54 protein-coding genes (1 of these 54 only partly in view) are annotated in these 56,725 nt (G+C 46.9%); 10 read left to right on the forward strand and 44 right to left on the reverse strand.

Translation table 11 applies throughout. The features are described 5' to 3' along the window. The 24 genes from LCM00_RS17530 to LCM00_RS17645 all read right to left on the reverse strand — a co-directional run. A protein-coding gene (locus tag LCM00_RS17530; protein WP_224904489.1) for an NAD(P)H-dependent oxidoreductase crosses the window boundary here: on the reverse strand, window positions 1-369 show its 5' portion. Its footprint begins 177 nt before the window's first position; only the first 369 of its 546 coding nucleotides appear in the window; the start codon lies at window positions 367-369; its stop codon lies off the left edge, out of view. A gap of 39 nt (window positions 370-408) precedes the next feature. After that, on the reverse strand, window positions 409-1,044 hold the full coding sequence (locus tag LCM00_RS17535; protein ID WP_224904491.1) for an HlyD family secretion protein: 636 nt from the start codon (window positions 1,042-1,044) through the stop codon (window positions 409-411). 29 nt (window positions 1,045-1,073) lie between these two features. Further along, window positions 1,074-2,702 carry an MFS transporter gene (locus LCM00_RS17540; RefSeq protein ID WP_224904493.1) on the reverse strand — a complete coding sequence of 543 codons (1,629 nt, stop codon included), beginning with the start codon at window positions 2,700-2,702 and terminating at the stop codon, window positions 1,074-1,076. Between the two features lie 155 nt (window positions 2,703-2,857). Then, the gene (locus LCM00_RS17545) at window positions 2,858-3,286 is read right to left on the reverse strand and encodes a MarR family winged helix-turn-helix transcriptional regulator (protein ID WP_224904494.1); all 429 of its coding nucleotides are present in this window, start codon (window positions 3,284-3,286) and stop codon (window positions 2,858-2,860) included. A gap of 214 nt (window positions 3,287-3,500) precedes the next feature. Then, on the reverse strand, window positions 3,501-4,208 hold the full coding sequence (locus tag LCM00_RS17550) for a hypothetical protein (RefSeq protein WP_224904496.1): 708 nt from the start codon (window positions 4,206-4,208) through the stop codon (window positions 3,501-3,503). 73 nt (window positions 4,209-4,281) lie between these two features. After that, window positions 4,282-5,745 (reverse strand): N-acetylglucosamine-specific PTS transporter subunit IIBC, encoded by a 1,464-nt coding sequence (nagE, locus tag LCM00_RS17555; RefSeq protein ID WP_224904498.1) that lies wholly within the window; start codon window positions 5,743-5,745, stop codon window positions 4,282-4,284. A gap of 164 nt (window positions 5,746-5,909) precedes the next feature. Continuing rightward, on the reverse strand, window positions 5,910-6,875 hold the full coding sequence (locus tag LCM00_RS17560) for an alpha/beta hydrolase (RefSeq protein WP_224904500.1): 966 nt from the start codon (window positions 6,873-6,875) through the stop codon (window positions 5,910-5,912). A 91-nt stretch (window positions 6,876-6,966) separates the two neighbouring features. Next, a complete protein-coding gene (locus LCM00_RS17565; RefSeq protein ID WP_224904502.1) occupies window positions 6,967-7,572 on the reverse strand; it encodes an SAM-dependent methyltransferase in 606 nt (201 codons plus the stop codon). Beyond that, the gene (locus LCM00_RS17570; RefSeq protein ID WP_224904504.1) at window positions 7,569-8,309 is read right to left on the reverse strand and encodes a hypothetical protein; all 741 of its coding nucleotides are present in this window, start codon (window positions 8,307-8,309) and stop codon (window positions 7,569-7,571) included. The genes LCM00_RS17565 and LCM00_RS17570 overlap by 4 nt, the downstream gene beginning before the upstream one ends. A 20-nt stretch (window positions 8,310-8,329) precedes the next feature. Then, window positions 8,330-9,394, reverse strand: a complete 1,065-nt coding sequence (locus LCM00_RS17575) for a C45 family autoproteolytic acyltransferase/hydolase (protein ID WP_224904507.1) — start codon at window positions 9,392-9,394, stop codon at window positions 8,330-8,332. A 571-nt stretch (window positions 9,395-9,965) separates the two neighbouring features. Next, the gene (locus LCM00_RS17580) at window positions 9,966-10,682 is read right to left on the reverse strand and encodes a LutC/YkgG family protein (RefSeq protein ID WP_224904509.1); all 717 of its coding nucleotides are present in this window, start codon (window positions 10,680-10,682) and stop codon (window positions 9,966-9,968) included. Then, window positions 10,682-12,109, reverse strand: a complete 1,428-nt coding sequence (locus LCM00_RS17585) for a LutB/LldF family L-lactate oxidation iron-sulfur protein (RefSeq protein WP_224904510.1) — start codon at window positions 12,107-12,109, stop codon at window positions 10,682-10,684. The genes LCM00_RS17580 and LCM00_RS17585 overlap by 1 nt, the downstream gene beginning before the upstream one ends. Before the next feature lie 27 nt (window positions 12,110-12,136). Beyond that, window positions 12,137-12,853: a (Fe-S)-binding protein gene (locus LCM00_RS17590; RefSeq protein ID WP_224904591.1), complete on the reverse strand. Its 717-nt coding sequence runs from the start codon at window positions 12,851-12,853 to the stop codon at window positions 12,137-12,139. A gap of 185 nt (window positions 12,854-13,038) precedes the next feature. Beyond that, a complete protein-coding gene (locus LCM00_RS17595) occupies window positions 13,039-14,823 on the reverse strand; it encodes an L-lactate permease (RefSeq protein ID WP_224904512.1) in 1,785 nt (594 codons plus the stop codon). Between the two features lie 226 nt (window positions 14,824-15,049). Beyond that, window positions 15,050-15,769, reverse strand: coding sequence for a FadR/GntR family transcriptional regulator (locus LCM00_RS17600; protein ID WP_224904514.1), 720 nt, complete (start codon window positions 15,767-15,769; stop codon window positions 15,050-15,052). Window positions 15,770-15,854: 85 nt separating this feature from the next. Beyond that, complete coding sequence (locus tag LCM00_RS17605) at window positions 15,855-16,562, reverse strand: hypothetical protein (RefSeq protein ID WP_224904516.1); 708 nt, start codon at window positions 16,560-16,562, stop codon at window positions 15,855-15,857. A gap of 78 nt (window positions 16,563-16,640) precedes the next feature. Continuing rightward, entirely contained in the window at window positions 16,641-17,066 is a 426-nt protein-coding gene (locus tag LCM00_RS17610) for a flavoprotein (protein ID WP_224904518.1), read from the reverse strand. A gap of 195 nt (window positions 17,067-17,261) precedes the next feature. Continuing rightward, window positions 17,262-18,440, reverse strand: coding sequence for a M24 family metallopeptidase (locus tag LCM00_RS17615; protein ID WP_224904520.1), 1,179 nt, complete (start codon window positions 18,438-18,440; stop codon window positions 17,262-17,264). Then, window positions 18,421-19,428: an ABC transporter ATP-binding protein gene (locus LCM00_RS17620; RefSeq protein ID WP_224904522.1), complete on the reverse strand. Its 1,008-nt coding sequence runs from the start codon at window positions 19,426-19,428 to the stop codon at window positions 18,421-18,423. The genes LCM00_RS17615 and LCM00_RS17620 overlap by 20 nt, the downstream gene beginning before the upstream one ends. Continuing rightward, entirely contained in the window at window positions 19,400-20,416 is a 1,017-nt protein-coding gene (locus LCM00_RS17625; RefSeq protein WP_224904524.1) for an ABC transporter ATP-binding protein, read from the reverse strand. The genes LCM00_RS17620 and LCM00_RS17625 overlap by 29 nt, the downstream gene beginning before the upstream one ends. 14 nt (window positions 20,417-20,430) lie before the next feature. Continuing rightward, complete coding sequence (locus tag LCM00_RS17630) at window positions 20,431-21,339, reverse strand: ABC transporter permease (RefSeq protein ID WP_224904526.1); 909 nt, start codon at window positions 21,337-21,339, stop codon at window positions 20,431-20,433. A gap of 12 nt (window positions 21,340-21,351) precedes the next feature. Next, on the reverse strand, window positions 21,352-22,269 hold the full coding sequence (locus tag LCM00_RS17635; RefSeq protein ID WP_224904528.1) for an ABC transporter permease: 918 nt from the start codon (window positions 22,267-22,269) through the stop codon (window positions 21,352-21,354). Window positions 22,270-22,345: 76 nt separating this feature from the next. Further along, the gene (locus LCM00_RS17640; RefSeq protein ID WP_224904530.1) at window positions 22,346-23,899 is read right to left on the reverse strand and encodes an ABC transporter substrate-binding protein; all 1,554 of its coding nucleotides are present in this window, start codon (window positions 23,897-23,899) and stop codon (window positions 22,346-22,348) included. Then, entirely contained in the window at window positions 23,899-24,348 is a 450-nt protein-coding gene (locus LCM00_RS17645; protein ID WP_224904532.1) for a MarR family winged helix-turn-helix transcriptional regulator, read from the reverse strand. Before LCM00_RS17645 ends, LCM00_RS17640 begins: the two co-directional genes overlap by 1 nt. 168 nt (window positions 24,349-24,516) lie before the next feature. On the opposite strand from LCM00_RS17645, the gene LCM00_RS17650 reads away from it, so the two are divergent. Further along, a complete protein-coding gene (locus LCM00_RS17650) occupies window positions 24,517-24,810 on the forward strand; it encodes a DUF5634 family protein (protein WP_224904593.1) in 294 nt (97 codons plus the stop codon). 49 nt (window positions 24,811-24,859) lie between these two features. Here the strand turns inward: LCM00_RS17650 and LCM00_RS17655 are convergent, their stop codons facing one another. Further along, window positions 24,860-26,905: a bifunctional diguanylate cyclase/phosphodiesterase gene (locus LCM00_RS17655; protein ID WP_224904533.1), complete on the reverse strand. Its 2,046-nt coding sequence runs from the start codon at window positions 26,903-26,905 to the stop codon at window positions 24,860-24,862. 182 nt (window positions 26,906-27,087) lie between these two features. Here LCM00_RS17655 and LCM00_RS17660 point away from each other — a divergent pair, with 182 nt between their 5' ends. The 3 genes from LCM00_RS17660 (at window position 27,088) to LCM00_RS17670 (ending at window position 30,414) form a co-directional block, all read left to right on the forward strand. After that, window positions 27,088-27,513 carry a MarR family winged helix-turn-helix transcriptional regulator gene (locus LCM00_RS17660; protein ID WP_101551614.1) on the forward strand — a complete coding sequence of 142 codons (426 nt, stop codon included), beginning with the start codon at window positions 27,088-27,090 and terminating at the stop codon, window positions 27,511-27,513. A gap of 122 nt (window positions 27,514-27,635) precedes the next feature. After that, on the forward strand, window positions 27,636-28,262 hold the full coding sequence (locus LCM00_RS17665; protein WP_224904535.1) for an FMN-dependent NADH-azoreductase: 627 nt from the start codon (window positions 27,636-27,638) through the stop codon (window positions 28,260-28,262). 109 nt (window positions 28,263-28,371) lie between these two features. Further along, a complete protein-coding gene (locus LCM00_RS17670; RefSeq protein ID WP_224904537.1) occupies window positions 28,372-30,414 on the forward strand; it encodes a molybdopterin-containing oxidoreductase family protein in 2,043 nt (680 codons plus the stop codon). Between the two features lie 47 nt (window positions 30,415-30,461). Here LCM00_RS17670 and LCM00_RS17675 read toward each other — a convergent pair whose 3' ends face one another. From LCM00_RS17675 to LCM00_RS17700, 6 genes are all read right to left on the reverse strand, one after another. Next, a complete protein-coding gene (locus LCM00_RS17675; protein WP_224904539.1) occupies window positions 30,462-31,076 on the reverse strand; it encodes an acetate uptake transporter in 615 nt (204 codons plus the stop codon). 207 nt (window positions 31,077-31,283) lie between these two features. Next, window positions 31,284-32,168, reverse strand: coding sequence for a helix-turn-helix transcriptional regulator (locus LCM00_RS17680; protein WP_224904541.1), 885 nt, complete (start codon window positions 32,166-32,168; stop codon window positions 31,284-31,286). Between the two features lie 84 nt (window positions 32,169-32,252). Continuing rightward, a complete protein-coding gene (locus tag LCM00_RS17685) occupies window positions 32,253-32,678 on the reverse strand; it encodes a hypothetical protein (protein ID WP_224904543.1) in 426 nt (141 codons plus the stop codon). 106 nt (window positions 32,679-32,784) lie between these two features. Further along, entirely contained in the window at window positions 32,785-34,233 is a 1,449-nt protein-coding gene (locus LCM00_RS17690; RefSeq protein ID WP_224904545.1) for a phytoene desaturase family protein, read from the reverse strand. Window positions 34,234-34,394: 161 nt separating this feature from the next. Next, window positions 34,395-34,787 (reverse strand): hypothetical protein, encoded by a 393-nt coding sequence (locus tag LCM00_RS17695; RefSeq protein WP_224904547.1) that lies wholly within the window; start codon window positions 34,785-34,787, stop codon window positions 34,395-34,397. A 375-nt stretch (window positions 34,788-35,162) separates the two neighbouring features. Then, window positions 35,163-36,428: a hypothetical protein gene (locus LCM00_RS17700; RefSeq protein WP_224904549.1), complete on the reverse strand. Its 1,266-nt coding sequence runs from the start codon at window positions 36,426-36,428 to the stop codon at window positions 35,163-35,165. A gap of 278 nt (window positions 36,429-36,706) precedes the next feature. Between LCM00_RS17700 and LCM00_RS17705 the strand changes: the two genes are divergently transcribed. Together LCM00_RS17705 and LCM00_RS17710 are read left to right on the forward strand one after the other, a co-directional pair. Continuing rightward, window positions 36,707-37,708, forward strand: a complete 1,002-nt coding sequence (locus tag LCM00_RS17705; RefSeq protein WP_404802175.1) for a glutathione S-transferase family protein — start codon at window positions 36,707-36,709, stop codon at window positions 37,706-37,708. Next, entirely contained in the window at window positions 37,705-38,217 is a 513-nt protein-coding gene (locus LCM00_RS17710) for a GNAT family N-acetyltransferase (RefSeq protein ID WP_224904553.1), read from the forward strand. Before LCM00_RS17705 ends, LCM00_RS17710 begins: the two co-directional genes overlap by 4 nt. 39 nt (window positions 38,218-38,256) lie before the next feature. Here LCM00_RS17710 and LCM00_RS24760 read toward each other — a convergent pair whose 3' ends face one another. From LCM00_RS24760 to LCM00_RS17755, 9 genes are all read right to left on the reverse strand, one after another. Then, on the reverse strand, window positions 38,257-39,078 hold the full coding sequence (locus LCM00_RS24760) for a methyl-accepting chemotaxis protein (RefSeq protein WP_318247622.1): 822 nt from the start codon (window positions 39,076-39,078) through the stop codon (window positions 38,257-38,259). Between the two features lie 234 nt (window positions 39,079-39,312). Then, entirely contained in the window at window positions 39,313-40,554 is a 1,242-nt protein-coding gene (locus LCM00_RS17720; protein WP_224904555.1) for a Zn-dependent hydrolase, read from the reverse strand. Between the two features lie 18 nt (window positions 40,555-40,572). Then, the gene (locus LCM00_RS17725; RefSeq protein ID WP_224904557.1) at window positions 40,573-41,787 is read right to left on the reverse strand and encodes a hypothetical protein; all 1,215 of its coding nucleotides are present in this window, start codon (window positions 41,785-41,787) and stop codon (window positions 40,573-40,575) included. Window positions 41,788-42,258: 471 nt separating this feature from the next. Then, the gene (locus LCM00_RS17730) at window positions 42,259-43,044 is read right to left on the reverse strand and encodes an SDR family oxidoreductase (RefSeq protein WP_224904559.1); all 786 of its coding nucleotides are present in this window, start codon (window positions 43,042-43,044) and stop codon (window positions 42,259-42,261) included. Window positions 43,045-43,254: 210 nt separating this feature from the next. Continuing rightward, window positions 43,255-44,016, reverse strand: coding sequence for a TerC family protein (locus LCM00_RS17735; RefSeq protein ID WP_224904561.1), 762 nt, complete (start codon window positions 44,014-44,016; stop codon window positions 43,255-43,257). A gap of 32 nt (window positions 44,017-44,048) precedes the next feature. Beyond that, the gene (locus tag LCM00_RS17740; protein ID WP_224904563.1) at window positions 44,049-44,486 is read right to left on the reverse strand and encodes a MarR family winged helix-turn-helix transcriptional regulator; all 438 of its coding nucleotides are present in this window, start codon (window positions 44,484-44,486) and stop codon (window positions 44,049-44,051) included. 140 nt (window positions 44,487-44,626) lie between these two features. Continuing rightward, the gene (locus LCM00_RS17745; protein ID WP_224904565.1) at window positions 44,627-46,993 is read right to left on the reverse strand and encodes a polyprenyl synthetase family protein; all 2,367 of its coding nucleotides are present in this window, start codon (window positions 46,991-46,993) and stop codon (window positions 44,627-44,629) included. 276 nt (window positions 46,994-47,269) lie between these two features. Next, complete coding sequence (locus LCM00_RS17750; protein WP_224904567.1) at window positions 47,270-48,130, reverse strand: EamA family transporter; 861 nt, start codon at window positions 48,128-48,130, stop codon at window positions 47,270-47,272. A 91-nt stretch (window positions 48,131-48,221) separates the two neighbouring features. Continuing rightward, the gene (locus LCM00_RS17755; protein WP_224904569.1) at window positions 48,222-49,658 is read right to left on the reverse strand and encodes a glycoside hydrolase family 1 protein; all 1,437 of its coding nucleotides are present in this window, start codon (window positions 49,656-49,658) and stop codon (window positions 48,222-48,224) included. Window positions 49,659-49,898: 240 nt separating this feature from the next. Here LCM00_RS17755 and LCM00_RS17760 point away from each other — a divergent pair, with 240 nt between their 5' ends. Further along, window positions 49,899-50,624, forward strand: coding sequence for a MurR/RpiR family transcriptional regulator (locus tag LCM00_RS17760; RefSeq protein WP_224904572.1), 726 nt, complete (start codon window positions 49,899-49,901; stop codon window positions 50,622-50,624). Between the two features lie 68 nt (window positions 50,625-50,692). Here the strand turns inward: LCM00_RS17760 and LCM00_RS17765 are convergent, their stop codons facing one another. Beyond that, window positions 50,693-51,466 (reverse strand): GNAT family N-acetyltransferase, encoded by a 774-nt coding sequence (locus LCM00_RS17765; protein ID WP_224904574.1) that lies wholly within the window; start codon window positions 51,464-51,466, stop codon window positions 50,693-50,695. 235 nt (window positions 51,467-51,701) lie between these two features. Between LCM00_RS17765 and LCM00_RS17770 the strand changes: the two genes are divergently transcribed. Further along, window positions 51,702-52,112, forward strand: coding sequence for a potassium channel family protein (locus tag LCM00_RS17770; protein ID WP_224904575.1), 411 nt, complete (start codon window positions 51,702-51,704; stop codon window positions 52,110-52,112). A gap of 70 nt (window positions 52,113-52,182) precedes the next feature. Here the strand turns inward: LCM00_RS17770 and nhaC are convergent, their stop codons facing one another. Then, window positions 52,183-53,604, reverse strand: a complete 1,422-nt coding sequence (nhaC, locus tag LCM00_RS17775) for a Na+/H+ antiporter NhaC (protein ID WP_224904577.1) — start codon at window positions 53,602-53,604, stop codon at window positions 52,183-52,185. Window positions 53,605-54,060: 456 nt separating this feature from the next. Between nhaC and LCM00_RS17780 the strand changes: the two genes are divergently transcribed. Further along, the gene (locus LCM00_RS17780) at window positions 54,061-54,447 is read left to right on the forward strand and encodes a DUF2500 domain-containing protein (RefSeq protein WP_224904579.1); all 387 of its coding nucleotides are present in this window, start codon (window positions 54,061-54,063) and stop codon (window positions 54,445-54,447) included. A gap of 71 nt (window positions 54,448-54,518) precedes the next feature. Here the strand turns inward: LCM00_RS17780 and LCM00_RS17785 are convergent, their stop codons facing one another. Both LCM00_RS17785 and LCM00_RS17790 read right to left on the reverse strand, forming a co-directional pair. Beyond that, window positions 54,519-54,695 (reverse strand): hypothetical protein, encoded by a 177-nt coding sequence (locus LCM00_RS17785; RefSeq protein WP_224904581.1) that lies wholly within the window; start codon window positions 54,693-54,695, stop codon window positions 54,519-54,521. Between the two features lie 139 nt (window positions 54,696-54,834). After that, the gene (locus tag LCM00_RS17790; RefSeq protein WP_224904583.1) at window positions 54,835-55,533 is read right to left on the reverse strand and encodes a Na-translocating system protein MpsC family protein; all 699 of its coding nucleotides are present in this window, start codon (window positions 55,531-55,533) and stop codon (window positions 54,835-54,837) included. A 310-nt stretch (window positions 55,534-55,843) separates the two neighbouring features. On the opposite strand from LCM00_RS17790, the gene LCM00_RS17795 reads away from it, so the two are divergent. Then, the gene (locus LCM00_RS17795) at window positions 55,844-56,542 is read left to right on the forward strand and encodes a Na-translocating system protein MpsC family protein (RefSeq protein ID WP_224904585.1); all 699 of its coding nucleotides are present in this window, start codon (window positions 55,844-55,846) and stop codon (window positions 56,540-56,542) included. The last annotated feature ends 183 nt before the right edge of the window (window positions 56,543-56,725 follow it).

Below are 56,725 nucleotides of genomic sequence, written 5' to 3' on the forward strand. Positions count from 1 at the left end.
AGGCAGACCGGCAATGATCATCCCTTGATGAAGCATAGGCGTAATCAAGTTGAGCATCGTCGCTTCAAGCCCCCCGTGTGTGGTTGCCGTTGTACAGAAAACCGCGCCGATTTTATTGATCAGCTTTCCTTCGGCCCATAAATAGCCAAGCTTATCGATCCATGCTTTCAAACCAGAGCTGATGGTTCCAAAATGGCCAGGGCATCCCCAAATGATGGCATCCATCTCCGGGAGCTTATACACATCAGCCTGGCTGACATGATCAACCAATACCTCTGCTCCCTCTATCTTCCGGGCTCCTTCAGCAATGGACCTGGCCAGAGCTTCCGTATGCATGCCTTCGCTATCGTATACCACATATATCTTCAACTGCCTTTCCTCCCTCCATTTTTCCTTCGGCCGCTTCTGCTAGAGCGAAATCTTCACTTCTGCATTCATCCCTGGAAGCACTTTGTCTGATGCATTTTTCAGGGAGATTTTCACTGCAACCTTCTGGGCCACTTTCGTGTAGCTGCCATTGGAGCTTTGCTGAGGAAGCACAGAAAATAATGAATTAGTCGCGAAGCCGATTTCCTCTACTTCTCCGTCAAACAATGTGTTGCCATCTCCGTCAACTTTGATTTCAACACTGTCCCCGGCTTCAATGTCCTTCAGATCTTTTTCCTGGATATTGGCCGTGATATAAAGATGCTCCATGTCCGCAGCCACAGCCAGCGCCTGTCCCGCCTGGACCATCTGATGGGGATAGGCTTCATTCTGGATGACCGTGCCGTTCATATAGCTGCTGACAGGAACAGAAGACTCTCCTGCCGCTACTTTACCGACGCTTGCATTCTCAGAGACATTTTTCCCTTCTTCCAGATTCCATTCTGCAAGCATCCCTGATGCCGGTGCCGTCACCTGCATCATATCGGCTGACACCACCGCATCATTGGTCGTTACATAGTTTTCATTCTGGTAATAGTAATAAGCGCCAGCTGCAATCAATGCAAACACAGCCAGGATTCCAATAATATTTGTCAGGATTAAACGCCCTTTACTCATTCATCTTTCTCCTCTCAGGTAACCTCTTCTTATTTATGTGCCTGCCTGCTGTCCGGAGCGGGCAGCAGGATTCTTTTTTGCTTTTGGACAAGCGAGCGCCCTTTCCCTGTCATAATCTTGCTGATTGAAGCCAGCAGCATGATGACGCCGATTCCCAGCATGATTGTAAACAGGTCATGGTATGCCGTTAAGATGGCCGACTTTTTCGCATTAACGACCAACTCATAGAACATCATGCTCTTCGCCTTGGCCAACGGCAAGCCGCTTTCCATCAGCTGCCTTGTCATCCTGGCCATTTCCGCCTGCACTTCAGGGTCATATTTACTTGCGTGATCCCTTATTGCTTCATAATGATGTGCATTCTGCCTGTATATGAACCAGCCGAGCACCGGAGCGGCCACCGCGCCCGCAAAATTCCTGATAGAATGCAGGGTAACTGACCGCTTGGAGGCTTTATGGATATCCCCGGCCAAGGCCGTCCCAAGTGCTCCTGCCACCAGCACCATGCTGACTCCTGCGCCAAGGCAGGCGATCTGGAAATAGAGAGCCGGAAGGGAGATTTCAGGAGTGATGTTCATCCATCTCCAGCTGACATATATGACAGCCAGTGAGCCGATTGTACCCAGAATGCCTGCTCCAAGCCTGTCGTATAATAATGTTTTCAAAATAGCTGTGATCATTATTCCGATGAAAAACCAGAAATAAAAATGAGATAAATACTCAAATGGCAGATCTTTATTATTGCGGAGAAACCCATTGATTCCGGCAAGGGCAAAAATGAGCAAAATATGGGACGCCACCGCCATGATTGTGCCTGAGACCGGCTTGGCTGATTTGAGAGAGCCAAACGGAACCAGCGGATTTTCCGATTTTAAGTCAATGTAAATAAAGAGAATCATAATAATGCCGGCGAGAACCAGCAGCGGCCAGATCCTGATGGATGAAAAGCCCTCTTCCATCAGATTGCAAAGGGGATAGGCCAGGCTGAGGATAAACAAGCCTAACAGGAATATCCCTTTATTGTCTGCAGGCGGCTCTTTATGCTTTTTCTCATCCTTTGCTGATGGAAGGAAGATGCTCCCCAGAACAAGGCATAAAATGCTTGAAGCAATATTCAGGATAAACAGCCAGCGCCACATGCCGGATGTAAGAGAAATGCTCCCAAAGAAAGCTCCGACTGCACTCGACCCAAATAGTCCTCCGATCGCCATCAGCAGGAAGGTATTGCGGATTTTGTTCGGGAAAGAAGTGAGGCTGACCGGCAAAATCGTCAGGAAAAGAATGCCGGCACTGATCCCCTGTATGATCCGGCCGGCCGTTAATGTTGTGATGCCCAGTGACAGCGCGTCCAGTACAGAGCCAAGCAGGAAGATCATCACAAATGTCAGATAGTTCCTCTTAAGGCCGACCTTTCTTGCAAGTACCGGTCCGAGCGGCACACCAAACGCAAATGCGAGGTTGGACAATGTGGACGGCAGAAGCAGATCGTTTGAACCGAGGCTCAGCCCGTTTTGAATAATTCCCTGATTGAGAATATAAGATAAATTTAAAAAATACTGCGGCCCGATAGAAAAAATGGTCAGGATGGATATAGCCAAATATTGCGGAATGGCCATCTTTTTCGCATCAGAGCCGGAAATATTGATAGGTTGGCTCAATAGCAGGTCCTCCTTTCATGAGATATGTTTCTTTTTGCAAGTTGCATAATACAACTTATAAACAATATATTGTATTATACAACTTAACAGCGATCTTGCAACAGGTAATTTCCAACAAAAAGAGAGAGCCTTGTCTGGCTCTCTCCTCATCCGTATTATTTTCCCCATAACTTAAAATCTTTATTAAGCCTTGTCAGGCTGGCTTCCAGCCCTGCCAGCTCTTCCGGTGACCAATCCTTCAATATTTCCCCGTATACCGTGTGGCGTGCTTCTTTCACCTTCTGAAGCACTGCACGGCCTGTATTTGTCAGCTGGACCAGGCTGATCCGGCCGTTATGTTCATCCGGAAAACGTTCAATATATGCTTTTCCTTCAAGAACAGCAATCTGCCTGCTTGCTGTAGAAAGATTAAGCATGAGCTTTTCTGCCAAGGCATTGATCGCCAGGGGCTCATGCGCAGAAATTTCACTCAGCAGCAGATACTCCGACCGGTCAAGGCTCCCCAGCTTCGGGCTGTGGGCAGTAGTCAGCCTCACAAGCATCGCAATTTCATATTCAATCTGCCGTAAAGTTTCCTTCAGCACCATCCGCCCCCCCTCTTAATAACGCTTTCTTCTATTTGTGATTATGAACCATTTTAACTGCGGTATCAAGGGATGAATGTGATGGACATTATTTAGAGTAAGGGGATGAGGCTAATGGCACCGCTCCCTGCTTCAGTCTCCATCCTGCCGGCCGCGACAGACTGCTGACCCCCAACAATCAATAACAGAGTTCGGCCCGGCTTGAACTGTATTGTCAATTCTCCAAAACTCTCAGCAGCACAGCATGACGGTCAATATCAGGATCCTTTCCTGGATGGCCATATTGAGAAAAGAACCTTTGTCTGTCCTCAGGAGCGATTCCGCTTCTTTTGACCGGAATTCCATAGCTTACTAGAAAGCGGTCAAGCGAAACGGCCCTCCTGAAAAACTCTGGCGAATCAGTGCTATCTACCTTTCTCCCATCTTCAAAGAACAGATCATAGCTAACTGAGATTCTGTCTTTAGAGCCAACAATATAAGAAACCTCAGCCCGGTCAATCTCTTCCCAGCTATATATTTTCTCCTCACTGAAGAGACCGTCCCTGAATTTAATCTCCAATGGTCCAAAGTTGCCATATGTATAGTAATCATTCATCAGCAGAATGCTTCCCGCAAGAGCGCCTGCAGCAAATAAAAAGGTATAGATATGTATACCAAATACCTTTCTAGCTTTCTTTTCCATTATCCGGCCAAAAATGCAAAAAGAGAGAAAAAAAATAACTCCGCCCACCAGTATAACAGCCCAGCGGCTATACAGGAATATGATCCGGCCAGGTGAACTGAAGCTTTTCAGCTGGCTGTTGCTGTACCCTTCAATAGCCCATAGGGAAAACATTGCTGCAGCCAGCATCAGTAAACTAAAACTAATAAAAGGATGGAAGCCCTTTTTTTGCTTTCTGGTTTTATGTTTTTTTGCCTTCATCTCGTCCCCCCTGCACTTCCATTATATAGAGGTAAAAGAAGAAAAAGCCAGGCATCGCCCGGCTTTCTCAGTGTTATTTCCTGATCTTTTCAATTTCATCGGCTACAAATTGCACTGATGTGCCAACGATGACCTGAATGCTTGTAGGACCGACAATATTGATTCCCGGAACCCCGGTATCTTTAATCTTTTTCTGGTCCACGCGCTCCATGTCCTTCACTTCAATCCGAAGGCGGGTCACACAGTTGTCGACAGATGTAACGTTCGCATCTCCGCCGAGGCCGTCATAGATTTTAGCAGCCATGATGGCGAATTTTTCATTTCCTGCCGCAGGGGCAGAAGCTCCTCCGCTTTCAGTGCCTTCCGCTCCTTCAGCCATTTCAACCCGGCCTGGAGTGGAAAGGTTGAATTTGGTGATGAGGAATCTGAACAGTACATAATACAGGACGGCAAATACGAGACCCTGAACCAGGAGCATCCACGGCTGGTTGGCAATAGGAATCTTTAGGCTCAATACAAAGTCGACCAGCCCTGCACTGAATCCGAAGCCTGCTGTCCAATGGAAGAAGGCCGCAACAGCAAGCGAGATTCCCGTTAATGCGGCATGCACGACATAAAGAGCCGGCGCAATGAACATGAATGAGAATTCGAGCGGCTCAGTCACTCCCGTAAAGAAGGAAGCGAATCCTGCAGCAAGCAATAGGGATGCCGCCATTTTTTTCTGTTTTGATTTTGCCGTATGGTACATTGCCAGGGCAGCAGCTGGAAGACCGAACATCATAACAGGGAAGAAGCCTGCCTGGTACATGCCAGTTACCCCTTTAGTCCCCTCGCTTGCCCAGAACTTTCCGATATCATTGATTCCGACAGTATCGAACCAGAACACAGAGTTCAAAGCATGGTGAAGGCCTGTTGGGATCAGGAGCCTGTTAAAGAACCCGTAAAGCCCTGCTCCCACAAAGCCCATCTTGCTTATCGCTGTCCCGAAGGATACCAGTCCGGAGAAGATGAGCGGCCAGACAAAGAACAGGATTGCGGACACAGCCAGCATTGTCACAGCGGACATGATCGGCACAAGCCGCTTTCCGCTGAAGAATGCCAGTGCATCCGGAAGCTTCACCTTGGCAAATCGGTTATACATAATCGATGCTACAATCCCTGATAAGATACCGACAAATGCATTCTCTATTTTCCCAAAAGCAGGGTTTACATCAGCCGCATCTACACCCTGCAGCATCGCCACCGTGTCAGTTGACAGCAGCGTTGTCACAACGAGATATGCGACCAAACCGGAAATCGCTGATGATCCATCCTTTTCCTTTGCCATTCCCAAAGCAATTCCGACTGCAAACAGCACCGGAATATGATCCAGGATGGAGCCGCCTGCTTTAATCAGGAAAGCTGCGGCCGGGTTGCCTGCCCCCCAGCCGGTCGGATCAATATAATACCCAATCCCCATCAAAATCGCAGCCACCGGCAGCACGGCTACAGGCAGCATTAAAGAGCGGCCCATTCTCTGCAAGTACTTCATGACCATTTTTTATTCCCCCCTAGGTGAAAAACTTGTTTGTCTAATTTGTAATGCAATGCAGAACGGTCCTCCTTTTCGTGATATTTTATAAGATAAACGAAAAAAGTCCATGCCTGCATCTATTATAGTTCACAAAATTGTAAATATTCAATCAAATTTCCAATTCTGCCTTACTTATTTTGCACTTTTTTAATAAAAGCCGTCAAGCGCTTCTGGTATTCTTCTTCAGCGATTGTATATGCCTCTGTATGACCGGCCCCCGGCACAATCCAGATTTCCTTCTCGCTTGTGGCCGCATCATAGATCCGGTCTGCCATCTCTGTCGGCACCAGCTCGTCCTGGTCGCCGTGGATGATGAAGAGCGGAAGCTTATTCTTTTTCACCTGTTCAACAGCTGAAGCTTCGCTGAATGTGTAGCCTGCCCTTACCTTCGTCACAGCGCTCGTCACTTGCATGAGAGGGAAGGAAGGCAGATGGTACAGATATTTAAGCTGGTGGGAAAGCTCTTCATGAACGTTTGTGTAGCCTGAATCCTCAATGATCCCTTTCACTTCCGGCGGAAGCTTTTCCCCGCTTGCCATCAGGACGGTCGCTGCCCCCATGGAAAAGCCGTGCAGGAAAATATCTGTTGCTCCTTCCTCTTCTACCAGGCTGCCGGCCCACTTCACATAGTCCTTCCGTTCATGCCAGCCATAGCCGATATAATCCCCTTCACTCAGGCCATGGCCCCTGGCATCCGGCTTCAGTACGTCAAAACCCTGCTCGTAGTAAAATTTCGTAATACCCGGCATCTGTTCGCTGCTGCCCTTATATCCATGAGCCAGGATGACTGCCCTGCCATTGGAATCAGGGTTCTTCAGGAAAGCCGCCTTAAGCTTCAGCCCGTCGTCCGAGGTAATTTCAACAGTCTTGAAGTCCTGTTTTTCCGTCCATTCCATCACTTCAGCCAGCTTTGCCGCTTCTTCCTCTGTTGCCATTGCACTGACCGCCCTCGACTCGCTGCCGCCATGGAGCTTCAAGGATTCCTCGCTCCGATTGATCGCTACATTATAAAAATAGTTTCCTGCCCCCATCAAAGCCGCAGCCAAAAGCACGATTACACTGCCGCTAATCAGAAGGATTTTTTTCTTTTTCATTCTCCTACCCCATTTACTATTTATCTTGAAATTATTATATCTATCATTTCCATTAATTTCTATATAATAAGGACAAATAATGTAAGCGCTTTTACATTTTTAGCCTGTAGATCAAAAACCTTTCATTATGATCATGGCTGCTTTCCGGGAGCTCTACCTCTTTTTCCAGCTCAAAGCTTGTATAATTTTCAAGGAAAAAAATATAATCCTCTGATGGGTAATACAGCACAATATCCACAGAGCGATGGTGCTCTTCCACAGACAAAAGGATATTTGCAATGATATTCCTGAACACCTGGATGGAAAATGGATTGAAAAAGTAAAAGCAATTCTCCTCATGCTTAATCCTGTATTCCTCTGCAAGACTGCATTCAAATTGGAGCATCCCCCTGCCTTTTCTGCTTTTTTTCACATAAGTTTCTGCGTTGCGAAGGGCTTCTTCATATAAATCCTCATTCATTTCAACGCCTGTCCCGGAAGCCTGGAAAAAATAGTGGCTGTAAAAGACAAGCCGGCCCTTCCCGCAGCCGAAATCAACAAGCCTGTCGGTGCTTTCCAGCTTGTATTCCTTAAACAGAATGTCCAGTGCGGAATAAGGCGTCGCCTCATAGCGGTGATAATGGAAAGAGCGGGTAAAACCCTGCTGTCCGCCTTCTGTTTTAATATGAAGAAGTCTGTCATAATCCTGTTCTTTCATTCTTTCCTCCCGAATTGTTCAATATCATTCTCCCCAAGCATCTGCATATACTCGAGGTTAGCGCCGCCCGTCCCAAAGCTGTCACCAAAATCCGGAAAAAAAACCTGCCCCTTTTCGTCATAGCCAATCCAGCCAAAGTGAAAGCCAAGCATTGGGAAAAAGAACTCATCCGGCTGGCTGCTCTTGGCTGACTCTGCCAATGAACCCGCGGCGGACTTCCACTCTTCCGGAAGCTCCATCATGCCATAGCTGCCTTCACCAAGCGCAACTTCATGCTCCATCTGCACTTTTGGAAAATAGGTCTGTTTTTCCCCTGTAACAAAAAAGTCTCTGTCTCTCATTAAATAATAGCGAATTTTTTTCAATCCGGTGTCAGGCGGAAAGCTCCAGGCAATACGGAATGAAGAAGGGTCATCCGGATCTATTCGCCAAACCTTCGGCTCTCCGGCAGAGCTGATATAATCAAGCTCCCAATTGCGCTTTCTCCATGTCCAGAAGCTGGCTCCATATTCTCCGCCTTCTCTCACGAAAGGAGCGAAAACATGCTCTTCATCAGCTGGGATGATTGCCTTGATTGCACTGGCCTGCATGTCGGAATGATAGCGGTTCATGTAACCCATGAGCTTTCCATCATTAGGCAGGCCGTCCGGTTTGGAAAAATAGAACCAATAAAGTCCGATGCCGGCTGCCATTATAATAATGAGACCGGACAGAAGGCCCAGCCTTTTTTTATTCATGCTCATTCCCCCAAAAATGTTTATTTGCTGAACCAGTTTGCATTCTCATCCATATGCAGGAAGGGGATGCTGGTATTCACTTCCCCGGTAATCTGCTGCATATTAAGATCCTCGCCCTGCAGCCAGCTGTCAAAATCAAATTCAACCGGGCTCCGGTCTCCTCCTAGGGCAAACAAGGCTTTACCTTCTTGCGGCAAATAGCCTGATGTGTGGATGGTGCCCGCCCAGCTGCTGTACAAATCAGAGAAAACGCCTTTATCTGTATCATTCAGGAGCCTGAATGCCTCCATCGCTTCAGTCATTTCCCCGCCTGCTTCTTGGATAACAGCAAGCCTGCGGAGAGAGTCAACCAAATGATGGCGGTTTTCATCTTTCATGATTTCAAAATGGTTGGTGCAGGCATTCGTCTGCCGGACCTCCACCCGGCGCGGGGAAGTTTCCACTGCAAAGGATTTTCCGCTCTTATCAAATACAACATAAGTGAATGAATGACGGTGCGGAATCTCCTTGAGCATGTTCACTGCTTCCTCGGCATTGGCGCAGGATTCAAGGAGAAGCCTCCCGATCATGCAGCAGATAAAGCCGTCGCCGGGCTTTTTGCGGTTCATGAAGTTATAGCCTACCACGAGGCCTTTCTCGTTCATTCCATCCATCCGCCCTGTCACCCGCTGGCTTGGCCCGATGATGGCATAGCCCTGGTCAGAAGGCTGGAAAAGGGTGTAGCGGCCTTCATAGGTTTTGGGATGATAGTCGTAGTTGCGGATCATATAGCTGCTGCCTGTCATGATGGAGCAGCCGGATCGGTTATAATCGACGCGGTAGCCGCCGAACTCCTGGAGGACTTTTTGCATCGGCCATTTCAGTGCTTCCTGGAGGCCGAGCAGTTCGTCCCAGATGCCAGGGGCGAACTTTTTGATTGCATCTTTTGCTTCTTTTTCATCGATGATGAAGCGCGGTTTTCTTACTTTCCATTGTTCTTCGCGGTTTTTTACAGAAAGGGAGTTTTTGATTTTTTCTCCCTGCATATAGCCAAAGTCATAGTGGGTGCCGCGGAACTGGATGATGCTGCTGTATATTTGTTTCATAGGGATCCCTCTTTTATCTTAGATTGCCTCGTTAATTATGCTTCTTTTAAGGATACTGGAAGGGGAATTGAAAATAAAGCAACTCTTATTAAGAAAAAGCTGACCCGATTAGGATCAGCTTATACAATATTTATCACTTCTTGATGGGGGCTGTTGATTTGCGTTGCAGGCACTTCGCTTTCCGTGGGGCGGAGTTGAGCCTCCTCACGCTTACGCGCTGCGGGGTCTCAACATTTCCGCTATCTCCCGCAGGACGTTGAATCCTCATCCTCGAATTTGCATCGCACGAAGAAAATGCGCATGCATTTTATGAGGAGTCTTCGTGCCTTCCACTCCAATCAGCAGGGGCTTTGAAATTTTATGGTATGGTTCCTATTAAGAAGTTATTAAATACAATCCATAGACTCTTTTTCCCTTGCTAATGGGGACTGCTGATTTGCGTTGCAGGTTTTCAAAGTTTAATGGTAAGCCTCCGGTTGAAAAATTAACAGTTTAAGCAACTCTTAGTCTGCTTATAACTTGTTTTTGGGAACCTTTAATTTACTGAACAGCTGAATTTCGTCAGCTTTCCTTATAAGTCATCCACTACAAGATAAACAGCTTTGACAGGGCCATGGACGCCGACGATGAGGTTCATTTCGATGTCGGCGCTGTTGCTTGGGCCGGAGATGAAATTGATGCAGGATGGGACTTCTTCTCCTCTGGCTGCCATTTCGTGGATGGCTTTGGCTGCCTGGGTCATCCTCGGTACGATGGTGCTTTTGGGGATGATGGCAAAGTAGATGGCTGGCAGGAGGCTGACGGACCGCCCTTTTCCTTGGCCGCTGAATAGGACAACGGTACCGGATTCTGCCAGGGTTGTGTCACTGAAGGTGATCCCGATATCAGCGGTTGCTGAAATGGCGAGGTTTTCTTCCCCGGTTTCGGGATCCCATACATGCAGATCAATTCCGTCCGTTTTAAGGGTGCTTTGGATGCTGCCGAGCCCGCATTCTTCAAAACGGGGATCATCCCATCTGACGACCGATTTTCCGCCTGTTTCCTTTATCAGTTCTGTAATCAGAAAAGGAAGGTCTGCTGTTACTGTCCGATGCACTTCTGTATGGATGATTTCACATTGCTTGATGAGGACTTCGGCAAGCTCATCCTGTGAAAAGCCCTTCAGGACCTCCCACTGCGGATTATGCTTCCAGGCCGGCTTTTCAACAGATTTGCGCCGTTCCCGTCCAAGATTCTTCGCCAGGTTATCCAGGAAAGAGGAGCGGTTTTGGATTTGTCCTGCAGGCATTATTTGTCACCCTCTTTTTCTCTCTTTTTGAACCAGTCCCTGAACCGGTCTTTCTTAGGGGCAGGGAATTCGCGGATATCTGTCCAATTTTTCAGCGGTCCGGGTCCTTTGGAGATTTTCTCATCCTTTGAAAAGACGCCAAGTGCTGTCGGCGCAAGCTTTGAACCGATATTGTACATGGCCGGTGAAGCGGTACCCATACTGAAGGCCTTCATGGAAAGGTTCTCAAAAGCAGGAGCCCTGCCCTCTTTCTCGACGATTTCCTGGCGGTGGCGCAGCAGATGCTCGTGAAGCGGGATCTTCACCGGGCACGCTTCCGTGCATGCAGCGCATAAGGTCGACGCGTAAGGAAGTTCTTTAAATTCATCATATCCTCCCAATAATGGAGACAGGACAGCGCCGACAGGGCCTGGATAGATGGAGCCGTAAGAATGTCCGCCTACATGGCGGTAGACCGGGCATACATTGATGCAGGCTGCACAGCGGATGCAGTGCAGGATCGACTGGAAGGCCGTCCCCAATATCTTCGAGCGCCCATTATCGACGATCACCAGGTGGAATTCCTCTGGCCCGTCAACATCGCCCTCCTGCTTTGGCCCCGTCAGGCCGGTAACATAGCTTGTCAGCTTCTGCCCGACTGCCGCCCTTGTCAAAAGGCTGACCAGGACCTCCATTTCTTCCCATGTTGGAACAATCCGCTCCATACCCATAACGGTGATTTGCGTCTTCGGGATTGCCGTGACCATTCTGGCATTCCCTTCATTCGTCACAAGAGAAACCGTGCCGGATTCTGCAATCGCAAAATTGCAGCCTGTGATGCCGATGTCCGCCTCAAGGAATTCCTTGCGAAGCTTTTCCCGTGCAAACAAGGCCAGCTCTTCCGGCTTTTCCGTTTTGTCATAGCCGAGCTTCGCTTTGAACACGTCACGGATTTGTTCTTTGTTTTTATGAAGTGCGGGCGTGACGATATGGGAAGGCGGATCATGGTCATCGACCTGCAGGATCCACTCCCCGAGGTCGGTTTCAATTACTTCGCAGCCGGCCTTTTCAAGTGCCTCATTCATATTAATTTCTTCTGTGACCATTGATTTGGACTTAACGACCTTTTTTCCTTTTTTCTGTTTTACAACGCTTGTTATATATTCATTCGCTTCTTCCGCCGTTTCCGCAAAAAAGACATGGCCGCCGCGCTTTGCGACATTTTCGCTCAGCTGCTCCAGATAGTAGTCAAGATTTTCTATTGTATGGGAGCGGATTTCTTCGCCAAGCTGGCGCCAGTCCTCCCAGTTCCCAAGCTCTTCCGCTGCATTCAGGCGCCCTGTCCGGAATCGCCCCTGTGCAGAGGAAACGGCTCCGCGCATAAACGTATCATTGATGCCGCCGGCGACCCGTTCCTTGAAGGGCTTATCCCCAATCTTCATTGCCATTTTCATTCCCCCTTTTTCTCTGCACTTTTACCTGCTGTTCAGGACGGATGCTATATGCATCACTTTGATCTGCTTTCCGTGCCTCTCGATCCGTCCGCCGATATTCATCAGGCAGCCGCAATCGCCGCCTATTAAAATATCAGCCTCTGATTCTTCAATATGCATGACTTTTTCATCGACCATCTGCTCTGAAATCGGTGTCATTTTCACAGAAAAAGTGCCTCCAAATCCGCAGCAGTCATAGCTGTTCTGGAGCGGTCTCATTTCAAGCCCCTTTACATTGCTCAGCAGCTTCATCGGCGCTTCCTTCACCCCGAGCAGCCTCGTCATATGGCAGGAAGTATGGTAGGTTGCCTTCCCATCAAGCCTGGCACCGACATCCTCAACGCCGAGCACATCAACAATGAACTGTGTCAGTTCAAACGTTTTATCAGCCAATCGCTGGGCCCTTTCTTCCCATTTCGGGTCCCCTTTGAAAATATGGGGATATTCTTTGAACATCGTGCTGCACGACCCGGAAGGAGAAACAACATAATCTGCATGCTCAAAAACTTTTATCATATGTTTCATCGATTCTTTCGCTTTTCCTACATAGCCGCTGTTATAGGCAGGCTGTCCGCAGCATGTCTGGCGCTCCGGGAAATCGACCTCGCAGCCGAGCCTTTCAAGCAGCTCCACGGTATCTTTTCCCGCTTCCGTCTGGAATATATCGATCAGGCAGGTAACAAATAATGATACTTTCATCGTTTTCACCTTTTTCCTTGTTATCGCTTTCACTTCTTTTGAAAGCTGATTCACTTTTTAAACTTTTGTTACTATATAGTTTAAATCTTTATAGGCTTATAGTCAACAGGTCATCAGATGACTTTAGTATACTAAAATACTTTTCCAAGAAAAAGACAGGCCCCATTTAGGGGACCTGCCGATTATCAAGCTGTTTTTTTCAGCTGCCTGCTTTCCGTACGGTTCTGTTTTTCCCCTTTGTACAGCATCACAAGGATGAAGCCGGCGGCAAGCGCGAGGATGGCTGTCCCTGCATTCAAGCCAAAGCCGTTGATGGCTGTATAGCCGATTCCCCCGGCAAAAATGACATAGAAGGTCATCGGGATCAGTGTTTTTCTGATCAAATTTCCTTCTTTTCCGATCAGGCCTGCGGAAGAAGAGGCAGCAACCACATTGTGCACACAGATCATGTTGCCGGCTGCCCCGCCGACTGCCTGCAGGGCGACGATTGTGGCAGGAGCTGCCATGATATTGTCTGCCACCCCGAACTGGAAGAGCGAAAACATCATATTGCTGATTGTATTGCTTCCTGCCGCAAATGCGCCGATCGCTCCGATTGTCGGTGCTGCAAGCGGCCAGTAGGAGCCGAATATCTCTGATATGCCCTCTGCGAGTGCGAGCGGCATGCTGGTATAGTCAGCTGCGTTGACGCCGGAATTGATGAATACCTGGACCATCGGCACCGCAAAAATCAGGGCTGCCATGGCACTGACAACGGTTTTGAATGAATCTTTGACCGCCCGGCCATATGCTTTCATATTCATCCTGTATATAAGAATGGAGATCAGCGATACAGCAATGAATACAACACCTGGAATATTCAATGGCTTGGATTCGACCGTGATGACTGTCCCGAATACATTTTCAAGGCTGATGACCCAGGACTGGATCCAGCCGGCAAACGGGAGGGTCTTCAGTCTTGTCAGTACCAGCAGTACTGCAACAAGGATGTAAGGCATCCAGGCTGCCAGGAAAGAGACAGGCTTTTTCGCAGCATCTTCTTTATCAACCTGGAGGGTTCCCGTCCAGGCAGGATCCCAGTTGTTTGCTGAATCAAAATCCCATGACTTTTTCGGAACAAGGAATCCCTTCCTTGCTGCCGGCACCACAATGGCGAGTCCTATCAAACCGCCGATCATGGACGGAAATTCCGGTCCAAGGAGATTGGCCACAAGCGCGTAAGGCACCGTGAATGCGAGTCCTGCGAAAATAGCAAACTTCCAGATGGCAAGCCCTTCTGCAATCGATTTATTTTTGCCGAAGAAATAAGTCAGCATCGTAACCATAAAGAGCGGGATGAAGATCCCAATCACTCCGTGGATCAGGGCAACCTGGCCGCCGATTCCGTTTATGTATGCCTCCATCGTTGTGCCTTGTTCAGCAACATAGCTTTGGACAAGCGGCGAATCCTTCAGGCCCGTATTGACGCCGATCAGGATCGGTGTACCGACGGCTCCATATGATACCGGTGTTGACTGCAGGATCAGGGCAACCATGACAGCTCCCATGGCCGGGAATCCGATTGCCACAAGGAGCGGGCCGACAATTGTCGCCGGGGCTCCCCATCCTGCGGCACCTTCCAGGAAGGAACCAAACAGCCAGCAGACGATGATCGTCTGGATGCGCCTGTCAGGCGAGATGCTCATAAAGCCTTTACGTATCGTAAAGATGGCACCGCTTTCTTTCAAGGTGTTAAGAAGCAGGATTGCTCCGAAGACAATTACCCCTACTTCAAGGGCGGTTGCCAGGCCTTTGACGGCCGCAGCCCCGATCTGGGCGCCAGGCACCTTCCAGACAGCCATGGCCATCAGGACGGTTACGATCAGCGATAAAGGCATCGCCTTATTCGCTGGCCATCTCAATATAACTAAAAAAACAAACACCGAAACAATCGGTATGGTAGCAATGAGAGCGAGCATTCCAATACTCATGGTTTTTCTCTCCTTTTTAATAGCATATTCATTCATCATGTTAACAGGTCATCAGATGACTTTATTCTATTAAACAGTATAAGTAAAACGCTTTCACATTACAATAGGAAATTTTCAGATATTAATTTTTGCAGGGAGTCCCGCTTTTTGGTTTTAAATGATTCCTAAATACCGGGTAATGAATCATAGAAAATAAATAAGCCTGCATCCCCTCGGATGCAGGCTCTCACTCTTCCATTTCGTTCATATATTTCATCAGGACCTCTTCCACACTATGCAGGTGGTCGAGCATGAGCTGCTGGGCGCGGGGACCATCCTGGTCCCGGATGCTTTCATAGATGCTTTGGTGCTCTAGTGTGAGGCGGCCCAAAGCTTTTTCTGTAGAATACAGCCAGATTCTCCTTGTCTCACGCATGGTGGTGACCATCATTTCGGAGACATTATTCATCAGGCTGATCAGCAGATCATTTTGCGACGCCTTGGCAATCGCCATATGAAACTGAAAATCCGCTTCTTCCCCAAGCTCTTCATCGCTCGCCTTTTTCATCTGCTCAAGCGCTGCTTCAATTTCAGCCAGCTGCTCTTCCGTACGCCTTTCAGCAGAAGCGCTGACGGCACCGACCTCAAGGATCCTCCGCACCTCCAGAAGATTTTTGACATCGGTCTTTTTCATCAGCATGGCTGTATACACTGGAAGTGTCAGCATATTGGAATCAAATTCCCTGATATAGGTTCCCTCGCCCTGATGCATTTCCACAAGCCCCATGGCCCGCAAAGCGCTCAAGGCCTCGCGGACGGCGGACCTGCCAACCTGGAAGTTTTCCGCCAGCTGCTGGACCGAAGCAAGCTTATCCCCCGGCTTCAGCTCACCTGACTTAATCATATCCATAAGCGCTTCAGCGATTTCTTCATATATTTTGCGCGGTTTAATCCGTTTATAGTTCACATGGCTCACCCCATTATCCTTCTGATTCTGATTTTATAGCATAATGGATGAACGGACAATGCGGAGAGGCCGGCTAAAACCCTTTTTATCTGGAAAGGGGTTCGGTCAGCGGCACTTCAGCCCGATAATACAGCTGAGCATCCGGCCCAGAGATCAATATGCCCCTCCCATCTTTTTCAATATAAATAACTGACTCCAGGCCGCTTCCCCATTTAGGCTCTGCCCCGGAAAGCAGATAAGGAAATCTTTCATCACGAGTCTCTTCCATCGTTATTTCCCTGTACCATTCTTCACTATCAACATTTTCCCTGGTCCATGTTCCTGTCTCCATCAGGGCTCCCGGGCGGAGAACTGTTTTTTCTGCAGATGGGTGCAGCAGGACTACTTCCGCCTTTTCAACATTGGACAAATAGACGGCAGGATCCTTTGTATCATAGATCGCGTGATAGAACATAGCCGCTGCAAGTGAAGCTGCAAGCAGGGCAAAATTAGCAGCAAACCCGAGCCAGGCAAACCGCCGGTACTTTGCCCATCTTCCTTCTTTGCCCCTGGAGAAAAAATAGAGAATCCATACCCCGAGAGGCAGTATCGGCAGCCGGATGAGCAGGCCGTCACTTTGCCAGTTAATTGAAAAAGAAAAGAGTCCAATAATCATAACGAGGATAACTTTTAAAACCTTTGGCTTTTCATCCTGCTTTCTATATAAAACGATAGCGGCGATCACAACAGCTGCATAAGCCAATATGGCGGCTGCCCATTCTACTGCGTTACCTGTAAAATCCAGATTGATCATGAAGTTCACCTCCTGCTGGTTCCATTTACTGTTATATGTATGATAACAAAGAAAAAGGACCACTGTGCATGGTCCTCTTCAGATATGCTGCTGGAGCTGTAGGCTCCCGATTCTCTCCGGGGAAATTCCTGTTTCTACATAGCTCCTGGCCTGCTTCCAGCTGCCTTCTCCGTCCTTTTTGAAGGTATCGAAAAAGAGATTGGCTGTGCCGAGCCGTTCACCCTTTATAATAATCGAGGCCGACAAGACCGCCATCACTTCATCTTCCTTCAGCGGAATGACAGCCAGCTCCTTCAAATCCCAGATTCCTTCATTCTCTTTTACATACTGAAAGCCCTGCTCCCAGCCTTTGATTGACTCCCCGTAGCCAAAATCATCAATCTGATCTCCGCGGATTTCCCTTGCCTGGTAATCCTTTGATATCAGCTCTTTCATTTCCTCGAGCGATGAGTTCCTCCAGACGTGGAGATAATGGTTGAGAAACCTTCTGAATTCCTGGTCCATTGCTCAGCCTCCTGCATATTCTTGTTGGAGTTAACTTCTACAGTTGAGAAGGGATATCCTCTTAGAATGAATTCTTTTTTAATTGATGACAGACACTACCGGTGTTGGTTAGCTACGCTATTAAATGTGTCTCTTAGCCTTGCATTTGCTAAGATAGAAAGATCACCTGGCCACTTAAAGCGGCCAGGTGACTTTTTAGCAGATAAGTGAAGCCAGATCTCTTGGATAATAGGTTAGCATTTCAATCCCATTATCAGTAACCAAGACAGTATCAGAATGTCTAAAGCCGCCCAAGCCTCTCACATAGATTCCCGGCTCTACTGTAAACACCATTCCCGGCTTTATCTCAGTATGGTCTCCTAAATCAAAGAAAGGCGCTTCATGTCCAAGCAATCCAATAGCATGGCCAGTATGATGGCTTGTGAGTTCAGTAATACCCGCCTCTTTAAAATACTCCTGTACTGCTTCTTCAACTTCTGAACAGGTCTTTCCTGGCTTTATTGCAGAAAAAGCCACATTCTGTGCTTCATACATATGCTCAAAATATTTTTCCTGTTCCTTATCTACTTCCTCAACAAACATGGTTCTCTCAAGTTCACTTGTATATCCAAAAACATCAGATGCCGCACCAGTAACAAGTGTATCTCCCTTCTTAAGAACTATGTTTTGTGTCACAGCATGTGGAAATGCCGATTCAGGTCCAATTTGTCCTCTAAAGATAGCATATGCAGTCTTTCCGTGAGGCTTGTATTCTGTTCCCAGGGTTTCAATCATTGCCATTGTTGCTTCCATTGATGCTTTCCCTGTGATTTCAATCTCACTAAGTCCCGCTTTAGTATACTTTTGCAGCAATCTATGTGCTAAATTGCCCCATCTGCACGATTCTTTTATCAACTCTATTTCGTTGCTGCTTTTTATGAATCTAAGTTCTTCAATAAGGCCCTTTAAAGAGACAAATTGCTTCACAGAGATTAGTTGATCAATAGATTCCCCACGATATCCCATTGAAGAACCATAACCTAGGGCATCATAGCCAACTGTCTTATTTTCTAATCCGTATTCCAGAAATAACGCTTTAAGATACTCCATTGGATGCTTGATTCCAGGATACTCAGGATATGAGTGCACATGATCTACTACTCCATACTCCTCTGCATGTTCATGCTCCAAGGCAGGAAGAAATAAATGGAACTTTTGGCTCGGATCTACGAATAGGCCGATAGGACGCTCTGTTGGATGAAAATGAAATCCTGTTAGATAAAAAATATCTGCAACAGCAAAAATAACTGCTGCCTCACAGCTTTTGTCACCCATTTTTTCAATAAACTTAGTTTGTCGCTCCTTAAATTCATGTTTAGGTATGGCTAATAGCATTCTCAACTTCCTCCTCTTGATTTTTATATAGATGACAGGCTGCAGTATGGCCATCTTCAAATGAGATATTTTCTGGGTATTCAGCCTGGCAAATTTCCATAGCAAATGGGCATCTCGGATGGAAAGTACACCCCGTTGGAGGATTAGCAGGATTGGGAACATCTCCTTTTAAGATTATTCTTTCCTTTTGCTCCCGCGGATGCCTAATAGGTACAGCTGATAGCAAAGCCTGAGTATAAGGGTGTTTGGGGTCCCGAAATAAATCTTCTGTATATGCAATCTCTACTACTTTGCCTAAGTACATGACAGCCACTCGGTCTGTCATATGCTTTATTACACTTAAATCATGAGATATAAAGAGATACGTTAAACCAAACTCTCCCTGCAATTCAAGCAGCAAGTTAATAACCTGTGATTGGACTGACACATCTAATGCAGACACCGGTTCATCTGCAATAATAAAATCAGGCTGAACGATGACAGCTCTTGCAATTCCGATCCGCTGCCTCTGTCCTCCAGAAAATTCGTGTGGAAACCTGTCTAAGTGATGCTCAGACAATCCTACAATCTTTAATATATTTATGATTCTTTTAATTCTTTCAGCCTTATCATAATTTTGATGAATCTGCAGTGGTTCCATTAGTATTTGCCGAACTGTTTTTTTAGGATTTAAAGAAGCATATGGGTCTTGAAAAACCATCTGTATCTGACTTCGAAGTGAACGCATCTTTGAGTACGGCAATGAGGCAATATTTATTCCATTAAAAATTACTTCACCAGCTGTAGGATCAGTCAACTTCAATATGGTCTTCCCTGTAGTAGATTTACCGCAGCCAGACTCCCCTACTAATGCGAAGGTTTCACCTCTATTAATTGAAAATGTTACTCCATCCACTGCCTTGACCATAATATTTGCTTTGAACATTCCTTGAGGAATCTCATAATACTTTTTTAGATTTTTAACCTCTAGCAGAGTGGAATTCCCCATTTTCCTGCCCCCTCTTAATCTGTGGATCCCTTAGCCAGCATTTACTGGCATGTTCCCCCTTTTTAAATAATGGCGGTTTTTCTATCAGACACTTTTCTAAAACATAGGGGCATCTATTTGCAAAGGCACACCCTTCATTAATTTCAGATGGCCTTGGTACTTGCCCGCTGATTGAAAACAACTTGCTCTTACGATCATTGCTTGAAGGGAGAGACTTTAACAGCCCTTCGGTATACGGATGCAGGGGTTCATCAAATAATTCATTCACTCCCGCTTGTTCAACCACTTCTCCTGCATACATAACAACAACCCTGTCACACATCTCTGCAACAACGCCCAAATCATGAGTAATCAGTATTAGACTCATATCGTTTTTTCTTCGAACTTCTTTTAACAGTTCTAAGATTTGCGCCTGTATGGTTACATCTAGAGCTGTGGTGGGCTCATCGGCAATCATTAGCTTTGGCTGGCATAGCAGGGCAAGTGATATCATTACTCTTTGCCTCATTCCTCCTGATAACTGATGAGGATACTCATTAATTATTTGCTCCGCCCTTGGAAGACCAACCTGTTTCAGCATATCGAGAACAGCATTTCTTGATTGAGATTTAGATAGCTTCTTATGCTGCCTTAGAGGTTCGCTCAACTGTTCTCCAATTGTAAAAACGGGATTGAGAGAGGTCATTGGTTCTTGAAAAATCATGGAAATATCATTTCCGCGAATCCTGCGAAATTGCTTATCCTTTAATTTAGTTAAATCTTTTCCCTCAAAGCTGATTTTCCCTGAAACAATTTCACTCGTCTTTTCTGGCAACAGACCCATTAGAGCAAGTGAAGTAACGCTTTTTCCACAGCCTGATTCTCCTACAATCCCAAGAGTTTCACCTTTTTGAAGAGTAAAGCTTACACCTCGTATAGGTTGCACCTTCTCTTTTCCTGTGCCAAATTGTATGTACAGATCTTTAACCAGCAGAAAATCCTCTTGCACTGAGCTACCTCCTTTCATTCACCCTTTAGTTCTGGGTCCAACGTATCCCGAAGCCAATCCCCAAACAGATTTACTCCAAGTGCAGCTATCATGATCGCGATTCCAGGAAAAGTGATCAGCCACCAGGAACTAAAGATATAATCCTTACCTTCGTTTAGCATGTTTCCCCATGCAGGCTCTGGCGGCTGAACACCGAATCCCAGAAAGCTAACAGAAGCTTCAGCAATAATATAAGTAGCGATTTGAAGAGAAGAAAGAATAATAATTGGTGTGAATAAGTTGGGAAGTATATGTTTGAATAGAATCCCCGCTCTAGAAACACCAGTCGCTACGGAAGCTGAGATATATTCTTTCTCCCTTAGTGCCAGTACCTCACTGCGGATTACACGGGCAAAAATTACCCATCCGCCAATAGCAAGGGAAATAATAATGTTTCTCAAACCTGAACCAATTATGGCATTGATAACAAGGACCAGCAGGATAAATGGAAAGCTTAGTTGGACATCTACAATCCTCATTAATATGACATCCAGCCACCCTCTAAAATAGCCAGAAATTATTCCAATAAAAGTACCAAATATCCCTGCAATCAAAACCGTAGTGACACCAATAATGACAGATGTTCTTGCACCAAGAATAATTCTTGAAAAAATATCCCTGCCGAGCTGGTCTGTGCCTAGGAGATGTCCTTCTGTCAACGGAGGAAGGAGCTTTTTGCTAAAGTCTGCAAAAAGCGGATCAAAGGGGGTTATCCATTTACCGAAAATACTTACGAACAACAATAGTAGGATGATTAAAAATCCGGCCATCCCTGTCCAGCTTTTCAGTAAATTTCTAAAGAAAAAGGAAACAGCAGACGGCCGATTGGACTTATATGTATTCTGTGGCATCACTGGTGAGGCTTCCTGGAGTTTAACTGACATGGCTCATTCCACCTACTTTACTCTAATTTGAGGATTTACATATGCATATAGCAAATCAGCAATAAAATTAATGACTGCGTATATGAGTGCAATAATGAAAACACCTGCTAAAACAATGGGAAAGTCTCTGTTCATAAGCGACTGCATCAGCAATCTGCCAATCCCTGGCCATGCAAATACAACTTCAGTTATAACGGCTCCCCCCAGCAGAGTTCCTAAATCCAAAGCAACAAGGGTGATAATGGGAATCAGCGAATTCTTAAGTGCAAATCGAGCAACAAGACGAAAAGTTGGTACACCTGAGGCTTTGGCTGTTCTAATGTAATCTTTTCTCAGCACATCAAGCATCGTGGATCGGGTAAATCTAGTAAATCTTGCAACACTATACGCCGCAAGTGTAATTGTCGGCAAAATTAAATGCATCGCCGTTCCTCCTCCACCAGAAGGAAGAACATTAAACGTGGCAGCAAAAGTAAAAATGAGCAGCAATCCCAGCCAAAAACTTGGAACTGCCTGGCCAAGTACAGTTAAAGCTACGCCGATTCGATCAAATACCGAATTCCTTTTATATGCTGATAGAACTCCTAGTGGAATGGCTATCAGCAAGGAAAGAATTAAAGCCGAGATGGCGAGTTGAAAGGTGGCTGGAAGCCGCTCCAGCACTAAAGGCAACGCTGATTCCCTGCTCCGAAGAGACTGGCCGAAGTCTCCCTGTACAGCATTGGACATAAAGTCCGCATACTGGATCAGGATTGGCCTGTCGAATCCTAAAAGCTTTCGGTATTCATCAATTTGTTCTTTTGGTGCATCTGGAGGCAGGAATAGTGCTGTAGGATCACCTGATAACCGAATAAGAAAAAAAACAACCGTTAGCGCAAGTAATACTACTAAAGCAACCTGAACCAGCCTTTTCAATACAAAATCCAGCAAATTACTCACCCCGCTTATGTAGGATCATAAAGTTATTTTGAAGGGGAGGGGCTATGCCCTCTCCCCTTCTTCAAGGTTAATTCCAAGACATTTCAAAAGCCTGGATTTTTTCATCGACTCTAGCTTTAAAATTTAAATCTTTTCGAACAGCATAGAGATCTGCCTGCTGCCATAGCGGTACCCAGGCAGCCTTATCTACTAACTTCTTTTGCAGCTCTGCATAACCATCAAATCTTTCTTTTTCGTCAAACAAAGCATTTGTCTTATATATTTCAGCCTCAATTTCTTTATCATAGAAACTGCTGTATGGGGCTGCTTCAGTAAACAGATTTTCAATCGTTGACTGTGCATCAAATGCTGGACCCCACCCCAGAATAAACATATCTTTCATTTCTCTGTTGCGAATTTTTTCAAGATGGGCACCCCATTCATTCACCTGAACATTTACTTTAACGCCAATTCGCTGTAGCTGTGCTGCAATTGCCTGTGCAACCTGGGAATCCATTGGATAACGCCCATTAGGAGTATCAAGGGTTAATGTAAGTTCTTCAGGATTATACCCGGATTCTTCCAGCAATGCTTTTGCTTTTTCCGGATCATATCCATATCCTTCAGTCTCAGAATATTCAGTGTTAATTTTTGATAAAGGCCCTGTCATCTTGGTTCCATGGCCATTTAAGACAGACTCAAGCAATTCATCTGTGTCGATAGCATAATTTAAAGCCTGACGTACTTTTTCATCTTTAAGCGGGCCATCAGCAAATGTATTAAGAGCAAGGTAATTGATCCTGGAGGATGCTACCTCCTCCACTTTTGAATTTTGATCGCTCTTCACTTTATCTACGGAATCAACAGGAATGTTTTTAAATAAATCTACTTCCCCACTTAAAAAAGCTGATAAACGGGAACTGAACTCAGGAATGTAACGGAATTCCAGATTCCTTATTTCCGGTGTTCCTTTCCAATAGTCCTTAAAAGCCTCGAGTTTTAAATAGTTATCCCGTGACCACTCTACAAATTTATATGCTCCTGTGCCAACGGGTTTCTTAGCAGCTACTTCCGGTCCTGCTTCCTTAAAATAACCCGGTTCCATTATCAGCAAATCTTCTGCAATCCTTTGGATAAGACTCGGAAAAGGCTGGGAGGTTGAAATCTCAATTTCTGTTGGAGAGATAACAGTCACTTCCTTAACATTTACCCAACGGGATCTGTAAAAGGACTGGTTTGCTTCATCGAGAATATAATCAATGCTGAACTTAACAGCTTCTGCATTAAAATCAGCACCATTGTGAAATTTCACGCCCTCTTTAAGCTTTAGCCTCCAGGTAAGTTCATCTATGTTCTCCCATTCTTCAGCAAGTACAGGAACAAATTCTCCTGTTTCGCCATTTCTATCGATTAATGGATCATATATATTCCGGATTTGAGCATCTGTTACATAGTTAACATCCGAATTAGCAATAAGTGTGCCGGCATCTGACTCAAATGCAACCACAAGGCTGTCTTTTTTCTCGTCTGTTTTACCATCTGGACTCGACGAATCATCTGTCCCGGCTGTTCCTTCTGTACATGCCGTCAATAACATAAATATACTGGCCAAAAGCAAACCAAGAAAAATACTTCTCTTCACTAAACATCTCCCCCTGTCAGAATTTTCGGATGCAATATGTTTTCAACCTGATGCATTGACTCAATAAGTCTTTTAACTTCTTCCTCAGAGATTCCTTCGATCATTTTCCTCACATTTCCGCTCGCCTTTTCTGCAAGCGACATAAGCGCCTCTTCTCCTATCTTTGTAAGATTGATATATTGAATTCGTCTATCTGACTCAGAAGTTATTCTTCCAATTAAGCCTTCTTGATCAAAACGCTTTAGCATTCTGCTGACATAACCTTTATCAAGCAAGAAGTGCTCTGATAAGAAGGCAGCTGTACATTTTTCCTGGTTGGATATTTCAAATAGAATCAGTGCCTCTGTAGCAGAGTAAGGACTTTCATCTGTATATAAATCAAACAGTCCCATTACTCTCGTATAAAACCTGTTAAATCTCTTTATATCCTGGATATACTGATCTTTCATGACTTCCTCTTTTCTAACTTTTCTGAATTTAATTTATATTCTAAAATTACAAGTTGCTTTTGTCAACCTTATATGAAATTTCTTACGGAAGCATTTATAGGAATAATCCCCCAAAACCAAGCCATATTAAAAGCAGACTACATGAAGGGAGACAGCACATTGGAATCGATGACGCGTGAGCAGATTCTGGCGGATTTGCAGAGGTCTTTTGAGGGCTATTTGAATGAATACGGGGCGGACAGTATAGGCACTTATGAGGAGCCGGGCCAGGGCGGACGCTATTATTTTGGCTGTACGGTCAAGAAGGATGATCGGACGTTCCATATACATACACCTTTTGCACAGCAGGAGGATGGAAGCTTTACGGCTCTTGGAAGCGGCTGGACGGCTGAGACGGATGATCCGGAGCTCCAGGATAAAAGGGGCTATGGAGATCTGGAAAGTGCACTCAAGGAAATTTAACATATAGGAAAGGCAGGCTGGGATAAAGTATCCGGCCTGCCTTCTTTTTTTACACCAATGCCTCTTCTTTTCTGTTCTGTATCCAGTCCAGCAGCTCTTCTTCTTTCAGGGGGCGGGAAAAATAATAGCCCTGTACATGAGGCGATTCGCTTAAAGAAGCAATAAAGTCGATCTGGTCCTGATATTCTGCCCCCTCGATGACGACCTTTAGGTTCAGCGAGCAGGACAGCGAAATAATGGCCCGCAGGATTGCCGAATCCTTTTCCGACACCGGCACCCCGTCGACGAAGGATTTATCGATTTTGATGGTCGATATCGGTATTCTTTTTAAATACGAGAGAGAGGATACGCCTGTTCCAAAATCGTCCAAGGCAACAGAAAGCCCCATTTCCCTGAATTGCGCCACGGCCTGAATGGCATTCTCGATATCATGGATGACGCTGGTCTCCGTGATTTCCAGTTCAAGCAGATCGCTGCTGATCTCATATTTCAAAAGGCTGTCTTTTAATACGTTCAGCAGTTTAGCTGAAGTCAGATAAGGGCCCGGGATATTAATCGAGATCTGGTGAAGGGCTATCCCTTCTTTTTGCCAGTGTGACAGCTGCAGGCACACTTTTTCAATTACCCAGTCTGTGACTTCGAAAAGCTTCCCGCTTTCCTCCAGGATGGGAATGAAAACGCCTGGCGAAATCATGCCATGCCTGGGGTGTTTCCAGCGCAATAATGCCTCCATGCCCGAAATCTCCCACGTGCTTGAGGATATTTTCGGCTGGTAGACAAGAAAAAGCTCACCGCTTCCCATAGCTGGTGTGATATCCTTAGACAGCTCCTTTTCAAAGCTGTAGGTATGGACTGCAGGATTATATTCTATTACCTCATGCTTGTACTTGGTCGTCGAGTGCTGGAGTACGGCCATTGTGCTTGAAAACAGTTCTTTATGCGGCTGTTTATCACTGGCTGAACTAACGGCACATACCATATCAATCACGAGCCGCTGTTTTCCGATGATCAGCGGCTGGGTGAAAACAGCCATGATTCTCTTCAAGGCTGCTTTTATTTTTTCATAGTCATGCTCCCCGGATGCGAAAAGCGCAAAACGATTACCTTCGATGCGGTATGCCTTGATTTCCAGCGGAAGCAGCCCCTTAATTCCGCCATGGACAGACTGAATGATTTCATCCCCGAATGAATAGCCAAAGCCGCTGTTCCATTTCTCCAGGTCATGGATATGGATAATGGCCAGGCTTCCTTTGCCGCCGCTTTTTAAGTCCTGTTCAAACTGACGCTGGTTCGGCAGCTGTGTCAGCGGATCAAAATAGCTCAGGCGGAATTCTACAAACCGGTCCAGCAGGCTCGTCAGGCCGGAAATGGCAAGGAGAAGCAAGATTCCCGCCGTGATGACGCCGATCAACAGCCTCATATCCATACTATGCATCTTATGCAAAGCATGGCCCAATGGCGCTTTTGTATAAAAAACAACAGCGGCCATCCCTGTGTAGTGCATGCTTGTAATCGCAAGGCCCATGATAAGCGCAGTGGCTGCTTTTACCAGAAAGCTGCCCATATATTTCTGCAGCACAGAAAAGATATACAGGGCGATATAGGATACCACGACAGCAATGGCGATGGAGGCGGCAAACAGTCCCGGCTTATAGCTGTATTCCGCTTCCATCTCCATGGCAGCCATCCCGAAATAATGCATGGCGGAGATGCCAATCCCCATAATGGCCCCTGAAATAACAGATGGCCAATGAGTGCTGTTCTTCCGGTTGCTGATGTAAAAGGCCAGATAAGAGGCCAAAAAGGCAGGAAACACAGAAACGATTGTCATCGTCCAGTCATACTTCATCGGCATTGGCAGCATGAATGCACTCATGCCGATAAAATGCATGGACCAGATTCCGAGCCCCATTGCAATGGAAGACAGCAGCAGCCAGAACTTTTGCTGGAAAAAGCTTGGCTGCTGCATCCGCTGATTCATTGATAATGCGGTATAGGAAGCACAGCAGGCAATAATAATAGAAAGAAGAACAATCAGGACAGAATAATGGCCTTGGAGAATATATATATTCTCTGAATCTGGGACAGTAAACATGGGTGTATAACCTCATTCATTTTTATAGGTATTTCATACTGGTTATATCGGCTGATTCTTCCAAATATCAACTAAATAATTCACTTCCGGCATATTGATGCTCAACTTATTGTTTTTTTGCCGGCATAACCATAAAATATGATTATCCAAAGCCTGTTTACTTATAGAACGGAGGAACCCCTTTGAAGCTTTCTTTTACCGATTACATCAGCATCTATATCCATCAGACCGACCTGACGCTGACCAGCTATGTGAAGAACAGGCTGGCGCCTTATAACCTTGCTCCCGAGCAGAACTTAATCATGATGCTATTGTGGGAAAAGGATGGAATTACGCAAAATGAAGTGGCTGAAAAGCTGCTGAAAGATAAAACCAACATTGCGCGCATGGTATCCAATCTTGAGAAAAAGGGATTTATTCAAAGGATTCAGCATAAAAGCGACCGCCGTTCCCTCCAGCTGTTTTTGACAGAAAAAGGACGGGAGCTCGGGGAGCACATCATTCCCCTCACCGAGGAATTCAACTCTCTCGTCTGCCAGGGAATTACAGAGGAGGAGCAGAACGAAGTCAGGAGGATTCTCCGTAAAATGCAGGCAAATGTCCAGTAGTCTGTACATTTGCCTGCATTAATGTTGCTACAACAACCAAAAGTGTGGTAAAGTGGTGTTTGTCATATTAGTATAATCAACAGTTGCTATAGCAACACAGAAAAATAAAGCGAGGTATTCTTATGTCAAACGTATTATTCATTAAAGCCAATTCCCGCCCGGCCGATCAGGCTGTAAGCGTTCAGCTCTATAATGCTTTTGTTGAAAGCTATAAAGAAGCTCATCCCGGCGAACAAATCACCGAGCTGGATCTTTTCAGCGAAAACCTGCCATACTACAGCAATGATATGATGGGCGGCATGTTCAAGCTTGCTAAAGGCATGGAGCTTACGCCAGCTGAAACTGAAGCAGCAAACCTGGTAAACAAATATCTGGACCAGTTCCTGGCTGCAGATAAAGTTGTATTCGCATTCCCATTGTGGAACTTCACTGTTCCTGCAGTACTGCACACATATCTTGATTATCTCGGACAGGCCGGAAAAACTTTCCGTTATACAGCAGAAGGCCCTGTCGGTCTGCAGACAGACAAGAAGGTTGTCCTTCTTAATGCACGCGGAGGCATTTACTCTGAAGGCCCTGCGGCAAGCGCTGAAATGGCCGTCAACTATGTGAGCACCATCCTGAATTTCTGGGGCGTCCAGGACGTTGAATCCATCATCGTTGAAGGACATAACCAATTCCCTGACCGCGCACAGGAAATCATCAATGAAGGTCTTGAAAAAGCAAAAGCAGCAGCGAAGGCACTTTAATCTGCCGGCACCATTAAGCCTGTTCCAGCCGGAGCGGGCTTTTTCTTGTATTGCACGAATAGTCCAACTCTTTTAAGATACTAATATATGAATGAGGAGAGGCGGTCTTATGATGTCAGCTGCAATTACAGAGAATGGAATATTTAAGAGCGTGTGCCCGCTGGACTGCCCGGATCAGTGCGGGCTGCTGCTGCATAAAGAGAACGGGAGAATTGTTAAAATTGCAGGGGATCCGGAGCACCCGGTCACAAAGGGCCATATTTGCCAGAAGGTGCGCCATAAGGCGGAGAGGATCTATGATGAAAAGCGCCTCAAGCACCCATTAAGAAGAATTGGCAGGAAAGGCGAAGGCAGATTTGAGAAAATTAGCTGGGATGAAGCCATTCGGGAAATCACCTCGAGTTGGAAAGACCTTCTCCAAACTGCTGGGCCCGAGAGCATTTTGCCCTACAGCTTCTATGGAAATATGGGCAGGCTGAATTCCGAGGGCATGGACCGGCGCTTCTTCAACCGGCTTGGCGCTTCTAAGCTGGATTATACGATATGCCAGGCGGCAGGCACGGTTGGCTACCGCTATACGATGGGCGGAAGCTTTGGCATAGACCCTGAGGATACAATCCATTCAAAGCTGATGATTTTCTGGGGCATCAATGCGGCGAGCACAAATATGCACCAGATCGCCCTGGCGCAAAAGGCGCGAAAGAACGGTGCAAAGCTGATCGTCATTGATGTCCACAAAAACCAGACAGGACGGGCTGCAGACTGGTTTATTCCTATCCTGCCGGGGACAGACGCGGCCCTGGCTCTTGGCATCATGCATATCCTGTTTGCGGAAAACCTGGCAGATGAAGAATTCCTTAAGCATTGGACGGTTGGGCATGAGGAGCTGAAGGCTCATTGCGCTGCCTATGATCCTGATGCTGTTTCCGCCATCACCGGTGTCCCTGTGGATGATATTTATAAACTGGCAAGGATGTACGGGACCATCTCCCCTTCCTTCATCCGGATCGGCAATGGAATCCAGCACCATGACAATGGCGGCATGTGCATCCGCACCATTTCCTGCCTCCCCGCGATCACAGGCCAATGGATGAAAAAAGGCGGCGGAGCCATTAAAGGAAATGGCGGGTTCCTGGCCCTCAATAATTTCAAGCTGCAGCGCCCGGATCTTCGGAAGGACAGCGGAGCACGTACAATTAATATGAACCTTCTCGGCCAGGCGCTTCATGAAAAAGAGAATCCGATTCTGTCATTGTTCATCTACGGGACTAATCCAGCTGTTGTCGCACCGGAAAGCAATCTGGTCAGGGAGGGTCTTGAAAGAGAGGATCTTTTCACAGTGGTCCATGACTTATTTTTAACGGAAACGGCCAAATATGCCGATATCGTGCTCCCGGCCACTTCTTCTTTTGAAAATACGGACTTGTACACGTCTTACTGGCATCATTACCTGCAGCTGCAGGAGCCTGTCATCAAACCTTATGGAGAGTCGAAATCAAATGTAGAGGTTTTCCGGCTTCTGGCGGCAGAAATGGGCTTTGAGGATGAGGCTTTTTCTGACACCGAGGCGGAAATGATCAGCCAGGCGCTTGACACCCCCGGTAATCCTGCACTGAATGGAATCACTTACGAAACGCTGAAGGAGAATAGCTTTGTGAAAGGTAAGGTACAGCCTCTTTTCCCTGGTAAACTGCCAACGCCGAGCGGGAAAATTGAGCTGTACTCCGAGCAGATGGAAAAAGACGGCTATCCGCCGCTGCCTGTCTTTACACCGCTTGAAAAGGACAGCGAGTACCCGTTCCTCTTCGTCCCGGCGCCGAATCATAATTTCCTGAACTCCACTTTTTCCAATAATCGCAAGCATCAGGAACTGGAAAAAGAGCCGCAGCTGTTCATGAACAGTCAGGATGCACAGGAATTGGGGATTCTGGATGGAGACCTGGTGAGGGTTTGGAATGACCGGGGCGAATGCATCCTGAAGGCGAACGCCGGCGACCGTGTCCTGCCGGGGGTCCTTGTATCCCAAGGCCTTTGGGCAGATTCTCCCGGCAAAAAGCATCTCGTCAACGCACTCGTCCCTGACCGCATCGCCGACATGGGCGGAGGCGCCACCTTCTTTTCCGGACGTGTAAATGTGGAGAAATATAGATAAAAGGGTGCCAGGCACGGGATTTCCTCCCGGTGCCAGGCACCCTCCTTTTATTTAAAAATCCCGAATGGCCTGCCGATTGGCAGCACGATTTTACCAAAATGCGTATTCAGCACAATGGCCGCTGATCCATAAAAGGACAGAAGCGCAATGCACATTTCAGCAACAGCTGCCAGCATATGTGTCGCTTCATGCATGATGTCAAAGGTGCTCAGGGATAAACCGATGAACAGAAAATCAATGAACACGAAAATGAAGAACAGCACCTTATGAGTTTCCATAGCCCCAACCGTCATAAAGAGGCTGAAAATTAAATAGCCGACGAACGCGAACCCCAGCTGCTTCGGGTCTCCATCCGAGGCAAGGGCTTCTCCAAAGAAGCCAAGCTGGATCAGCCAGGTCATGCCGACGCCGAACCAGAACAATCCAAAAGCCCCGAAGGCCGTTGTCCCGAAAATATTATTATGCTTCGAATCCTGAACCGAAGCGAAAAGCTGCGCCAATCCGCCAAGGAAAAACGCCCAGGGAAGGATATAAGATAATCCGTCTGTCAGGCCCAGTTTCTGTGATGACGCCACGAATGTAACCATGGCAAGGCCGAACAAGCCCAATGCGGATGGATCTGCTGCTGTAATTTTAACTTGTGTTTGATTCTGAGTCTCCATACTTTCCTCCTAATAAAAACATACTTGTGTACTTTATAGGATAAAAGTATGGGTGTCAACAGCCTATTAATGGGAAGGGCTATATTGCGGTCAGCTCCAGACGCTGCTGATAAGATTCCACAGAAAGCTTCCTGCCTGAAGCTTCAGCAATGTGATCCCTATTACAAGGCACGCCCCAAGGATTATGCCTGCTTTTCTCCTCATTCTCTACTCCTCTTCAAAAGAGAGATTGACCGGCTCTTCGTGAAGATCTCTTGTAAAATCAATATTGGTTGTAGGGACGGTGGTGCTGACTTCCTCAAATTTCAATTCATCCACCCACACTTTTCCCCGGCCTGATAAAATGACGCCGAAAGCAATGATTGCACTATTTTCCGGCACATCCAGGACAATATCATAATAATTCCAGCCTGTGCTTCCCTTGATCGGGCGATTGCCCATATTATCGAATTGCAGGACTTCATCGGAAGCATTATCTACTCTCATCCAAAAGCTGCAGAAGCCGTCCACATTATTCGATTTCAGGAACCCGGAAAACTTCAGCCGCTTCCCACGGTAATTTTTTGCGTTGATTTCCTGCATCATGGTCGCAAATTCTCCTGGCGCTTCCACGGTCTGTGACTGCAGATAACCGGATGATTTTCCTTTGTGAAAAATTTCATGATCAATTCCCATCTGGTAGTTGAACGGGTGGCTTCCGCTTAATACCCATCCTTTTGGCTTCTGTTCTTTGTCCATGTTTTTTTCCTCCTTCTGCTCCGCCAGTTTCCCGATCAGCTTTCTGTATTTTCCCGGCGGGAGCTGATAGTATTTTTTGAATGATCTTGTGAAGGCTTCCTGTGATTCGAATTGAAAGTATAAAGCAATATCGAGGATTTTCTCGTCTGTATAAAGCAGCATATGGGCACTATTGGCAATCCTTCTGTAGCGGATATACTCGGAAACCGTCACCCCGACTTCCTTCTGGAAAATCCGGTGATAATGAAACTTCGAGAATCCGGCAGTATGAGCGATGTTTTCCAGCGACAGGTCCTCATGAAGGCTTGATTCAATATGCTCTATGCTCTTCTGGATGATGGAACTGTAGGCCACTCCTGGCACCTCCTTCCATATTTAAGATATCAAAAGCAGATGGGGGCTTTTTTGACCTATATTGCTATGTTGCTGCCAGCTGTATTATTTTTTCTCTTCGAAGAGCAATTCCCTCAAATTCTCTGTATGTGCTGGAGAGGTGAGATAGAGAGCATCATCCCCGATATACATAAAAGTGCTTCTCTCATTTTCCCCGCCGAGCCACAGGTGGATCCCATGCGCCGGAAACTCCCCCTCCGGCTGATATTCCACCATCACGTCATATTCAGGATCTGAAATATCGGCCTTCCCAGGCTGTATGACCGCAGATGTGATTGCCTTCTCGAATCTGGCCAGGCTTTCTTTGTCCTGAAAAGAATAAAGGATTTCTTCGTTCATCCCGCCGAATCCATCCGATTTTGAGACGTTCACTTCTGATATTTTCTCATCGAGCAAAACCATTTTTTCCGGTGCCTGGCACCCGGCTGAAAGAATGGCGATTAATATTAGTATAATGATAGATTGTTTCATGGTTGTCCTCCTCTGTTTTTCTCATTTTATACCAAAAAATGCGTGCCAGGCACCGCTCGTGGACATTTTTGGGAAAGTGTCTTTTTGCGGTGCCTGGCACGCAGGGTTAATGTTCTTTTATGATAGCCCTTGCGGCATTGCGGCCGCTTAGCGCTGATGATAATGTGCCCGGCCCGGGGAAGACCTGCTCTCCTGCTAAATAGAATCCCGGCAAGGAAGTCCGGAAGCTTTTTGGCTTGAGGATGCTGTTCCGGACGGTCAGGGGAAATCCGCCGACCTCCGTTTTCCCGACAAATTTCTGGTAAGTCAAAGGGGTGCCCGCTTCTGCTTTCTGCAAGCGGGCTTTGATTGGGACGGCTTTATCTACTTCTTCAAGCAGTCTGCCTGCCAATTGTTCTTTCCGCTGCCTGTATTCCTCTTTTCCAAATGAAGCCCATATATCGCTGTCGGTATGGACAGAAATCGTCAATATCATTTCATCCCCGATTGTAAGCCCGCTGCTGTCCCGCGATTCCTGCAGAGTTGCATAGATGGGGCCGTGAAACTCTTCCTGCTCCCCTTGCGGCATGATCTGATAAGCAAAAGGCAGGTTTCTTTGGTCCTTTCCTGACACGATGCTGTCAACTCGGAAAGCTCCCCATGAAAACTCATCACCTTCACTATGGCTTGTCCCTTCTCCAAAGGAAATGCCGGTGTTATTGATGACAAAATCAAATGCTCCGCTGTATTTCCTGCTTTCTGCCATCCACTTTTTTTCGCTTTTACTATACTCGATTTTTTTAACTGGGGAAACAAGCTCCACCCTTCCACCCAATAGCTCAATCCTCTCTGCTAAAGAAGAGCTGATTTGTCCCAGTCCTTTTTCAATAGAAAAGCTCCCTTTCCTATAAATGGTCAGGGCCAGGCTTGAAGGCAGCAAAGCAGCCTCAGAAGCATCGGTCTGCGCGGCATCCAGCAGCTGGGCATCCAAGAACTGCCTGAACGGGAGATAATGTTCGAGCTTATGTTTCTTTAATAGATCTTCTACTGTTGAAAGGGCATAACGTGAGAGTCTTAGCATGGAAAAAGGGCCCCGGATGGCAAGGTTTGGGAAGCTTCCGAGGTCATAAAGTTTTTTTATCGGAAGAGATATCCCTGAAGCTGAAACAGCCTGTACCATTTCCCCGATTTTGTGAAGCTCTCTCCAGAACTGCAACACATCCTCTGGGCGCTCAAAGAATACGCGCTGGAGCTCTTCCTCCCAGTATTCTGTGCTTTGGAAAATGGAAATTCTCCGATCGGGCAATATAACATCCATAGGATGGGACAGACATTCTGCCGGGAGGTTAACCCCTGCTTCATTTAGCAGCTCTCTCAGCAGTCCTCCTTCTTCCAGTCCGAATGCGACAGTTGCACCGGTCGGGAACATCCGTCCTTTTCGTATATAAAAGCCAGCCGATCCGCCAACGGTTGATGCCTTTTCCAGTACAGTCACCTCAAAGCCGGCATTTGCCAGAAGGGCCCCGGCTGTCAGGCCTCCGATTCCGGCCCCGATTATACAAACTGACTCTGCCATCCCTGCTGCCTCCTTTGAATGCTGCATGTTTTCAATCGTGTTTCTACCATTATAAGCAATAGAGGAAGCGGAGCAGAAATTCTAATATGGTATCCTTACGGTGTCAGGCACCGCCCGTGGACAAATACAGTAAAAGTGTCCATTTGCGGTGCCTGGCACGGTTAGGAGTCTATTTCTTTTACATAAATGGCTGCATTGGTTTTGATCGTCCGGCACCCTTCCAGATCTGCTTCTTTTAGCAGGCCTAGGTCCAGAGCTGATTTGATTTTTCCTTCATCCGGCTTTTTTTGGATCAGTTCATGGAGATTTAACTCTTCAAGCCTTTTTACGGTTGGTTCCTGCTCAAATTTCTCAGCTTTCCTGATCTGCCGCTGCAGTTTGAAGGTACTCACTGTGATTTCGCCCTTTTCATTTTGTCCTACTGATTGATCAAAATGAAGGTTGAACACCTTTTTCAGCGACTCAAGCTCCTCTTCCGCAGCTTTCTTTGTCTTGCTCAATTCCACATAGCGCGCAAGGATCTCCTTTGTAACAATGCCATTCGCATTTACCAAACTCTCGCCCCATTTCTAAGATGATAGTTCATCTTATTAAGATGGGGGAGGCATTATGCATGTCCTGTAAAAACGTATGTTCCTGGTGAAATGAGTGCCTGGCACTGCCCGTGGACAGAATGGGGGGAAGTGTCTTTTTGCGGTGTCAGGCACGGGAGCGGCTGGCACGGCAGCGGCTTATAAATTCCAATAAATGTATTTTATGTAGAATCACGCTGATTTTATGTACAATAAAAGGAAAATTTGGTAGAATAATAAGAATTTTAGGTAGAATCACAGAATTTTTTTGTAGAATCACTTGCCTCTGCAAAGTATTTAATGAAAAAACGCCCCTCTGATATTTATCAGAAGGGCATTTCCTGCATAAAATCCACTTTAAATATCATCCAGCAGAACAATCTTGCCTGTCACAGCATCTACTGCATGCCGGCAGTCCAATTTTCCGCATAAAACATACTTTTCTTTCTCAGCATCATAGACATACACCGGTTTTAAGAAGAAGTATGATTTTAATTTTTCAAAGGCTTCGGCCTTAACGACCGCTGGCTCCCCTGGTGCCTGGTAACCGTCGAACATGTCGAGCATCATCTGGTTGTCAATATAATTTCTCGGCTCATAACTATGGGCATCAATCACAACCGTCAGCTTTCGCTTAAAAACACTAGAATCGTGCCCGGATTTCCTTAATACCGCATCAATGCACCCGCGGGTCCTGCGAAGTGTTTTTAATATCCACTGGCCGGATTCGTTAGGATATTCCCGGCTGAGCACCTGCCTGACAGCTGCCGCACATTTATCAGCCTCAGCCTCCCGGATCGGATAGGACTCTATATGAGGTTCTCCGCCGAATGCCTGGTCTGCTCCAATGTCTTCGGATTCTATGATAGGCTTTCGTTCAAAAGGAACGTCTGAAGGCTTGTCCCAATCTATTACCTGATCGACCATAAGCTTTGGCTCCATCCCTATTGGGTCAAATTCAATCGTTTTCTGCCTGTCATTTGTGATGAAGACTTCCTCAATCGCAAATAGGGAAAACCACTTTTCTTTTTCCTGGTTTGGGAATTGAGCGAATATCAGTTGCTCTCTAAGAAGATCTTCATCTATGTCTTCAAGCGAGAGAGCATATTTCTCTGCCTGTACCTGATCTGCCTCGGGAAAACTTCCATGTGAAGAAAAAGTAATCAGCCTTCCTTCCTCATCTGTTTCCAGCTCTATATAACCACCGGGATAGATAACGGTGCCATTGACAGCCGCTGAAAAATGAAGCCTTCTGCCCTTTTCGTTCGTCAGCATGAATTGCTGCCCATAGCTCAGGCCAGTTTCTTTCTCAATCCAATCAATCATACTGCCCCGGTCACCGGGCATGAATTTAACCCCGTCGGCCGATGTCTTCCCGCCCGCAAATATCGCTCTCCTCGTCCTGCCGCTCGGGATGTGCACTTCTATGACAGCCGTGCCCTCCGGATTGCTGTCATCACCCTCTGCAGCTGCACCAATAGGAAACCATTCCATACAGAGAGTATAGTCCGTCTTGTTCTGAAAAGGCGAGTCATGATAGAATCCGGTTCTTCCGAGATAATATTCTGCCAGCCCGAACTTTTCAAAAACTGAATCTGCAAATTTCTTTATTCTTTGATCCATAGCAGCCTCCTTGTTTCATCCTAATTTCTTTACGAAAGAAACTGTAATTTGGTTTCAAAGAATATGGCAGCAGTGCCTGGCACCGTCCGTGGACAAATGAGGGGAAACTGTCCATTCGCAGTGCCTGGCACCACATGCAATATCACACTCAAAAATTGACTGAAAATTGCCCTTATACTAAACTGGTAGCAGACTGAGATATTTAACTATTTAACTATTTTTTCAATAAGAAAGGATGCTGCACATTGCCACAATCATCTCAAGATTCAAGTTGTGAATTGCCTTCAAGCAATAAACCAAAGGAGATTTCATCTGATGGCTCTTTCAAGCGCCAGACGAACCGATTTATGACTCCTTTTGGAGAGGGGCCGGATAAGCTGCCCGTTGAAGCGGGCCGATATCGCCTTTTATGGTCTGCCGCCTGTCCTTGGGCGCACCGTTCGGTTATTGTCCGGAGTGTGCTGGGCCTTGAAGAGAGCATCAGCCTGGGCACAGCCAGCCCGATGCGGCCTCGCCTTCAGCATGTTGACTGGGAATTCTCCCTTGATGAAGGAAACCGCGATCCTGTCCTCGGCATTCAATATATGAGCGAAGTTTATAAAAACGCAGACCCTGATTATGACGGCAGGCCGACGGTGCCGGTCATGGTTGATATAAAAGAAAAAAAGGCCGTTAACAACGACTATTTTAAGCTCACAAACTATTTTGAGACAGAATGGGCCTCTTTGCATAAAGAAGATGCACCTGACCTTTATCCGGAAGCATTGAGAGCTGAAATCGACGAACTGAATGAAAGCATCTTTCATGATGTAAATAATGGCGTCTACAAATGCGGCTTCGCCCATTCGCAGGAAGCTTATGAAGAGGCATATGAAAAGCTGTTCAGCCGCCTGGACGTTCTGGAGGAAAGGCTTTCCGGCCGGCGCTTCCTGTTCGGCGACTATATCACCGATTCAGATGTGAGGCTGTACACGACCCTTGCCAGGTTTGATGCTGCCTATTACACGGCTTTCAACACAAACCGGAATCTGATCCGTGAATATACGCATCTATGGGGCTATGCCCGCGATCTCTACCAGACGCCGGGCTTTGGGGACACGACTGATTTTGATGCAATTAAGCAGCACTATCATTTATCCATCACCATTTCTACCGATAAGACAGAGCCGGCTATCCTGCCAAAGGGTCCGGAATTGTCAGTATGGAGCACAGATCATGGCCGTGAAAAGCTCAGCGGGAAAACGGAGAAGTTTTTGAAAAAAGGAGAAGATGGCAGATGAGCGGGGTAATCATCCGCAATGCGGACAAGGAGATGGCAGAGAGCATCCGCGAGCAGCGGGTTTCCGCCTATTCGGCCCATATCGGCAGCATTCCAGGGCCGCATTGGGAAGCATTGAAAAAAGCGATATCATCAGATGCCGACCGACAGCCAGGGGTGGAGCTTATCATCGCGGAACTGGATGGGAATTTAGCCGGCAGCGTCGCCCTATTCCCGGCCAGGACTGATGCTTATGAAGGTTTTGTAGAGGAAATGGACTATCCGGAAATCCGGATGCTTGCCGTTGCTCCTGAATTTCAGGGCAAGGGTATTGCAAAAGCTCTGATTTCTGAATGCATCCGCCGTGCAAAGGAACAGGGCTTCCGGAAAATCGGCCTGCACACAGGCGATTTTATGAAGAATGCGATGAAGCTTTACGAGGGTTTTGGATTTAAAAGGCTTCCGCAGTATGATTTTGAGCCGGCTGGTGATGGGATTATTGTGAGGGCGTATGTTTTGAAAATAGAATAAAAAAACGGGGGAAGGTGTACTCTTCCCCCCGTTTTGTTTTTAGAGCTCTGACGCATATAAATTCAGCTTCTTGCTCATCGACTCAATCGTTTCAATAAAAGAAGAGATCTCTTCCGTGGATGCTGCCTGCTCCTGGCCGACCGCCAGGACTTTTTCGATTGAGGAGGTAATGTCATTCACAGACTTCTGGACATTATTCAGGATCGTATAAATTTTTTCTGTGGAAGAGATGGTATCATGGGACAGCTTTCGTATTTCATTGGCCACCACGCCGAAACCGGCTCCTTTGTCGCCTGCTCTTGCCGCTTCAATAGCTGCATTCAGACCGAGGAGATTCGTCTGGTCGGCAATTTTTTTAATGAACGAAAGCACTTCGTCTGTGTTATCCACTTCTTTCGTCGCCTGATTCGACCGTTCCAGTAGCTGATTGGTGATCTCCGCCAATCCCTCTGCTCCTTCTGTGATGGCAGCAACACGATGGTTTGCCTGTGTAATTGAATCAACAATCTGCTCAGAGATGCTGCGCAATTCTTTTTCATTCTGCCTCTGCATTTGGATGGCAAGTGCTCCTATTACTGCTCCATTTTGAAGAATTGGTGCCGCCATTCCTGTAAAAGAAACGCCAAAAAACTCCTCCGGCACTTCTTCCTCAATCCTCTTGTTATTTTTAATGCAGTCTGCTAAAGGCTCGTTGGGGTCGATCCGCAGCCCCGGCTTGATGCCCAGGTCAATTTTTTTCCCGGGAAAATAGGCAAGCCATTCTTCCGTATCAGCAACCCCAATCGATATTTCCGGAAGCATAGAATGAATCAGAGGGATTGCATTCATATAGGCAGCCAGTACTTCATGATGTTCTTTCATTATAATCATATTCCAGCCCTTTCCAAGAAGGCCCAAGCCGCTCAAATTGAAAGGACTTTTGCACTTCTCGTATGAATATTTTTAAAATATAGTTATTTGTACCTAATTTTATCTCGAATTCAAGCAAATAGATAGTCTGAATAGGTTTTTAGACATAAAAAAGTGCCAGGCACCGCTTGTGGACACTTCTACCCCAACTGTCCATCAGCGGTGCCTGGCACCAGATTTATTTTATCAATCTGCTTCCGTCAGCTTCTTGGCCGCCTCATAAAAAATTTCAACGGCTTTCGCTATATCCTTTGAATCTGACCATTCCTCGGGACAATGGCTCAGGCCATTCCTGCTTGGAACGAACAGCATCCCGACGTCTGTGAAATCGGAAAGGACCATTGCATCGTGTCCTGCACCGCTGTTGATCGGGGACCAGGGAATATCCAGTTCAGCACATTTGCCTTTCAAGAGCGACAGAATACCCTTATCCATTTCTTTTGGCTTCATATACAGAGGCTGCTCAACGGACGCCTGGATCCCGCCCTGATCATAAGCCGCAATCCGTTCTTTCACTTTTTCAACCACACTCAGCACATGCTCCTCTTTGCCTGAGCGGATATCGACCGAGAAAACCACTTTATCCGGGATCACATTGGCTCCATTCGGAAAAACATTCAGGCGCCCGACTGTAAGAACAGTGCCTTCTCCTTCAGCCAGAGCCAGCCCGGGAAGGCCGGCAATGATGTCAGCCGCCGCAGCCAATGCATCGGAACGGCGGTCCATCGGGGTAGTACCCGCATGGCCTGCCTGCCCTTTAATGGTCACATCCAGCTGGGTCAGGCCGACTATGGCCTCGACTACCCCAATCGGGATTTCTTTTTCCTCCAGGATTGGCCCTTGTTCGATATGCAGCTCCAGGAAAGCTTTAATCGTTTCCGGGTCCCTCTGCTTAGGAAGAGAAGGATCGAGCCCGATTTTCTCCATTGCGTCCTTCGCCAGCACTCCATCCCGGTCTGCCAGCTGGAAAAATTCCTCCTCGGACATCAGGCCCGTGATGCCCCTAGAACCCATCAGCCCGCCGCCAAAGCGGGAGCCTTCCTCTTCCACCATTGCGATGACTTCCAGCGGGTATTTCGGCTTTACATTATTTTCTGCAAACAGTGCAGCCACTTCAAGACCTGCCACAACGCCTGCCGGTCCGTCATAAGAGCCGCCATTCGGGACAGAATCGAAATGGGAGCCGATCAGCACGCACGGTGCCTCCTTCAATGTCCCCTCAAGCTTTCCAAAAATATTGCCAAAACCGTCTTCCGTGACCTCAAGCCCAATCTCTTTCATTTTTTCTTTTATATAATTGCGGGCCTGCAGGTCTTCCTGGCTGTAGGTCAGCCGGGTCGTTCCCTTTCCAGGTGTAGCGGTAAATTCACTCAATGCACTAATATGGCTCTCTATTCTGGCAGCAAGCTGCTCTTTTACTAGACTCATATTCTATCCTTCCTTTCTTTATAAGAGGCTGACAAAGAATCCTGCGAGGACGACGGAAACGATGGTGACGGTGATGAAGCCGCCGACGAGCATTGGCGGAAGCATATGGCTTGTCAGCATCTCCCTTTCCTCCTCATCCTCGGTCAATGATTTAATGACTTCATTCGTGATGATATAATCTGCCGGGAAACCGTACAATGCTGTCAATGATACGGCAAAGGCCATGTTTTTGCTGACGCCGAGAATTTTTCCGGCAATAAAGGAGAAGATGTACATTCCGATGACGCCAAGCACAATAGTGCCGACGAGCGGCCCGATGATCTGCAGCATCATCGACGGTGTTGCCTGCTTCAATCCATCAAAAATAAAGAGCATCAAAGCCATGATGGCAAACCCGAATGCATTGGCTTTTTGCAGAACCTGCTTTTCCAGGAAGCCTAAGCTGGTGGCGATAACACCGAACAGCAGGCAGATGACAAACGGGCTCACGCTGACAACAGGAGCAAGCCAAGCGGAAACCTGGTAGGCCAGGAAAGCAACAACGGAAAGGCGCAGCAGCTTGAAGAAATCAGTATTATATTTTTCCGGCATATGCTTGAACAGCTTTAGCTCAGGTGCGGCGGGAGCTGCTTCAGCTGCAGCAGCCGTTTGCGCCTTGGCAATCTGCTGCTCCTTCAGAGCGGCTCCTCCATCCTTGCGGTATGCTTCAAGAAGATTCTTTCCTTCTTTTTTCAAAACAAAGGATGTTATCGGATAGCCGGCAAATCCCTGCATGACATAGATGACAATGGCAAACACAGACAGAGAAGCAAGGCCCGCCTCCTTTGCCCCCTCAGACATGATCAGGGCAGAGACAACGCCTCCCACTAATGGAGGAATAGCGACCACGACCGTCTGATAGCCGAAGATAAACGATCCAACAGCAAACAGGATGGCAATGATTCCAAGAATGCCGGAGATCGCTATAACAATTGTCTTCCATTGATTTTTCAATTCCTGGACCGATAGGAGCGTCCCCATATTCGTAATTAATAGATACATCATCAGTGTCGCTACAACCGGCGGCACTCCTGCCAGGGCAACGATATCCTGCGGAAAGAATGTCCAATACCCCGCTAAGAACAAAACCGCACACACAAAGATGGAAGGCACCCATGCCTTCGTACGGACTGCAATAAAATCTCCGATGAATAAAATTAGAACAAGAATAACAACTGCCAACATCTGGGACATAGGAAGCTCCCTCCTTTTCTGAATTTATTATTTCGACGTGCGAAAAATAATTAATATTAGTATAATAATACAGTTAAATTAGTCAGTCAATTTAAATTATTTTAAATATTAAAGTAACCGTTTGCAATTTTAAGTGCGGACGTTTTAAAGCAGTGAAGCGAGATGGTTTTTAGCTGAAGGCTTGGTTTCAGAGGGGAGTTTTTCTTCGTGGATGAAAAATGCCCGTCTGATAGACTTTCAAACGGGCATTTACTCTTTTCTGAAATCTCCGTGCCAGGCACCGCAAATGGACACTTGACCCGATTCTGTCCACGGCCGGTGCCTGACACTAATTGATACACTATTAGATTGTCTTCCTTCCCCAGAAGGCGGGCCTATTCGACCATTTCCGGGGAAATAAGCCTGCAGACTTCAAATAGTGACAAAAAAAGTGCCAGCACCTGCGTCAGCAGGTGCCTGGCACCACTTATCCTATATCTCCATCTCCCAGCGCTCCTGCTGGGTTTTCTTCAGTTGTTCTTCGGTTTCCTGCGGGTGGACTGTACGGAATTTGTGATGGTCCGCCGGGATAATTTCAATCATTTTTTGAATCATGTCCTCTGGATCAAATTGATGCTTCAGACCTTCCTGCTGCTTGAGCATATCTTCCTCCCTGGTGAAATTCTTGTCCTGATCATACCATTTCCATATTTCCTCGGCGCTGCGGTCATTGAATCCGGTGTTGTAGGCGCCTGGATTGATCGTGGCGACTTTTACGCCAAATTCCTCGAGCTCGCTCTTCAGTGTCTGGGCGATTCCTTCAATAGCATGCTTAGTGGCTGTGTATGGGCCGACATAAGGAGTCGCGGAAATGCCTGCCATCGAGCTCATGAAAATGATCTTGCCGCTGCCTTTTTTGACGAATTTCTGTGCGGCGATCTGAACGGTTTCCAATGTCGAAAACACATTCACTTCAAACAAGGCCCTGAAACGGTCCATCGGCACTTCACCGAGCGGTCCGCCCTCATTAATGGCTGCATTGGCCACAAAAATATCAAAGTCGTATTCCTCTATCTGTGCCCTGTCCCGCTCATTGGTGATATCCAGCTTGAATACCTCCATATCGAGTCCAAGCTCGCGCGCTTCCCGGAGAAGGTCCGTCTTCTGCGGCGTAATTTCTGTTGTAGCGATGATTTTATGCCCTTTTTTGGCAAGGCCGATGGCAGCCCCTCTTCCAAGGCCGCTGCCGGCGCCGGTGATGAAAATGGTTTTGCTCATAATCTGATTCCTCCTATTATTAGCTCTACCATTTTCTCTTCCCATCATGGGATTCCCTAAACACATGAATAGGCGGAGGTTTGCATTTTGCCTGCCGGCCAGCTTAGCCTTTGCCCTGGGGAAAGCCGGATTATGAAACCACATTCGCATTTTTTAATACAAAAAAATACCCGGCTCACAGCTGGATTTCAGCTTTGCCGGGCATTTTGATCAGTGTGAGAATTTCTCTGTCCTGTTTTTGCGGATAGCGTGGATGATAAAGGTGACGATAAACGCAAGGATCATGACACCGATGAAGATTTCATTCGGTATATGGATTTCAACCAGTGTCAGTCCCATTTTAACCGCAATGAAGGTAATCAGCGCATAAGCGGTTGTTTCCAGCTCAGGCACTCTGTTCATCAGGCTGATGAAGAAGGTCGCGACACCCCTCATCAGCAGGATGCCGATCATGCCGCCGAGCAGAATGACCCAGACTTCCTCTGATACAGCAAGGGCGGTCAGGATGCTGTCGACTGAGAACGCAAGGTCCATCAGCTCAACACTGATGACAGTCGCCCAGAAGAGTCCGAATGTAGTGACGAGCCAGCCTTTTGGCTTGCGCGCCTCATCTTCTTCACCTTCATCTTTGTTTTTCAGCTTGTCCATAAAGAATTTAACAGAAAGCCATAACAGATACAGGGCACCGATCAGTTTGATGAACCATAATTTAATCAGGAACGTACCGAGGCCGATGAAAATGAATCGGAACAGATAAGCTCCCCACAGCCCGAAAATAAGGGCTTTCTTCTGCTGATCTTTAGGGAGCGGCTTGACGAAGGCCGACAATACCAGTGCGTTATCGGCTGATAGTATACATTCAAGGACCGCCAGTGATAAAATCATTCCCCATGCTTTTGATGAGGTCAGCATCTCGGCCCACATATGCCAATCAAACATGGAAGCGTATGTCGATAAAATTTCCTGCCACATTCTTCATATCTCCTTTGATGTCTTGAGCTTATTTATTTCATTCTTTCCAGCAGTTCATTCAGCTTTTTGAGCCCTTCAATTATGTCAGTAAGCGACTCATCGGATTCGTCTTTTATGGAAAAAGAGATTTTCTCAATCAGTGCTGCATTTATTTCCTCAACAGTCTGTGCACCCTTATCGGTAAGGGCTACCTTGACGACCCGCTCATCATTGGGATCCCGGAACCGCCTCAGGAATTCCAGCTTTTCGAGTTTTTTGCACATGGTCGAAATATTGGTGCCAGCCATGTTCAGGCGGGCTGCGAGGCTGCCGATTGTATGGGAGCCATGCTGCTGCACTTCGACCAGTATGCGGATCTGCAGGCTTGTCAGCCCATATTGCTCACAAATAGAGGTGATGATCACATTCGTATTTTCGCTGATCTTCCGTGTATAATTCCAGAGCATATTTTTAAAATCCATAACAACCATGCATGTTCCTCCGTTAAGTATGATTTATATTATATATAATCTATATATATTATAAATCATACTATTATAGTTGGCAAGTATCTCAAATAATGCGCGGGCTCAAAAAAAGGCCGCTTCACAGCAGCCGGACGCAAACTATCTTATTTTTCCCGATGGACCATATAATCCAGCAAATATCCCAAAAAGGCAAACTCCCCCCGCAGTTCCTGAAGCAATTCAGCTGCCGAACAGTAATGCTCCCACATCGCCTTTTTGGCACCTTCCTTTCCAAGCGCCGAAACATAGGTTTCCTTACTGTTCCTGCTATCCGTTCCGACCGGCTTGCCGAGCAGCATCGGATCTCCCTCCACGTCGAGCAGGTCATCCCGTATCTGAAAAGCAATGCCGGCATGCCGGGCAAATTTTTTCAGGATGTCGATTTCATCCCGTTCTGCCCCTGCAAGAATGGCCGGCATGATGATGGACGCCTCAAAGGCAATGCCGGTTTTATAAAAACAAAGAGCATCAAGCTGTTCGGGTGTTAGTGCTTTTCCTTTTGCTTCAAGGTCCATCGCCTGCCCGCGGCACATTTCAGCGGTCGAACGGGCAGTATAGCGGATCAGTGCCAGGACCGCTTCCGGCGCGAATGAGGTGAGCGACGCCTGATCCTCCATAGCTTTCTGTGTCAAATAAAGGCCTGTAAGCTCAGCAGCTGCAGTGCCATATACCTCATGGACAGCGGCCTGCCCCCTTCTGCTCGGGGCATTATCCTGTGCCGGAAGATCATCGAAGATCAGGGAAGCTGTGTGCATATATTCCAGCGAACGAAAAAGCGGCATCAAAGCAGCTTCCTCCATTCCGTATGCTTCAACCCCTGCAAACCAGGCAATGACTGGCCTTAGCCTTTTCCCTCCGGCTGCCAGGCTGTAATTGGCCGCCTCCCGGACAGGCTCCTCCATCACCAGCTCTATTTCCTTGATTGGAAGCAATTCATTGATTTTTTGCTGCACTTCCTCCACACTGCCGCGGAATTCATCCCGCTCCTGCCGCTGCCTTTTTAGGCTATCCAGCATATGGTCCCTCAGCAGCTTGTCGAAAAAGTCGACATCAGCAGACTTCGCGGCCGTCTGCTGAATCAGCCGGCTGAATTCCGGGCTGCCTGGGGCAAACAGGTCCATAACTTCCATGTATTTTTCTTTCCCAAGCCTCTCCCTGCTGCGCTTCAGGCCATTGATGGCCCGGTCCAAAATAACCTCGCTCGCTTTCGGATCGGAGCCGTAGACATCATGGATGATGTGGGCAATGACGGTCCAGTAGAGCTCAAACGGATTCAGCAGATCCTGCCGCGTCCTATGGTGGGTGAGATAGTATGTATAAGGGGTGACCGCCCCATCCTCCAGATCAGCGAACAGATCGGCAAAATCATCGGCAAGCTGGTTATAGATTCCATAATAAAAGGTCCGTCTGTCAAAGCCGTCATCCTTCCCGCTGTTCAGCACCGAACGGACAATCAGGCGTGAAGATGAAGACTTCAGAATCACCGGAATATACAATTCTTCATTTGTGTATGATGAATTGTTCAGGTCCTTCTGCCGGTCCACCTCCTGGGACTGGAAAAAGACATAGGCCTGCTCAAGGAAGCTGGCCAGCGTTTCTGTCGCCTGCTGGGCTTTTATATAATGAAAGGCTTCCCGGAGCTCAGTATGCACATAGGTGATAAAAGGAAGAATAGCATGCTGCCACCTGCCAAGCGGCGGGACGCTTCCTGTTGTCAGGGTGGTGCGGATCAGCTCTGAATACTGCTTTTTCTCTTCTTCAGACAGCACCCGGCTGTCCAGCAGATCGTCAATAAAAGGATAAGTCAGCCCATAGGAATAGCCCAGCCTGATTGCCCGCTCCAGCCTTCTTTTCCGCTCCTCTCCCTCTATCCCTTCTTCCATACCGTCATTTTCATGCATCAGGACGCCTGCGATGATTTTGATCAGCTTACGCTGGGCATGGGCAGCATCCATGCCTTCAGGGATATTCTGTGCCGTCTGCTGCAATTTTTCCATCAGCCAGATGACAGCCGATTGGAGGCCCTCTTTCTCAGCCCATCTGTACAGCCCTGCCATGCCGAACTCGCTGGGACTGCCTTCCTGCCGCTTGGCTGTTAGACGCTCCTTCAGGCTCCCCACTGCCCGTCTGATGCTTTTCTTTGTATCCTGATCATCAAGGGATTTTCCCAGATCCCTCATATATAAATAAGAAATGCTCCGGTCCAGATAATCATCCAGCTTGCCCCTGTACTCCAGCCACTTGATATAAGAATGATAAGCCTTGGAATCAGGCTTTCTGCTTTTTCGAGAAAAAAACGGCAAAAATGGCCGCTGCCGATGATTCTTTTTCCATGTATGAAAGTCTCTTTCCAGCACGGGTACAAAGCTTTTTTCTGCAGCCTGGGCGAATAGCACCTGAAAATAGGCAGCTGCCTTCTTCTCCGCCTCCCGGTAGCAGGCTTCAGGATTGATTATGGTTTCTTTTATCATCTGGACACTACCTTTGCTTTTGGTCTCTTCTATATGTATGCATGCACATGGGCAATCATTAATGAGGCTATCCTTCCATATCATTCTTTTAACATAGCATGTTTGAGGGCTTTTGCGGGGGTCAGACAGGAAAAAAATCCCCTGTCTGAGAATCAGAGGATTGCCGGGTGTAATTATAAGGCAGGAAGTTTTTCGGATACGGGAGGGTCAACAGAAATATTTGGTACTAGTCGGCAAGGGCGGGGGCAATGGTTTGTTCCAGGACGGGCCTCCTGTTTAAAAAACCAGAAACACCGTCCCAACAGTGATGATCGCCCCGCCCGCAATCGTGTGCTTCCTTGCTTTTTCTTTTAAAATGATGAAGCTCAGGATCATGGTGAGGACGACGCTGAATTTGTCGATCGGGGCAACGACCGAGACCTTGCCAATCGCAATCGCGCCGAAGTAGCAGAGCCAGGACAGCCCGGTTGCAGCTCCCGAAAGGATGAGAAACAGATAGCCTTTGGAGGAGATGGTTTTCATTTCCCGGTAGGTTTTTTGGTAAAAGACAATGGCCCATGCGAACAGGAGGATGACGATGGTCCTCAGAAAGGTGGCGACGTTGGAGTCTACACCCTCCATCCCGATTTTGGCGAGGATAGAGGTTAAGGCGGCGAAAACAGCACCCAATATCGCATAAACAATATAGCTTTGTGAGCCGGTGAATCTCTTTTTATCTTTGTTTTTGCCGATCAGTACGAAGGTGCCGATGGTGATGAGGGCACCTCCGGCCAGGATCTGGGGAGCTGCTGGCTCCCCGAGCAGCAAAATGGAGAGGATGATTGTGAGGACAATGCTGGACTTATCAATTGGCACGACCTTGGAAACCTCGCCGATTCCCAGTGCTTTGAAGAAAAACAGCCAGGAAAGTCCTGTTGCGAAGCCTGATAAGATAATGAAGAGCATGGCTTTCGGCTGTATCGCAATGATTGTGCCGAACTTGTCTGTAATCAGCACCATGAGAAAAGCGAGAATCAGGACAACGATCGTCCTGACGGCTGTTGCCAGATTGGTGTTTACATTCTCCATCCCGATTTTCGCCAGAATATTGGTCATCGAGGCGAAAAGAGCGGCCAATAATGCGAGGATGATACTCATTGTGACATCTCCCTTGAATAGGATAGCAGCCAATATAAAAAGGCTGCCGGTTACAGCAGCCTGAGACTGGGTACATCCGGTTTCTTGTACCCTATAGTGTACGCCCGTTTGTCCCGATTACATCCTTATACCAATAAAAAGATTTCTTTCTGCTTCTTGCCATAGTGCCGCTGCCATCATCATGCTTGTCCACATAGATGAAGCCATAGCGCTTTGAGAATTCACCCGTCGACATGCTGACCATGTCGATGCAGCCCCAGCTTGTATAGCCCATCAAATCAACTCCGTCTTTTATGGCTTCCCCCATCGCTTCAATATGGCCGCGCAGGTAATCGATCCTGTAATCATCATTGATTGTGCCATCTTCCTCAGGCTCATCATAGGCACCAAGTCCATTTTCAACAACAAAGAGCGGCTTTTGGTAGCGGCCGTACAATAAATTCAAACTGATCCGCAGCCCTTCAGGATCAATCTCCCAGCCCCAGTCGCTCCTCTTCAGGAACGGATTGCGGACGCCGCCGATCAGATTCCCCTGTGAAGCTTCTTCATCTGACTTCTCCTTCTTCTCTGTGCGGGACATATAATAGCTGAAGCCGATATAATCGACCGTCCCTTCTCTGATAATATCCAGGTCTCCTTCTTCCATTTCAAGCTGGATACCATGATCTTTAAAGTATCTGTCCATATAGGCTGGATATGCTCCCCTGACCTGCACATCTGCACAAAAATAGTTGAAAAGCTGTCCTTCTCTTAAGCTGTGCATAACGTTGGCCGGATTGCTGTCAAAAGAGTACACAGGGGCAAACAGGATCATGCAGCCGATACTGGATTCAGGGCTGATTTCCCGGCATAGCTTCACTGCAAGAGCGCTGGCGACAAATTGGTGGTGGTATGCCTGGAATGTGGCTTGGTAACGGTCATCTTCCTCTTGGATGGAAAAGCCCAGACCTTGGATCGGCATGACAAGGCCGCTGTTGATTTCGTTAAAGGTCATCCAATTCCTTACCTTATCCTTATAGCGGGTTAAAACTGTTCTTGCATATTTTTCAAAAAAGGCAACTGCCTTCCGGCTTCTCCAGCCGCCATATTCCTTCACCAGATGGAGCGGCATTTCATAATGGGAAAGAGTCACGACCGGCTCAATGCCATGCTTGTGAAGCTCGTCAAAAACACGGTCGTAGAAAGCCAAACCCTCTTCATTTGCTTCGGCTTCATCCCCATTCGGAAAAATCCGCGTCCACGCAATCGACATGCGGAAAGCCTTGAAGCCCATTTCCGCGAACAAAGATATATCTTCCTGATACCGATGGTAAAAGTCGATTGCTTCATGGTTGGGGTAATAGTGATCGCCGGGATGGATCTCAAAGTCAAAGCCCGGCCTTGTTAAAATGTCATAGCGGCCTTTTCCGCCGGGAAGGACATCTGCGATATTCAGCCCTTTGCCTCCTTCATTATAGGCACCTTCTATTTGATTGGCTGCCGTTGCGCCTCCCCATAAAAAACCTTCTGGAAATTGGTATTCTTTCATGATGTCTGCCTCCTCCGGCTAGTCCTTTTTTACTTTAGCCTAACCTCTCATTAATAAGCCTGATACTAAGTATCTTAACGCCGAATCCTTAGAGGAGTAAATAAAGGCTGCTGATTCAGTTTGTTTTTACCGAAAAAGAGATTTGTTTCATAACAGGAACACTGTGTTTCAGAAAACATGCTTGTGATAAAATAAGTAAACAATTGATGACATCCTTTAGATAAAGGGGCGAAAACAGCCTTGTTTACAAATGAAACCATTGCCAGCTTTAATCCGCTGGAGATTTCTCTATATAATTATATTTCCCAAAACCGCGGGAAAGTGGTTTATATGCGGATCCGCGAGCTGGCAGATGAAACACATGTTTCAACAAGCACGATCCTCCGCTTTTGCCGCAAACTGAATTGCGAGGGATTTTCCGAGTTTAAGGTAAAGCTGAAAATGCAGCTTGAGGAACAACAGGGAGCGGGCATCAAAAGCTCGCGGGAGTCGGCAGCCGAGTTTCTGGAAAGGGCGCTTAAGGGGGATCTTGAGCAGACCGTTACAAAAGCTGCCAGGCTTGTGGCAGGCGCTGACAGTGTCATTTTTATCGGAATCGGGAGCTCAGGCATCCTGGCTGAATATGGCGCCAGATATTTTTCAAGCTTAGGGGCCTTCTCTCTGTATATAAAAGACCCGCACTTCCCGATCCATTCGAAGTGGCAGAAAAACAGCGTCGTCATTGCCCTCTCTGTTTCAGGGGAAACGCCTTTTACTGTGGCACATCTGAACAGGCTGAAGCAGGAAGGAAGCAGAATCATCAGCATTACGAATAACCGTGCTTCGACGATTGCGAAGATTTCAGATTTGAATATCTCCTATTATGTTAGTGAGGAATGGATGGGAGAATCCAACATCACCACCCAGGTGCCAGTCGTTTATATTCTTGAATCGATTGCCAGGGAAATACACCGGCTTGGCAATTAGGGCAGCAGGAGGGGGTGAAAAGGCCGGGGAACTAATTAAAGACCCGGCCATATTATATCGCGGGAAATTCAAATCTGGCCTAAGCCGACCAGCGCCTTCAATCGCTTCACCGCCGAATGCACAGTCAGCCTGTGATAAGAAATCAGTGTCCCTTTATAAACAGCCCCGTAAATGCCGTATGGTGTGGGTGAAAGCTGCAGCAGTTCCTCCCTGCTTGTTAATTCAATGATATTTGCTTTCAGCCCCAGCTTTTCCGCCGCGGCTGTGAGGTTGTCTGCCGCAATTTCCACAAACGGGCACTGCGGCAGCCGAAGTATTGTCAGCTCTTGGAAAGGCTCCAGCCGCTTCTCCCAGTTATCGGGAAAATAGGGGTCAGCATCATCCGTGAATTTATGGACCATAAGCTGGAATCCGTAAGGCGCCCGCCCTTTTTCCACAAATCCATGCTTGATGAAAATGTCCGCGCTTGGCGTCCAGGAGGTATCCGGATTCGTGATTACGATGACACCTGCTTTCTGCTGCTTTCTGGCATCCTCTAAGGACCGCTCAATCAATTGCGAGGCATAGCCTTTCCCTGTCACATGCACCCACAGGCAATGGATGACAAGATAATTTTCTCCATAGACAGCCCTTGAGGAAAATTCGATCGGTGTATATTCAATGAAGCCTGCCTGCTTGCCGTCCTCCATGATTCTTACATATTTCAGGCCCTCCGCAAACCTCTCGGCCAGCCATAGATTTTTATTTTGGTAGCCCCGGGAACCCGGCTTGCTGCGCAGGCAGTAGCAGCCTTTGTCTCCAAGACATTCTCCATTTAATTCTCTCAGTTCTGCAGCAGGCATATTTCTCTCGTTCCTTTCTCTCTAATTTGCAAGGATGATGAGAGCACGGTTTCATCCGTCATCATCTCTTCTTTTTTCATCCGTTCCGCCCCCATGCATAATATTTCTTCACCCCGGCCGCTTTTCCTCCTTTTACCAGATAAAGGAGCTGTTTGCTGGCAGTTCTAACGTTTACCCCCTGCCCATTAAGGTCAAATACACAATATAGGCTGTGTACAAGGAGGTTCATATTGTTTTGAGTACTGTTCTAACAGGAGCCGCCCTCGTTTTTATCGGGGCGAATCTGTATTATTTTTTTGCAAACAAGTCCTATAAGAAGAGCCGCTTCAGCTCTGTCTTATTTTTGAAGTTATTTTTCGTGATTCTTGGCCTCACCATCGGCTTTGCCGTCATTTTTTATGCCCTTTCACTGGATGATGTGGTACTGCGGATTGGGACACTGGACGGGAAGCCGGCAGACCAGTCATTTTGGAATCTGCTCTATTTCAGCGGAGTCACCATTCTATCCGTCGGCTACGGCGACTTGATCCCGGTAGGCTCACTGCGATTTTTTGCCCTGCTTGAAGCTGCAATCGGCGTCCTGCTGCCGACTGCGTATTTTATGAAAGCGATGGGATCGTCAGGAAATGAAGAAGAGCAGGATTAGGGAAGGCATTCCCATTCTGTGTCATAAAGAAAGGCTGCCGGACAAAATTCTCCGGCAGCCTCTTTTTATCTTATGATGCTTCCACAGTTTTCATGGAAGTTTTCTTTTTTGGACGTTCTTTCTCAGTCATGGTCAGCCCGGTGAATCCGTAGAACAGGGATACGAGCGGGGTGATCAGGGCAAGGAAACAGAATGGCAAATACGTGCCTGTTGCAACGCCGAGCGCGCCTGCTGTGTAAATGCCGCTTCCGGTCCATGGGACAAGGGACGAGCTTTGTGTCCCTGTATCCTCCAATATTCTCGACAGATTTTCAGGCTTGAGGTTAAGCCGTTCAAAAATAGGCCTCATCAGTGTGCCGCCCATGACGGTCGAGAAGTATACCGATCCGCCGATGGCAAGTGTGACATAGCTGACAAGGATGGTCACAAGGGTCAAAATGCCTGTGCTTTGGATCTTATCGGCAAAAGAAGCAATGAGCGCTTCCAGGACCCCGGATTCGGCAAGCATCCCGCCAAGGCCCAAGGCGAACAGGAACAGCGCGATGAGCGCAAGCATGCTGACAAGTCCGCCGCGCTGAAGCAGGCTGTCGGCCATTTCAATGCCGGATTCTACTCCATAGCCATTATAAAAAATGCTGATCGTATCTGAAAAACTGAAGCCCTGATAAACGATGGCAATGATTCCGCCAACGGCTGCGCCGATAAAGATGGCCGGGATGGCCGGTTTTTTCAGCATAAGCATCCCGATCAGGACGATGACAGGAATCATCGGCACAAGACCCAGATTAAAAGCTTCAGCCAGATAGGATGTCAGTTCATTTACACTTGCTGCATCCACAGAGGCTCCGCTGTATCTAAAGCCAATGAAGGTAAAAATAATCGCTGTGATCAAATAGGCCGGCACAGTCGTCCAGAGCATATGCTTGATATGGCTGAATAAGTCCCCGCCTGAAACGGTAGGCGCCAGATTCGTCGTGTCAGATAACGGCGACATCTTATCCCCGAAATACGCTCCGCTGATAATGGCGCCTGCCGTCACGCCAACCGGTATGCCCAATGTAGTCCCTACACCCATCATGGCAATCCCTGCTGTTCCGATGGTTCCCCAGGAAGTCCCTGTTGCCACAGACACCAATGAACAGAACAAAAGGGTCGTGACCAGGAAGAACTGGGGCGATATTGCTTTAATTCCATAATAAATCAGGGTAGGCACGGTTCCAGATGCAATCCATGCACCGATTAAAATGCCGACGGTTAAAAGAATCAGCGAAGGCTGAAGCGCCTTGCTCATCGATGACAGCATCGATTTCTCCACTTGCTTATAAGAGTATCCCAGCCCCATCATGAAAGGGATCAATACAAGCATACTAATAAACATCAGAATTTGAATCGGTGCATCAAAAGCAAGAATGCCGACCGAGATGACGGCAATTGCCGCAAATAACATCGATAACGCATAAATAAAAGACGGTTTTCTAATATCGGTTTCCAACCAACCACTCCTTACGGTGAATTTGATCTTACAACTGTCCTGGATTGTTTTTTGACAAGAATGAAATAAGATCGTTTGTTTTTGCAGTACGAGGTTTAAATAGGATAAAACAGAGGGCCCAAAAAAGGGCAGCAGCGCGCAAAGCTTGATGTGACAAGCTTTACTTGGAAGGCTTATGCAGGGGTTCCTTCACGCTAACCTTGTAAAAAGGTATATAAAAATAATACTATAGTGGAATTTTTCTGTAAATTCCGATATAGGCGCATATTTCATGATGAAATATGGTGAGCTTACTTCACAGCTTTTTAACTCCTATATCCTTAGTAATGCGCTGGTATGGTCCGGGAGACTTCCTGAAGGTCAAGCGGGACTATCTTCACACACAAAGACCCCTTGAAACCTTTTCCTGCTCTGTAACGTATGCTTTATAAAGGACACTGCGAAAGGAGCACTCACATGTCAGAACCATTTTTCATGGGGGACTTTATTTTCCAGGCTGCCCCCGTTTTTATCGGCCTTATATTTATCATCGTTATCGGCGGCCTTATATTCAATATTTTCAAAGGGGTCGGCCAGTGGCAGAAAAATGAGCAGTCCCCGAGGCTGAGTGTGAGGGCGGCTGTTAAATCAAAGCGGACAGATGTGTCGAGGAGATCTCATGCCCATCATGATAACCACCATCATGTTTCCTCAAGCACCCGCTATTATGTGACATTTGAATTTGACAGCGGCGACCGCTCGGAATTCCATGTATCAGGGAAAGAATACGGGATGCTAGCTGAAGGAGACTGTGGGATGCTGACGTTTCAGGGGACACGGTATTTGGGGTTTGAGAGGAAGTGAGGGCATGGCCATTCTTAAGGAGAGGCGGGGTTTTGCCTCTCCTTCATTTCTTGCCGGCCAATTCGATTAATTTACACCCTCTCCATCTTATTAATAGCAGACAAGAGAACCCTTATATCATCCTGGAGTTCTTTTTTAAAAAATTCATCTTCGCATTGTTCATAATCCTGTTTCAGGCGAAAAAGCTCCTCCATAAAGAGATCTAATTCTTCCTCCATTATGCCGGTCTTTGGCTGTTTCTGTGCCATTGATACCCTCCTGTTTTTAATAGGCCGCAAAAGACCTATTGCAAGATCTGCTGATGTGCAAAAGAAAAAGCCGAAAAGAACAGGATATCCTGTTCTCTTCGGCTTATGTCCGGCACAATTTGTCCGGTTCATTACTGCCTTATCCATCATTGGGTTTGAGTATAAATGAAATAACACTATTATCCAGTTCAAAATTCCAATCAACAAAAACGTCCTGTATCCCCGCTTCCAGGATAGCAGAAAAATGAATATCATTGCTGAGCATTTCACCTTCCAGCTGCCTTTTGGCAACCCGGAGCGTTTCAACAAATCCCAGGGCAATCAGCTGCTTTTCGATCGGCACCAATATCCCCTCGCGGATGACTACCAATGTGCGGGATCCGAGCATATAAGATTCCACCCGGTCCGGGGCCTTCTCTGCCTGCCTGCTTATGCTGATGATTTCTTCGTGGACCTTTTTCTTCCCCTTATAGTCAGTTTCTGAATCTTTGCCTTCAGCCACAATGGACGGGCCAACGCCGACAAAGACCCCTGTCTGCCTATCAAGATTCCAATCATAATACATATGCTGAATGTCTATATCTGTGATCGCTTTAATCTGGCCCCGCATTTCAGGGTCCAGCGATTTCATCAGATATTCTCTTGTTGTCAGTACCGTCAAATCCTGGCCCTGGTCAAGAAGCACCTGCTCTGTGGCTGATATAAAGCCGCTGATATAAATAAGGACATATGGCTTTGATACCGTCACGTAAATAGCTTCCGGGCCTTTTCCGAACTTCTCCCGCAGCAGCTTGCCAAAGTTATTTGCCAGTTTTGTCTGCTGGGCCTTAATTTCCATGTTTCCGTCTACCCTTGCACATAGAAAGAAGCATCATATCCTCTCTCCTTTTCCCATTTTAGCATTTGCCTGCCAGAAGGGAAACTCCTAAAAGGCAAATCTCCACAACATAATTTTCCCCTTTTTATCACAAAAAAAACATATTTTATGAATAATCTGTAAAAATTTAGAGGAATATTTTAATTTTGGAAGAATAAATAAAGTAGACTCATTTTTTACGGTATAATTAAATTATCTCAAGACTAAACGATCCCCCATCCCCGCAGCTAATGGATTCGGGATATGATGCCTGAATCAAAGGATGGCGAGTATGGACATTAAGAAAAAAGAAAAAGAATTGGGATCTTTTATCGGACGGGTGTTGCGCGGAACTTTTGGCAAGGGGCCTGGGGCAGTGTTTGCCACCATTTCCCCCCCTTATATCACGGTTTATATGAAAGACTTTATGTCACCGATAGAAGATAGATTATTAGATACAGAGCAAAGCAAGTATGTCGAGAAAATCAGGGATATGCTGATGCCTGCACTTATAGATGAGATTAAGGTATATATCCAAATGGATATAGGCGTCACCATTGATGAATTCTATTATGACTGGAACCTGGAAAGCCATTCAGGAATGTTCATCGGCATTTCAACAGAGGCTGCTCCGGAATACAGCCCATACCAGAACCAGGAAGCTGTACATAAGGAAGTCATCCAAGTCAGCCTGGAAGCCGAAAAGGCCCCTGGTGAAGTACACTCTTCCCTTCTGAATCAGAGGACTCTGGTGATTGTCCGTAATCAAATACTTGTAGCTGTTGAAAAAGAATTGATCCGGCAGGGCTATCCGGAAGTCCTTACTCTGGCCAAGCGGGATCTTGAAAAAAGATTGTTAATGGAGCACAGGCCACAGTTCGAGAGCTATTTGGATGCAGAGCTGGAAAATGTGTTTGCTTCATGGGATTTCGAACAGGATAAAAGCGTATGCTTATTCATCTTAAAGCCCAATAATAACAGGCAGCAATGACCCAGGCGACAGAACTGGACATGAGCCAAAAGAAGGGAGCTTCCTTCTTTTGGCTCTTTTTTTTTGGCTCTATACTAAATGTTGGGGTTCCTACACAAATTGAGACATAAAAAATGCACGTAATCATCCAGTCTTTTATACTTGAATTGTCGAGAAACAAGTATAGATTGGAGATACGTGCAT

Source organism: Bacillus infantis, assembly GCF_020171945.1.
Lineage (GTDB): Bacteria > Bacillota > Bacilli > Bacillales > Cytobacillaceae > Bacillus_AB > Bacillus_AB infantis_A.

Bases quoted from the DNA above. Each gene is read 5' to 3' on its own strand.
- LCM00_RS17535 (WP_224904491.1), bottom strand. From the start codon at position 1,044: ATGAGTAAAGGGCGTTTAATCCTGACAAATATTATTGGAATCCTGGCT.
- LCM00_RS17550 (WP_224904496.1), bottom strand. From the start codon at position 4,208: ATGAAGGCAAAAAAACATAAAACCAGAAAGCAAAAAAAGGGCTTCCAT.
- nagE (WP_224904498.1), bottom strand. From the start codon at position 5,745: ATGGTCATGAAGTACTTGCAGAGAATGGGCCGCTCTTTAATGCTGCCT.
- LCM00_RS17560 (WP_224904500.1), bottom strand. From the start codon at position 6,875: ATGAAAAAGAAAAAAATCCTTCTGATTAGCGGCAGTGTAATCGTGCTT.
- LCM00_RS17565 (WP_224904502.1), bottom strand. From the start codon at position 7,572: ATGAAAGAACAGGATTATGACAGACTTCTTCATATTAAAACAGAAGGC.
- LCM00_RS17570 (WP_224904504.1), bottom strand. From the start codon at position 8,309: ATGAATAAAAAAAGGCTGGGCCTTCTGTCCGGTCTCATTATTATAATG.
- LCM00_RS17575 (WP_224904507.1), bottom strand. From the start codon at position 9,394: ATGAAACAAATATACAGCAGCATCATCCAGTTCCGCGGCACCCACTAT.
- LCM00_RS17580 (WP_224904509.1), bottom strand. From the start codon at position 10,682: ATGCCTGCAGGACAAATCCAAAACCGCTCCTCTTTCCTGGATAACCTG.
- LCM00_RS17585 (WP_224904510.1), bottom strand. From the start codon at position 12,109: ATGGCAATGAAGATTGGGGATAAGCCCTTCAAGGAACGGGTCGCCGGC.
- LCM00_RS17590 (WP_224904591.1), bottom strand. From the start codon at position 12,853: ATGAAAGTATCATTATTTGTTACCTGCCTGATCGATATATTCCAGACG.
- LCM00_RS17595 (WP_224904512.1), bottom strand. From the start codon at position 14,823: ATGAGTATTGGAATGCTCGCTCTCATTGCTACCATACCGATTGTTTCG.
- LCM00_RS17605 (WP_224904516.1), bottom strand. From the start codon at position 16,562: ATGATCAATCTGGATTTTACAGGTAACGCAGTAGAATGGGCAGCCGCC.
- LCM00_RS17610 (WP_224904518.1), bottom strand. From the start codon at position 17,066: ATGGACCAGGAATTCAGAAGGTTTCTCAACCATTATCTCCACGTCTGG.
- LCM00_RS17615 (WP_224904520.1), bottom strand. From the start codon at position 18,440: ATGCTATTAGCCATACCTAAACATGAATTTAAGGAGCGACAAACTAAG.
- LCM00_RS17620 (WP_224904522.1), bottom strand. From the start codon at position 19,428: ATGGGGAATTCCACTCTGCTAGAGGTTAAAAATCTAAAAAAGTATTAT.
- LCM00_RS17630 (WP_224904526.1), bottom strand. From the start codon at position 21,339: ATGTCAGTTAAACTCCAGGAAGCCTCACCAGTGATGCCACAGAATACA.
- LCM00_RS17645 (WP_224904532.1), bottom strand. From the start codon at position 24,348: ATGAAAGATCAGTATATCCAGGATATAAAGAGATTTAACAGGTTTTAT.
- LCM00_RS17650 (WP_224904593.1), top strand. From the start codon at position 24,517: ATGACGCGTGAGCAGATTCTGGCGGATTTGCAGAGGTCTTTTGAGGGC.
- LCM00_RS17655 (WP_224904533.1), bottom strand. From the start codon at position 26,905: ATGTTTACTGTCCCAGATTCAGAGAATATATATATTCTCCAAGGCCAT.
- LCM00_RS17665 (WP_224904535.1), top strand. From the start codon at position 27,636: ATGTCAAACGTATTATTCATTAAAGCCAATTCCCGCCCGGCCGATCAG.
- LCM00_RS17670 (WP_224904537.1), top strand. From the start codon at position 28,372: ATGATGTCAGCTGCAATTACAGAGAATGGAATATTTAAGAGCGTGTGC.
- LCM00_RS17675 (WP_224904539.1), bottom strand. From the start codon at position 31,076: ATGGAGACTCAGAATCAAACACAAGTTAAAATTACAGCAGCAGATCCA.
- LCM00_RS17685 (WP_224904543.1), bottom strand. From the start codon at position 32,678: ATGAAACAATCTATCATTATACTAATATTAATCGCCATTCTTTCAGCC.
- LCM00_RS17690 (WP_224904545.1), bottom strand. From the start codon at position 34,233: ATGGCAGAGTCAGTTTGTATAATCGGGGCCGGAATCGGAGGCCTGACA.
- LCM00_RS17700 (WP_224904549.1), bottom strand. From the start codon at position 36,428: ATGGATCAAAGAATAAAGAAATTTGCAGATTCAGTTTTTGAAAAGTTC.
- LCM00_RS17710 (WP_224904553.1), top strand. From the start codon at position 37,705: ATGAGCGGGGTAATCATCCGCAATGCGGACAAGGAGATGGCAGAGAGC.
- LCM00_RS24760 (WP_318247622.1), bottom strand. From the start codon at position 39,078: ATGAAAGAACATCATGAAGTACTGGCTGCCTATATGAATGCAATCCCT.
- LCM00_RS17720 (WP_224904555.1), bottom strand. From the start codon at position 40,554: ATGAGTCTAGTAAAAGAGCAGCTTGCTGCCAGAATAGAGAGCCATATT.
- LCM00_RS17725 (WP_224904557.1), bottom strand. From the start codon at position 41,787: ATGTCCCAGATGTTGGCAGTTGTTATTCTTGTTCTAATTTTATTCATC.
- LCM00_RS17730 (WP_224904559.1), bottom strand. From the start codon at position 43,044: ATGAGCAAAACCATTTTCATCACCGGCGCCGGCAGCGGCCTTGGAAGA.
- LCM00_RS17735 (WP_224904561.1), bottom strand. From the start codon at position 44,016: ATGTGGCAGGAAATTTTATCGACATACGCTTCCATGTTTGATTGGCAT.
- LCM00_RS17740 (WP_224904563.1), bottom strand. From the start codon at position 44,486: ATGGTTGTTATGGATTTTAAAAATATGCTCTGGAATTATACACGGAAG.
- LCM00_RS17745 (WP_224904565.1), bottom strand. From the start codon at position 46,993: ATGATAAAAGAAACCATAATCAATCCTGAAGCCTGCTACCGGGAGGCG.
- LCM00_RS17750 (WP_224904567.1), bottom strand. From the start codon at position 48,130: ATGAGTATCATCCTCGCATTATTGGCCGCTCTTTTCGCCTCGATGACC.
- LCM00_RS17755 (WP_224904569.1), bottom strand. From the start codon at position 49,658: ATGAAAGAATACCAATTTCCAGAAGGTTTTTTATGGGGAGGCGCAACG.
- LCM00_RS17765 (WP_224904574.1), bottom strand. From the start codon at position 51,466: ATGCCTGCTGCAGAACTGAGAGAATTAAATGGAGAATGTCTTGGAGAC.
- LCM00_RS17780 (WP_224904579.1), top strand. From the start codon at position 54,061: ATGTCAGAACCATTTTTCATGGGGGACTTTATTTTCCAGGCTGCCCCC.
- LCM00_RS17785 (WP_224904581.1), bottom strand. From the start codon at position 54,695: ATGGCACAGAAACAGCCAAAGACCGGCATAATGGAGGAAGAATTAGAT.
- LCM00_RS17790 (WP_224904583.1), bottom strand. From the start codon at position 55,533: ATGGAAATTAAGGCCCAGCAGACAAAACTGGCAAATAACTTTGGCAAG.
- LCM00_RS17795 (WP_224904585.1), top strand. From the start codon at position 55,844: ATGGACATTAAGAAAAAAGAAAAAGAATTGGGATCTTTTATCGGACGG.